The organism is Dactylosporangium sucinum, assembly GCF_014647515.1.
Taxonomy (GTDB): domain Bacteria; phylum Actinomycetota; class Actinomycetes; order Mycobacteriales; family Micromonosporaceae; genus Dactylosporangium; species Dactylosporangium sucinum.
The window spans coordinates 279373-331649 of sequence record NZ_BMPI01000003.1 but is presented as its reverse complement, the minus strand read 5'-3'; the positions used below and the strand labels follow the sequence as shown (position 1 = coordinate 331649).

Genomic DNA, 52277 nt, shown 5'->3' with positions numbered 1-52277 from the left:
CGATGGCCCGGTGGTCACCAGTGGTGCATCGGCACTCTCTCAAACGCCGACACAAGGATGGTGGCCCAGTGAGCGGTTCCGAAGCGGAGCGCAGCGGAGCGGAGGGGGCATGAACCGTCGACTTGTCGAAGGAGCGCAGCGCGCCGGGCTCGCCGTCGCCGCCTCCGCCGCCTGGCCCGAGCCGGGCGACGGCCCGCCGCCGGCCCTCGCCGGATTCGTGCACTCGACGTTCAACCCGCTCGTCGCCGCGGTCTCCGGCCGCTGTGTCGAGCGCCACCGGGAGAGCGCTCCCACACCGACCGCGACCACCGCGATCGTCCTGGTGAGCGCCGTCGGCGACGCGGCCAGCGCCGCGCACGTCGCCGACGCCGTCGACCACGGCGGCCGGGTCGGGCCGCTGTTCTTCTTCCAGTCCGTGCCGAACGCGGTCGCCGGTCACATCGCCGCCCGCTGGTCGCTGACCGGGCCGGTCGTCTGCGTCGGCGACACCGCCGCGGGGCTCGACGTGGCGCGGCTGCTGCTCGCCGACGGCGACGCCGACGAGGCACTGCTCGTCGAGCTGCGCCAGGACACCGCCGGCCGGGAGACCGCGACGGCCGTCGTCCTCATCGAGGAGGGAGTCACCGCATGACGAACCGCAGCGCCGCGGTCACCGGCATCGGGCTGGTGACGTCCGTCGGGGAGACCGCCGCCGCGGTCTTCGACGCGATGTGCGAGGGCCGCTCCGGCCTCGTGCGGCCGCCGGACGGCCACCCGCTCGCCGGGTCGGCGGACGTCGCCGCGCTCGCCCCGCCGATCGACCCGGCGAGCGTCCTGCCGGCGCCGGAGACCCGCGTCGTCGACCGGTACATCGTGATGGCCCTCCGCGCGGCCGAGCTGGCGCTCGCCGACGCCGGGATCGTGGCCGGCCGGGACGTCGACCCCTACCGCGTCGCGGTCATCGTGTCCGGGACCGGCGGCCTGGCCACCCTCGACGCGCAGGCCGTGCTGCGCGCGGAGAAGGGCCGCCTCGGGGTCAGCCCGTACCTGCTGCCGGGCATGCTGCCGAACATGGGCGCGGCCCGGGTGGCCATGAAGTACGGCTTCCAGGGGTACAGCTCCTCGATCGGCACCGCCTGCGCCGCCGGCGCCCAGTCGATCGGCGAGGGCCTGCGGCTGCTGCGCGCCGGCGAGGCCGACGTCGTCGTCTGCGGCTGCAGCGAGGCGCCGCTGTTCCCGACGCTCGCCGAGACGTTCGGCAACGCCCGCGCGCTCGCCCGCGGCTGGGCCGACCCGACCGAGGCGAGCCGCCCCTTCGACCGCCGCCGCAACGGGCTCGTGCTCGGCGAGGGCGCGGGGGTGTTCGTCCTGGAGCGCCCCGAGCACGCCGAGGCGCGCGGCGCCGCCCGCTACGCCGACCTGGTCGGCTGGGGCGCCACGAACGACGCCCACCACCCGACGACGCCCCGCCCCGACGGCTCGGCGGCCGCGGCCTGCATGGTCCGCGCCGTCGCCGACGCCGGCCTGGAGCCGGGCGACATCGGCTACGTGAACGCGCACGGCACCAGCACCAAGCTCGGCGACGTCGCCGAGGCCACCGCGATCCGCACGGTGTTCGGTGCCGCCACCCCGCCGGTCAGCTCGACCAAGGGCGTCACCGGGCACATGCTCGGCGCGTCCGGGGTGGTGGAGGCGGCGGTCGCGGTGCACGCGCTGCGCCGCGGGGTGCTGCCGCCGACCCACAACCTCGACGAGCCCGACCCGGCGTGCGACGTCGACCACCTGACCGAACCCCGTCCCGTGCAGGTGCGCCACGTCCTGTCCAACTCGTTCGGGTTCGGCGGACACAACGTCAGCCTCGTCTTCGGGCCGCCCAGCTCGGCCTTGACGAAGGCCCTGACCTAGGGCGGACAGGCCCGCGAAAGGGAAGCAGGCAATGGAGATCCTCGGCACCGACCACATCGAGTTGTACGTCGGCGACGCATGGCAGGCCGCCGGCCAGCTGTGCGCGACCTACGGCTTCCACGTCATCGGGCAGGGCGGCCCGGAGACCGGCCTGGCCGGGCAGCGCAGCGTGCTGCTGGGCCAGCGTGACATCCGGATCCTGCTCACCTCCGGGCTGAGCAGCGGCCACCGGGCGAGCCGGTACGTCGCCCAGCACGGTGAGGGCGTGGCGATCGTCGCGTTCGGGTGCGCCGACGCCGGGGCGGCGTTCGAGGAGGCGGTCGCCCGCGGTGCGACGGCGGTCCAGGAGCCGCGGCGGTACGAGCGGGACGGCGAGACGGTCGTCACCGCGGAGGTGTCGGGCTTCGGCGACGTGACCCACCGGCTGGTCCAGCGCTCCGGTGACGCCTTCCTGCCGGGCGCGCTCGACGAGGTGGCGATGGCGGAGCCGGACGCGGAGGACCTGCTGCACACCATCGACCACGCCGCGATCTGCCTGCCGGCCGGCGAGCTCGACGCGACGGTGCGCTACTACGAGCACGTGTTCGGCTTCGGCATGATCTTCCAGGAGTACATCGAGGTCGGCGAGCAGGGCATGCAGTCGAAGGTGGTGCAGAGCCCGTCGGGCGGCGTCACGTTCACGCTGATCCAGCCGGACATCAGCCGCCGCGCCGGGCAGATCGACGACTTCGTCGCCTGGCACGAGGGCGCCGGCGTGCAGCACATCGCGTTCAGCACCGACGACATCGTGCGGGCCGTGCGCACGCTCGGCGACCGGGGCGTCGAGTTCGCCCAGACCCCCGGCAGCTACTACGACATGCTCGACGCCCGGCTCGGCGCCGTCGACGTGCCGGTGGACCGGCTGCGCCCGCTGGGCATCCTGGTCGACCGCGACCACTGGGGCCAGATGTACCAGATCTTCGCCAAGTCGACCCACATCCGGCGCACGTACTTCAACGAGCTCATCGACCGCCACGGGGCCCGCACGTTCGGCACCAGCAACATCCCGGCGCTCTACGCGGCGAAGGAACGCGAACTCGCGGCGATCCGCGAGACCACCATGTCTGAAGGGACGGCATCGTGACCACCTCGGTGACCAACGCGTTCGCGCTGTCGGAGGAGGAGCAGGCGCTCCTGCCGACCGACGACGAGGTCGAGGCGTACGCGCGGCAGGGCTGGTACCTCACCCGCAAGCTGCTCACCGACGCGGAGGTCGACGAGCTGACCGCGGCGAGCGAGCGCTTCTACGCCGGCGAGCGCTCCCGCACGCTGCCGGTCCGCCCGTCCCGGCTGGCCTACTGGGAACCGTCGAAGGGCACGGTCCAGCGGCACAACGACTACATCCACTACGAGAGCGACGCGATCGCCCGGATCCTGCGCAAGCCGCTCATCGGCGCGGTCGCCGCCCGCCTGGCCAAGGCCGACGAGATCCGGATCTGGCAGTCGACGCTCATCTACAAGCCGCCGATCTCGGGCGAGCCGTCGAACGTGGTGCCGTGGCACTTCGACCGCCACTACTGGCAGGCCTGCACGTCGGAGGAGATGCTCACCGCGTTCATCCCGTTCCACGACTGCGGCGTCGAGATGGGCACCATCACGATGGTCGACGGCAGCCACCGCTGGGAGGAGATCGGCGCCGACGACACCACGACGCGCCACTTCGCCGAGCGCGACAACGAGGACCTCGACCGGATGCTGGCGGACAACGCGGCGCACAACCACGCCGAGGTGCGCAAGATCCCGATGGTCATCCCGAAGGGGCACATGAGCTTCCACCACTGCCGGACCTACCACGGCAGCGGCGCGAACGTGAGCCCCGACCCCCGCCGGGCCATCTCCTTCCACCTGCAGCCTGGCGACAACGAAAACCGCTCGTTCCGGCTCTCCACCGGGGACACCGTCGCCTACAACCACGATGTCCTGGTCCGCCGGACGGCCGACGACCGGCCGGACTACGCCGATCCCGAGTTCTGCCCCGTCCTGTGGCGGAACTAGTACACCTGAAGGAGGTACCGTGTCCCGCTACGACTGGGGTCAGCGCCACCCGGGCATCGACCGGCTGGAGGAGCTGATCGCCGACGCCCGCACCGAGGTCGTCGGCCACCCGATCTACGCCCGCCTCGACAGCCTGCCGGCGATCCGCACGTTCCTGGAGCACCACGTCTTCGCCGTGTGGGACTTCATGTCGCTGCTCAAGTCGCTGCAGCGCAACCTGACCTGCGTCGAGGTCCCGTGGATACCGACCGGCCCGACCGGCAGCCGCCGGCTCATCAACGACATCGTGCTGGTCGAGGAGAGCGACGAGCTGCGCGGCGGCTTCATCAGCCATTTCGAGCTGTACCTCGAGGGCATGACCGAGGCGGGCGCCGACCGCACCGTCGTCGACGCGTTCATCGGCCTGCTCCGCGACCGCAACCCGGTGCCCGCCGCGATGGCCGAGGCCGGGGTGCCGGAGGCCGCCGCCGAGTTCGTCCGGCTCACCTGGCACCTCATCGAGAGCGCGCCGATCCACTGCCAGGCCGCCGCGTTCGCGTTCGGCCGCGAGGACCTCATCCCCGACATGTTCCAGCAGGTCATCAAGGTGAACGAGCAGGTCGGCAACCTCGGCACGTTCGTCGACTACCTGGCCCGCCACATCGAGGTCGACGGCGAGGAGCACACGCCGATGGCCATGCAGATGGTCACCGACCTGTGCGGCGACGACGAGACCAAGTGGAACGACTGCGCGGAGACGATCAACCTCGCGCTGGCCGCCCGCGCGAGGCTCTGGAGCGGCATCCTCGCGAAGATCGACGAGGCTGTCCCGGCCGTCCAGGGAGCCTGACGTGACCGACGCCGCCGGGCTGTACCGGACGGTCCGCCTGATCCGCCGCTTCGAGGAGCGCGCCGTCGAGCTCGTGCACGACGGCACCATCCTCGGCGGCATCCACCCGTACCTCGGGCAGGAGGCGATCGCGGCCGGCACCTGCGCCGCGCTGCGGCCCGACGACGTCATCACCAGCACGCACCGCGGACACGGCCACGTCCTGGCCAAGGGCGCCGACCCGGCCCGCACGATGGCCGAGCTGACCGGCCGGGCGACCGGCCTGAACCGGGGCCGGGGCGGCTCGATGCACGCCGCCGACGTCTCGCTGGGCATCCTCGGCGCCAACGCGATCGTGGGCGCCGCGCTGCCGATCGCGGCCGGCGCCGCGTGGGCCGCGCGGCGCGCCGGGCTGGACCGGGTCGCCGTCACCTACTTCGGCGACGGCGCGGTCAGCCAGGGCGTGGTGCTCGAGACGCTCAACCTGGCCGCGCTGTGGCGGGTGCCGGTCGTCTTCGTCTGCGAGAACAACGGGTTCGCCACGACGACCCGGTTCGCGGACGCGGTCGCCGGCACCGTCACCGGCCGGGCCGCCGCGTTCGGCATCCCGGCGTCCACCGTGGACGGTGCCGACCCGGCGGCGGTGCTCGCGGCGGCGCGGGAGGCGGTCGCGCGGGCCCGGGCCGGGGACGGGCCGTCGCTGATCGAGTGCGTGGTGTACCGCTTCGACGCCCACCACACCTGGGAGCACTCGGCCCGCCCGCGCTACCGGACCGACGAGGAGGTGGCCGACGGCACGCGCCGCGACCCGGTCGAGATCCAGGGCGCGCGCCTCGCGGCCCCGGCCAGAGCAGCGATCGACGCGGACGTCGAGGCGGTGCTCGACGAGGCGGTGCGGTTCGCGCGCGAGAGCCCGTTCCCCGACGTGGCCGGGGCGCTCGACCATCTCTACGCCGACGGCCTGCGGGCCCGGGCGGGGGTGGCCTGATGCCGAACCTGTCGTACCTCAAGGCGCTGAACCGGGCGCTCGGCGCCGAGATGGCCCGCGACCCGGCGGTGTGCGTGTTCGGCGAGGATGTGCGGGTCGGGGTGAGCAACGTGACCACCGGCCTGCTCAAGAAGTTCGGCCCCGAACGGGTCGTCGACACGCCGATCTCGGAGCAGGCGTTCACCAGCTTCGCGACCGGGGCGGCCCTGGCCGGGCTGCGGCCGGTCGTCGAGTTCCAGATCCCGGCCCTGCTGTTCCTCGCCTTCGAGCAGATCGCCAACCAGGCGCACAAGTTCTCGCTCATGACCGGCGGGCAGGTGCGCGTGCCGGTCACGTACCTGCTGCCGAGCTCCGGCTCCCGCGGCGGCTGGGCCGGGCAGCACTCCGACCACCCGTACAGCATCTTCGCCCACGTCGGCGTGAAGACCGCGGTGCCGGCCACCCCGGAGGACGCCTACGGCCTGCTGCTCGCCGCGATCCGCGACGACGACCCGGTGGTCGTGTTCGCCCCGGCGGGTGCCGTGGGCGTGCGGGCGGACGTCGACCTGGCCGCGCTCGGGCCGGTGCCGCTCGGCGTGGGCCGGGTGCACCGCCCCGGCGACGACGTGACGCTGGTCGCGGTCGGCCACCTGGTGCACGACGCGCTCGCGGTCGCCGAGGAGCTGGCCGGCACGGTGTCGGTCGAGGTGTTCGACCCGCGCACGCTGCACCCGTTCGACTGGGCCGGGCTCGGCGCGTCGCTGGAGCGCACCGGCCGGCTCGTGGTGGTCGACGACTCGAACCGCTCCTGCGGGATCGGCGGCGAGATCCTCGCGACCGCCGCCGAGCAGCTGCGGCTCGTCGCCCCGCCGAAGCGGGTGACCCGCCCGGACGGCGCGGTGCTGCCGTTCGCGCGGGACCTGGACCTGGCCCTGCAGCCGACCCGCGACCAGATCCGCGCGGCCGTCGAGGCCGTCGCGAAGTCCTGACTGACACAGAGGGAGTACTCCGATGGCGTCCACGAGCATCCGGGCGGCGCTCGCCGCCGATCCCGGCGTCGGCGCGGGCAACGTCCTGCACAAGCTCATCGAGCACGGCGCGCCGCTCGACGGGCCGGGCATCGCGTTCGACACCCCGGTCGACGGCTTCCCGGCCTGGCAGGGGCTGACGCTCGGCGAGCTGTACCACCGGGCCGCGGCCCGGGCCGCCTGGCTGCACGCGGCCGGCATCCGCCGCCGCGACCCGGTCGCGATCTACGTGACGACGGCGGCCGACTGCTTCCTCAACTGGATGGGACTCACCTGGCTCGGCGCGATCCCGGCGCTCATGAACCCGAACATCCCGGGCGAGATCGCCGCCGAGTACATCCGCAAGCTGCGCGGCGTCGCGCTGCTCACCGACCAGGCGCACCTGGAGCGGCTCGCCGGGCAGGACCTCGGGATCCCGGTGCACGACGTCGCCGAGACCGGCACCGGGGACCCGGCCACCGCGCCGGCGCCGTTCCGCCACCACGCCGACGACCCGATCGCGATCACCCACTCGTCGGGCACCACCCGGATGCCGACCGCGGTCGTGCACTCGCACGCGAGCCTGTTCCACGCGACCCGCCGGATCCGGCTCAGCGGCCCGCGGGCGCAGGGCACCGAGCGCATCCTCAGCGCGCTGCCGGCGCCGCACGCGGCCGGCATCATGACCATCAACCACGCCCTGAGCAACCGCTCCGACCTGCTGTTCCTGTCCCGGCAGGACGACGGCGCGGCGGTGCTCGAGGCGATCGAGCGGTGGAAGCCGACCGGCGTGTTCGGGTTCGCGGTCACCTGGGCCGAGTTGGCCCGCTTCGACCTCGACGCGCACGACATGGCGTCGGTGTCGCTGTGGTTCAACACCGGCGACTGCGCGCACGAGCCGCACATCCGGCACCTGGTGAACGCCGGCTCCCGCAACGTCGTCACCCGCGAGGGCGTGCGGCGGGTCAAGGGCTCACACTTCGTCGACGGGCTCGGCTCGACCGAGATGGGCCACTCCGCCTTCCACATCACGCACCGGCCCGACACCGAGCGGTACGGCCGCTGCGTCGGCGTCCCGCACGTGTTCGCCGACGTCGCGCTCCTCGACACGGCCACCGGCAAGGAGGTGCCGGTCGGCGCGGTCGGCCACTTCGGCCTGAAGTCGCCGACCCTCGCCCCCGGCTACTGGAACGACCACGTGAACACCTACCGCAACCGGCTCGGCGGCTACTACCTCACCGGCGACCTCATGTTCCGCGACGAGGAGGGCTACTACTACCACGTCGACCGGGCCGTCGACTCGGTCGACCTCGGCGGCGGCAACTGGCTCTACACGGCCATGTCGGAGGAGCAGATCCTGCGCGCGATCCCGGCCGTGCGCGACTGCACGGTCGTGGCGGTGACGGCGCCGAACGGCTCGGTCGTCGCCGACGTCCTGCTGTCGCTGCACGCCGGCGCCGACCCGTCCCGCGACCACACCGAGGCGGTGCGCGGCGCGCTGAGCCCGGCGGTGGCGGCGACCCTGCGCAAGGTGGTCGTGTTCCCCGACGAGGACATCGTGGTCGGCCCGACCGGCAAGGTGCGCAAGTTCCTCATGCGGCAGCGGCACCTCGCCGAGCTGGCGAATGCCTGACACGGCCACGCCGCCCGTCGCGGACACCGGGATCCGGCCCACGGAGCGGATCCCGGTGCGCTTCTCCGGCGACGGCGCCGGGACCGCGGAGCTGTCCTGGGGGCAGCGGGAGATCTGGCGGACGATGGTGCGCCAGCGCTCCTGGCTGCCCATCGGCGGCTGGTCGCGGCTGGCCCCGGGCACCACGCTCGACAACGTGGCGGCCGAGCTGCGCTGGGCGATGCGGCGGTACCAGCCGATGCGCACCCGGCTGCGGTTCGGCCCCGGCGGGCGGCCGTTGCAGGCGGTCGCCGACCGCGGCACGATCGGGCTCGACGTCTACGACTGCCCCGACGGCGCCGACCCGGCGGCGTTCGTGGTGGCGCTCGACGCGCAGGACCGTTCGCGGCCGTACGACGTGGTCGAGGACTGGCCGGTGCGGATGGGCGTGGTCCGCCGCCGCGGGGTGCCGACCCACCTGTCCACCGTCATGTGCCACCTGGTGACCGACGGGCTGGGCGGGCGGCTGTTCCTGCGGGAGGTCGCCGACCCGTCCTCGGCCGCGCCGCTGACCGGCACCCAGCCGCTCGAACAGGCCCGCTGGCAGGCCTCGCCGGCCGGGCAGCGGCAGCACGCCGCCGCGCTGCGGCACTGGGAGCGGGTCATGCGCCGGCTCCCGCCGCCGCTGGTCCACTCTACTGTGGACGGTCCGCGGTACCGCCGCGGCGAGTTCCGCTCCACGGCGCTGCCGCTCGCCACGCACGCGGTGTCGCAGCGGACCGGCGCCGACTCGTCGCAGGTGCTCATGACCTTTCTGACGCTCGCGCTGGGCTCGCTCGGCGACGGCCCGGTCGTGCTGCGGCCGATGGTGAGCAACCGCTTCCGGCGGGGCTTCGAGACGGTCGTCGCGATGGTCGCGCAGCGCGGCATCTGCGCCGCCGACGTTGCGGGCGTGCCGTTCGCCGAGGCGCTGCGCCGGGTGGGCTCGGCGGCCGTGGGCGCGTACAAGTACGCCTACCTGGATCCGGACGGTGCCGACGGCCTCGCCGCCCGGCTGGGGGTCGACGCCGAGGCCGGGCTGTGGTTCAACGACCGGCGGGTCGCCACGCGGCAGGGCTTCTCCGGCGGGCTACCGGCCGCGGACGCGCTGCGGGCGGCTGCCGACGGCGACTTCCGGTGGACCGTGGCCCAGGACGACCCGTTCGACCCGCTCAGCGTCGACGTCGACGACGCGCCGGGTGGCGCCTGGCTGCTGACCGTCTTCACCGACGCGGCCCGGCTCGGCACGGACGGCGCCGAGGAACTGTTGCGGGCGGCGGAACGGATCGCGGTGCGGGAGGCACTATCGTGACGGCGCTGGTGGCCGTGGGAACCCACGTGCCGGAGGGGCGGGTGCCGGTCGAGGCACTCGCGGAGCGGTTCGAGCTGACCCCGATGCAGGTCCGCGTGTTCCGGCGATATCACAAGATCGGGCAGGCGGCCCACGCACCCTCGGCGTCCCTCGCCGACCTCCTCCGGGCCGCCCTCGCCGACCTGGCGCTGACCGGCGAGCAGGCGGCGCGGGTGCGGTACGTGCTCTACGCCCGCACGTTCCCGGTCGTCGTGCCGTACCCGCACAACCCGCTGCACGACGTGTGCCGCGACGCCGGTCTCGGGCACGCGCAGGCGTTCGCGGTCGGCCAGCAGGCCTGCGCGTCCGGGCTGCTGGCGATCGACCTGGCCGGGCGGCTCCTGGAGGGCGAGCCGGACGCGCTCGCGGTGGTCCTCACCGGGGAGAAGGCGTTCACCGGCGAGGCGCAGTTCGTGCCGGAGACGTCGATGTTCGGCGAGGGCGCGGCGGCCTGCCTGGTGTCGGCGTCCGGCGACCGGGACCGGCTGCTGTCCTATGTCGCGCGGCTGCGCGGCGAGTTCGACGGCGAGCTGGAGGAGGTCGCCGGCGAGTTCCAGCGCATCTACCACGACGCGCTCGGCGAGGCCGTCACCGCCGCCGTCGCGAAGGCCGGCCTGGAGCCGGCCGACATCGCCGTGATCCTGCCGCACAACGTCAACGTGGTGGCGTGGCAGCGCACCTGCAAGCGCATCGGCTACCCGCTCGACCGGGTGCTGCTGGAGCACGTCGCCGACTACGGCCACGTGTTCTGCGCCGACGCGTTCGTCAACCACCGCACCGCCGTCGCCCGGGGGCTGCTGCGGCCCGGGGACCGTTACGTGGTCGCCGCCGCCGGGGCCGGCCGGGGCGCGACCTTCGCCGCCATGGTCTTCGAGCACTGACCTTCAGGAGAGGTTTCTCATGTCCGACACCGCCACCATCGACCCCGTCCTGCGCGAGCAGGTCGTGGAGACGATCTGCGACCTGCTCCCCCGCGTGCTCAAGCGCGAGGTGGCCGGCGCGTCGGAAAGCACCACGCTCATGGACGACCTCGGCATGAGCTCGACCACCGGCCTGGAGCTGGTGCTGGAGCTGGAGGACCGGCTGGAGCGCGAGATCAGCGTCGAGGACCTGGGCCGCGACAACTTCGAGACGGTGGGCACGCTCGCGGACTACGTCGCCGGCAACCTCCTGCCGGAGGACGAGTGAGCTGGGGCCTGCGCCGGGTCGTCGCCCGCCGGTTCCCCGGACCGGCGGCGCTCGCCGCCGACCCGGCCCACGCCGGTCGCCTGGCGACGTACCTCACCGACCTGCTGACCCCGTACGGCCTGGCCCTCGGCACCGCCGAGGTCGCGGGCCAGTCGTACGGGGAGATGGCGGTCGCGCTGCTGGCCGACCTCGGGGCGGACGCCTTCGCCGACACCCTGGTGCTCGCCTACGACATCCCGGACATCGCGCCCGGGCGGGCCACCGCGACCTACCTCAGCCACGTCTGCCCGGGCGGCCCGATGGCGTTCGCCGTCTCCGACCAGGGCCGGGCGGGCGCGTACACCGGCCTGCGCCTGCTGCGCGGCCAGGCCCGGGCCCTGCTGCTCGTCGTGGAGCAGGCCGAGCTGCCGTACGATCCCGGCGTGCCGGTGCTGCGGCCGGCGGCGCACGCCGGGGTCGCGCTGATGCTTGGCGAGTCCACTGTGGACGCGCCGGCGCCGCTGGTGCGGACCGGCGCGGCGCCCGGCGACGTGGTGGCCGAGCTCGACCGGCTGGCTCCCGACGTCGTGATCCTCGGCGGCGGGCTGTCCGATGTGGACGTCACCGCGGCGAAGGTGCTGCACGCCGACCCGGACCAGCCGATGACCGGGGTCTGGTCGGCGCTCGCCGAGGTGTGGTCGCCGGACGCCGGCCGGATCGTCGTCGCCGACCACGACCCGGTCCTGCGCTACCTGTGCGTCGGCGTGTTCGGCTGACCGTCCACCGTGAACGGCTCCGCGCCGGCCAGGGCGACGGCCGCACGGAAACCGGCCGGGGCGCCGACGTCGCGCACCGCGAACGGCACCCCGTCGTGCTCGACGACCGGCGGCGCGTCACCGGCGACCGGCAGGCACAGCCCGCGGGTGAGCCGGTCGCCGGCCGCCTTCACCACCGCCTCCTTGCGCGCCCACAGCTCGGCGAACCGCTCCGGCCCGTCCCGGGCCACGAGCGACGCCTCGCCGGGCGGGAAGAACCGGGCCGCCATCGCGGCCACGTCGAGGGTGGGCAGCACCTGCTGGAGGTCGACGCCGACGGCCCGCTCGGCGGTGAGCGCGACGAGGACCAGGTCACCCGAGTGCGAGAGGTTGACCCGCAGCGCGCCGCCGTCCAGCTCCGGCTTGCCGTTGGAGCCTCTTGTCCAGCGCACCTCGGCGGGATCGACGTCGAGCCGGTCCGCGACGATCCGCCGGGCCGCGGCGTGGGCCACGGCGAAGCGGTGCCGGTCGACCGGGTGCTGCATGGTCTCGTGGCGACGGAGCTCCGCCTCGTCCAGCAACTCCAGGTCGGCCGTGGTCGCCGCCGCGTCCACCAGGTGGAGCTCGACGGTGGTCATGCGCCCTCCGCCGCGCTCCGGACCGCTCACGCGCGCAGCAGGGCGGCCAGGCGGCGGACGCCCTCCTCGATCTGGGGCGGCTCCAGGGCGCTGCAGGACAGCCGGATCGCGTGGGTGCCGCCCCCGCCGACGTAGAAGAAGCGCATCGGGGTCCACAGCACACCGTACTCACGGGCGGAGACCTCGAGCAGCTCCTCGGTCGCGTCGACCGGCACGTCGACGACGACGAAGAAGCCGCCGCTCGGGCTGTTCCAGCGGATCGGTCCGCCGGTGAACTCGTGCTCCAGCCCGGCGAGCAGGGTCCGCAGGTTCTGCCGGTAGAAGGCGATCTTCGCCTGGTTGGCGCCGCGGAGGCTGAAGCCGCTGTCGATGAGCATGCCGCCGACGACGGCCTGCGAGAGGGCCGACGTGTTGACGGTGAGCATGCTCTTGACGGTCGACAGCTCCTCGGCGAGGAGCGTCCGCCGTCCGGCGGCGTCGACCACGGCCTGGTCGGCGACCAGGAACCCGACGCGGGCGCCCGGGAAGTACGACTTGGCGAACGAACCCAGGTAGATGACGCGCTGGTCGGCGTCGAGCGACTTGAGCGTGGGCCGCGGCTCGTCGTCGAGGCCGAACAGGCCGTAGGGGTCGTCCTCCAGGATCAGCAGGCCCGTCTCGGCGGCCACGTCGAGCAGCGCCCGGCGGGTCGCGACGGGCAGCGAGACGCCGGACGGGTTGGCGAAGTTGGGCACCAGGTAGAGCGCCTTGGGCTCGCGTCCGCTCGCGCGGGTCTGCGCGGCGACCTCGCGGACCGTCTCCGGGCGCAGCCCGTCGGGCGACTCGGGCACCGGCACGACCTCGACGCCGAGGATGCGCGCCGCCCCGGTGAGCCCGACGTAGCACGGCTCGGCGGCGAGCACCACGTCGCCGGGCCGCGCGCAGAGGCCGCGCAGCGCGACGACCATCGCCTCCTGACAGCCGGCGGTGACCATCACGGCGGCTGCGGGCACCTGGATGTTCTCGTCGACGTCGAGCATGCGGGCGATGAGGTCGCCGATGTGGCCGTTGGTCCGCCCGTACTGGGTCAGCAGCTGCCGGCTGCGGGCCGGGCCGAGGCCCCGCTCGCGCAGGTGGGTGAGGTACGCCTGGAGGTGCTTGTCGACGTCGGAGACGGCGTGGAACTCGTCGAACGGCCGGCCCGCGGCGAGCGAGATCGCCTCGGGGAACCGCCCCGCGACCTCGTTGAGGAAGTTCATCGACGCCGACACCGGGTCGACGACGGACACGTGCAGCGATTCCCGGGACAGCTCCACCATCAGGCGCCTCCTGCGATCGTCGACATCCGCACGACGGACCGGTCGAGGTCGCCCAGCGTGGGGCGGCCGGCGAGCGCCATCGCATGCGCCAGCTCCTCGGTGGTCGTGCGCAGCAGGCCGGCCACGCCGTCGGCGCCGCCGGCCGCGAGCCCCCACAGCGGCGGCCGGCCGAGCAGCACCATCCGGGCGCCGAGGGCCAGGGCGGCGAGGGCGTCGACGCCCCGGCGGACCCCGCCGTCGAACAGCACCGGGCGGCCGCCGGCCGCGTCGGCCACCTCGGCGAGCACGTCGAGGCTGGCCACGGCGCCGTCGAGCTGGCGGCCGCCGTGGTTGGAGACCACGATCGCGTCGGCGCCGTGCCGCACCGCGAGCCGCGCGTCCTCCGCCGTGAGGATGCCCTTGAGCACCAGCGGCAGCCGGGTCTGCGCCCGCAGCCAGGCCAGGTCGTCCCAGGTGACGCCCGCGTCGAACTGCTGGGCGGTGTGCCGGACGAGGGCGGAGCCGCCGGCGGCGCGCTCGTGCGCCGACGCCATCACGCCGGCGTCGATGTTGACCGCCGCGACGTCGCCGCCGATGGCGAACCCGTTGCGCATGTCGCGCCACCGCCGCCCCATCCGCGGGACGTCCACGGTGAGCATCACGGCGCCGTACCCGCACCGCTCGGCCCGGCGCAGCAACGCCGCCATGACGTCGCGCCGCCTCAGCCAGTACAGCTGGATCCACAGCTCCGACGAGGACGCCTCGGCGATCTCCTCCAGCGTGCGGCTGGCGAACATGCCGACCACGAACAGCGCGCCGGCGGCCCCGGCGCCCCGCGCCGTCGCCACCTCGCCCTCGGCGTCGACGAGGCGGTGATAGGCGGTCGGCGCGACCCCGAGCGGCGTGGCGTAGCGCGTGCCGAACAGCTCCACGGAGGTGTCCACCTCGGACACCCCGGCGAGCACCCGCGGCCGCAGCCGCACCCGGTCGAACGCCGCGAGGTTGGCGGCGACGGTGCGCTCCGCCTCGGCGCCGCCCTCGATGAAGTCCCACACGTCGGGATCGACGAGCTCGCGGGCAAGCCGTTGATAATCCGTTCCGGTGAACGACTGTCCGGTCCGAGTTTGTGTCACCGCAGCCGTCCCATAGGCGTTAGCCTATCGGTATCCCCGCGACGAACACATGAGCCGAAAGGCTTACATGGCACCGGAATATGCGCAGACGTTGGAGTCGCTCGATCCCCACTGCCTTGCCGACGGCGAGGCGGTGCGCCTGCTCGCCCGGCACCGCTGGCGGCGCTTCGCGGTCCTCGGCGACAGCGTGGCCGAGGGCCTGACCGAGCCGGTCGACGGCTACCACCCGCTGGCCTTCCCGGACCGGGTGCGGGCCGAGCTGGCGGTCGTGCGGCCGGAGCTGGCGTACGTCAACCTCGGGCAGCGCAACCTGCGGGTCGCCGAGGTCCACGCCACGCAACTTTCACCGGCCCTGGCCTTCGCGCCGGACCTGGCCATGGTGATCTGCGGCGCGAACGACGCGATGCGCCCCGGCTACGAGGCCCGCGCCGATGCGGTCGACGCCGGCCTGACCGCGATCATCCGCCCCCTGCAGCGCGCCGGCGCGGAGGTCGTCACCGTCTCACTGTTCGTGATGCCGGTCTATCCGTCGCTGCCGTCGTGGCTGGGTCCCGCGTTCTCCCGCCGCATGGCGCTGCTCGGCCGGCGGCTGGCCGCCCTGTCGCTGGAGCTGGGCACGATCCACGTGGATCTGGCCAACCATCCCGCGATCGGCGACGATGACGTCCTGGCCGGATCTCTGACAGGATCCGACGGACTGCACGGCAACGGTCGCAGCCACGCCATCGCGGCGGCGGAGGTGGTCCGGCGCCTGGCCCGTGCGATCTAGCTATGTTGGCCGGGGCCTATCGGCTCTGGACCCGGTCCTAGGGAGGACGCATGCCACTCGACCCGCAGCTGCAGGCGATTCGGGACCAGAAGGAGCGCGACGGGGTCGCGCCGCTGTACACGATGTCGCTGGAAGCGGCGCGGGCGGCGGACCTGGCGTCGATCCAGGCGTCGGGCGGCGCGCCGGAGCCGGTCCACTCCGTCTCGGAGCACACCCTTGCCGGTCCGGGTGGCGACCTGGTGCTGCGCGTGTACCGGCCGTCGTCCTCCGGGCCGTTGCCGGTGCTGATGTACTTCTACGGCGGCGGCTGGGTGCTCGGGACGATCGACACGGCCGACGGGGTGGCGCGGCACCTGGCCAACGCGGCGGGCTGCATCGTGGCGGTGCCCGGGTACCGGCTCGCGCCGGAGCACCCGTTCCCGGCCGCGATCGAGGACTGCTGGGCGGCGACCCAGTGGGTGCACGACAACGCCGCCGCGCTGGGCGCCGACCCGGCGCGGATCGCGGTGGGCGGCGACAGCGCGGGCGGCAACCTGGCGGCGGCGCTGACGCTGATGGCGCAGGAGTCGGGGGACCTGGTGCTGGCGGGGCAGCTGCTGGTGTACCCGAACACCGACCAGGCCGCCGAGGACGACTCGATGCGCGAGAGCGACGACCGGTACATGTTCAACCATCATTCGGTGGCTTGGTACCGTTCGCACTATCTGACCGATCCGGACGACGCGTTCAACCCGCTGGCGTCGCCGTTGCGGGCGGAGACGCTGCGCGGGCTACCACCGGCGCTGGTGCTCACGGCCGAGTTCGATCCGCTGCGCGACCAGGGCGAACGGTATGCCCGCCGGCTGGCCGAGTCGGGGGTGCCGGTGGCGGTGACCCGGTACGAGGGGATGGCGCACGGGTTCTTCACGATGGCGGGGACGCTGGACGCGGCCCGGCTCGCCCAGGCCCAGGCGGCGAAGCAGCTCCGCATCTTCTTCGGCACCTGACCCCCGCCCCGGGGTGCGGTGTTCAGGTCGCGTTCACCACCGGCGGGCAGCATCGGCCCGCTATGGGACCTGCTGTTTGGATGCGTGACAACTGTGTGTGTCCGCAGTGCCGTGATCCGCACAGCGGGCAACGGCTGATCGCGCTCGCCGACATTCCGGACGACATCGCCGTCGTCGGCGTCGACGGCACCAGCGTGACGTTCAGTGACGGACACCGCGGGGAGCTCGGCGCACCGCCCGGGCTCGGGGACGGGCGGACCGAGGCCGGCAAGACGCTCTGGGACAGCGCCGAGGTGCCGCGGTGGACGTGGCGGGAGTACCTGGACGATCCCGTTCCCGCCGCGCGGGCCGTGTGGGAGCTCGGGTTCTGCCTGCTGACCGGGACGCCGGCGCAGCCCGGGGCCGTGCTCGCGGTCGCCCGGTCGTTCGGGCACGTGCGGACCACGAACTACGGGGAGCTGTTCGACGTCCGGGTCGAGGCGCGGCCGACCAACCTGGCCTTCACGGGGCTGGCGATCGGGCCGCACACCGACAACCCGTACCGGGACCCGGTGCCGACCGTGCAGCTGCTGCACTGCCTGCGCAACAGCGCCGAGGGCGGCGAGTCGGGGCTGCTCGACGGGTTCCGGGCGGCGGCGCTGCTGCGGGAGCGGCATCCGGGGTACTTCCGCGTCCTCACGACCACGCCGGTCACCTTCGCGTGGGCGGACGGCACCACCAGCCTGCGTGCCGAGAAGCCGATCATCGACGTCGACCCGCTCGGACGGATCCGCGAGGTGCGGTACAACCACCGGTCGCTGCGGCCGCCGGCCAGCGCCGAGTTCTACGCCGCGTACCGGGCGTTCGACGAACTGCTCAACCGGCCCGGCGCCACCGTCACGTTCCGGCTCGACCCCGGCGACTGCGTCATCTTCGACAACACCCGGATGATGCACTCGCGCACGGCGTTCACCGCGGCGAACGAGCGGCACCTGCAGGGCTGCTACGCCGACCTCGACGCGCTGCAGACGTTCCTGGAGGAGCCGCGGTGAACCCGATCGACGCGCTGGCCCGGCTGTTCGCCGAGGAGGGCACCCGCGACTACTTCGGCGAGCCGGTGAGCCAGGCGGCGCACATGCTGCAGGCCGCCGCCCTCGCCGCGCGGGACGGGGCGCCCGAGCCGCTCGTGGCGGCCGCGCTGCTGCACGACATCGGCCACTTCCACGGGCTCCACACGGGCGCCGACCTCATGCGGGGCACCGACAACCGGCACGGCGACACCGGCGCCGACTGGCTGGCCCGCTGGTTCGGCGCCGCCGTGTGCGAGCCGGTGCGCCTGCACGTGGACGCGAAGCGGTACCTCTGCGCCGTCGAACCCGGATACCACGACCGGCTGTCGGAGGCGTCGAAGTACACGCTCTCGGTCCAGGGCGGTCCGATGGGCGCGGGCGAGGCGGCGGCGTTCGCCAAGGCGCCGTACGCCGCCGACGCCGTCCGGCTGCGCCGCTGGGACGAGGCCGCCAAGGACCCCGAGGCCGACGTGCCGCCGTTCGAGCGCTACCGCCCGATGCTGCAACGCCAGTTACGCCACGGCGGCCAGTAGGTCCCGCAGCAGCGACGACAGCCGCTCGCGGTCGGCCGCCGGGAGGCGCTCCAGCACCTCCCGCTGCGCCGCCAGCCCGATGCCGACCGCCTCGTCGATCAGCTCGCGGCCGCGCGGGGTCAGCGTGACGACCAGGCCGCGGCGGTCGGCCGGGTCGGGAGCGCGGGTCACCAGGCCGGCCCGCTCCAGGCGGTCCAGCCGGCCGGTCATGCCACCCGTCGTCAGCATGAGCGACGCGCTGAGCGCCTTCGGGGACAGCTGGAAGGGCGCCCCCGCGCGGCGCAGCGTCGCCAGGACGTCGAACTCGCCGCGGTTGATGCCCAGCTCGCCATACACCCTCTCCTGCCGGTCCCCCACCAGCCGGGCCAGCCGGTAGATCCGGCCGAACACGCCCATGGCCTCGGTCTGCAGGTCGGGGCGCTCGCGGGCCCACTGGGCCAGGATGCGGTCGACGTCGTCCTCCACGCTCGGATCGTACCACTTGCCACTAAGTAGCTTAGTGCTAAGCTACTTAGTCATGAGCAACCTACGAGCGGCCACCGCCGTAGCCCCCGCGCTCTGGGGCACCACCTACCTCGTCACCACCGAGCTCCTCCCGCCCGACCGGCCGCTGCTCGCCGGCACCCTGCGCGCCCTGCCCGCCGGGCTGCTGCTCGTCGCGATCGTCCGGGCCCTGCCCCGCGGCACCTGGTGGTGGCGTGCCGCCGTGCTCGGCACGCTGAACATCGGGCTGTTCTTCGCGCTGCTGTTCGTCGCCGCCTACCGGCTGCCCGGCGGGGTCGCCGCCGTCCTCGGCGCGCTCGGGCCGTTCGTCGTCGCCGGGCTCGCCTTCGCCCTGCTCGGCCAGCGGCCCGGCGGCCGGGTCCTGGCCGCCGCCGGCGTGGGCCTGGCCGGGGTGGCCCTGCTCGTGCTCCGCTCGGCCACCGCGCTCGACCCGATCGGCCTGGCCGCGGCCGCGGGCGGCATGGTGTCGATGTCGCTCGGCACCGTCCTCGGCCGCCGGTGGGGCGTGCCGGACGGCTTCGCCGAGCGCCGGACGGCGCTGCTCGCCCTGACCGGCTGGCAGCTCACCGTCGGCGGCCTGCTGCTCGCGCCGGCCGCGCTCATGGTCGAGGGCCTGCCGGCCGGCCTCTCCCTCGCCAACGCGGGCGGCTTCGCCTACCTCTCCCTCGTCGGTACCGCCGGGGCGTACTTCCTCTGGTTCCGCGGCGTCACCGCCCTCCCGCCCGCTCAGGTGACCCTGCTGGGCCTGCTCAGCCCGGTCGTCGCCGCCGCGCTCGGGTGGCTCGCGCTGGGGCAGTCCCTCTCGCCGGGCCAGCTCGCCGGCGCCGCGGCCGTCCTCGCCGCCGTGCTCCTCGGGTCGGTGCCCCGGCCCGCTGCTCCCCGGCCGCTGCCCCCTGTCGGGTTGTCGGCAAACCCGGCCGGTGGGCGCGGTTGTCCGTCAACCTGACACGGGCTTCTGAGAGAGGTGGTTCGCGTGTCCGGCACTGCCGTCCGGACGGCCGGCGTCCGGGTGGCGGCGGTCGTCTTCGCGCTGACGTGGCTGGTCTACCCCGGTTTCGGCGTGCCCGACCTGGCGGTGACGTGGGACCCGGCCTGGGCGGTGGCGCTGGAGGCCGGCTGGGGGCTGCTCTTCACCGTGCTCGTCGCGGCGGCCTTCGCCCGGGTCGCCGTCCGGCCCCGGCGGTCGGCCCCCGCCGTCGTGCAGTTGCTGTGCGTCGCGGCGGCCCTCGCGGTCTCCGCCGCCGCCTCGCTCGAATGGGCCCTGCTGCTCGTCGCCCTGGCCGTGGCCGGGGAGGCGCTCGTCGTGGCGTTCGCGCCCGGGCGCGAGCCGCTCACGACGGGCGGTGTCCGGGTGGACCGGCCGCTGGCGGTCCTGGCCGGGCTCGGCGCGCTGCCCTGGCTGGCGTACGCCAACGCGATGTACGCGGCGAACCGGCTGGGGCTGCCCGAGGACATCAGCATCGGGATCGACCACTACGCCGTGCAGGGCGCGGTGGGCCTCGCCCTCGTGGTGCTGAGCTGGACGGCGGCGTGCCGGCCGCGGTTGCGGCGCTTCGCCGGGGTCGGGGTCGGGCTGGTGGCGGCCTATCTCGGGCTCGTCTGCCTCGCGTTTCCCGGCACACCCGGCGGGTTCGGGCCGGTCTGGTCGGCGCTGAGCATGGCCTGGGGCATCGCGTTCGGCACGCTCGCCGCCGTCCGGGGCGCGGGCCCCGGCGCCGACCCCTGCTGACCGCGCTGGCCCGCCCGGACCTGGTGTCCCGGCTGGTGCTGATCAGCGGCGCGTTCCACCAAGCCGCAGCTGTGCACCGGCCTGGTCGCGACGTTCCTCGGCGGGCCGCCGGCACCGACGCACATGCCGATCCGCCGGGCCTGACCCGCCCGTCCGTCCAGAACGCGACACTCGTTCGAGCAACGGCGGCCGCACCGTAGGTTGGTGCGGTGATGTCGCTCGCGCGGTTCCTCCCGGTGGCGCGCCGAGCCGCGCGCCGAGCCGGCCGCTGGACCGCCGAAGCCGGCCGCAGCGCCGCGCGCCGGGCCGGGCCCTGGGCCGGCGACGCCCGGCGCCGGCTCCGGGCCGGGAACTCCTCGCGGGTCCTCGCCGTCGCCGCCGTCGCGGCGGCGCAGCTGACCGAGCCGCCCACCACCGCCGCCCGGCTCATCACCGCGATCGGCCCGGCGGCCGTGGCGACCTCCGCCGAGGGGCTCGGGTGGACGGCCCGCTGGACCGTCGGGCCGAAGCGGTTCACCGACGCGGGCGGCCGCGTGTGGGAGCCCGATGCCGCCGTCGTCGCGGGCGGGGCCGTGCGGGCGGGCGTCGCCGGGGGCCGCGTCGCGGTGCCCTACCGGTGGACGCGCACGGGCACGCCGACCTGGACGCTGCCGGTGCCGTCGCCGGGAACCTATGCCGTGGTCCTCTCGTTCGCCGCGACCGCCGCCGCCGGGTCGCCCGCGGCCGAGGTCACCGTGCGGCTGGCCGACGGCACCGCACCCCGGCTGCGCCTCGCGGGCACCACCGACGGCCGGGCCCGCCACGCCGTGGTGCTGGCCCGCACCGAGGGGTCCACGGTCGCCGTGTCGGTCGAGGCCGCCTCGGGCGTCGGGGGCGTGTCCGCGATCAGCGCGATCCTCGCCCGTACCTCCACCGAAACGCTCCACGAAGCGTTCTCCGACGACTTCGAGGGACCCGCCGGGCGGCCCGACCCGAAGCGCTGGAGGTTCCAGACCGGCGCCACCGGCTGGGGCAACGGCGAGCTGCAGGACTACACCGACCGGCCGGACAACGGCGGGCGCACCGGCGACGGCCGGCTGGCGATCGTCGCCCGGCAGGAGGGCGGCGGCTACACGTCGGCCCGCATGCGCAGCGTGTTCGAGGCGCGGTACGGGCGGATCGAGGCCGAGCTGCGGGTGCCCTCCGGGGCCGGGCTGCTGCCCGCGTTCTGGATGCTCGGCGCCGACGTGGACCGCGCCGGGTGGCCGCAGGCGGGCGAGATCGACATCATGGAGTCGCTGGGCGACGCCGAGCCGGGCATCGTGCACGGCGCGGTGCACGGGCCGGACGGCTCGATCCGCGGCTGGGAGCGCACCTGGATCGCGCACCCGTCGGGCGGTCCGGCCAAGGGTTTCCATCGGTACGGGCTGGAATGGTGGCCGGGCGTGCTGCAGTGGAGCGTCGACGGGGTGGTCCAGGGCGCGCTGCGGCCGGAGGACCTCGGCGGCAAGGAGCGCTGGGTGTTCGAGGCACCGGCGTTCCTGCTGCTCAACCTGGCTGTCGGCGGGCGCTGGCCGGGCAACCCGCCGCCCGCGACGATGTTCCCGCAGACGATGCTGGTCGACGCCGTGCGTTGGTGGCGATAGGGTCACAACGGTGACGTTCGATGCCATCGTCGTCGGCGCGCGCTGCGCCGGTTCGCCCACGGCCATGCTGCTCGCCCGCCGCGGCCACCGCGTCCTCCTGCTCGACCGCGCCGGGTTCCCGAGCGACGCGCTGTCGACGCATCTGATCCACGTGCCCGGGATGGCACACCTCAAGCGCTGGGGCCTCCACGACGCGGTCGTGGCGACCGGTGCTCCGCCGCACGAGCGGTTCACGATGGACTTCGGCGCGTTCGTGATCGACGGCCCGCCGCCGCCCGTGGACGGGGTTTCCCAGCCGTACTGTGTGCGCCGCACCCTGCTGGATACGATCCTCGTCGACGCGGCCCGCGACGCCGGGGCCGAGGTGCGCGAGCGCTCCCCCGTCGACGGGCTGCTCCGCGCGCCCGACGGGCGGGTCACCGGCGTGCGGGCCGGGGGCGAGGAGCTCACCGCGCGGATCGTGATCGGCGCCGACGGGCTGCACTCGACGGTGGCCCGCGAGGTGGGCGCCGGCACCTATGCCGCGACGCCGGCGCTGACCGCGGGGTACTACGCGTACTACCGCGGGGTGTCCGGCCCCGGCGCCGAGATCTACCAGCTCGGGGACAGCTCCTCTCAGGCGACGTCCCACACGGCCGCCGCGGTCGGCTCACCCGGTGGCGCACGCGCCGTCGTCGTCTTCCCGACCAACGACGGCCTCGCGTGCGTGTTCGTGGCCTGCCCGATCGCGCAGTTCCACGACTTCCGCCTGGACGTGGAGGGCAACTACCTGGCGGCGATCGGCCGGGTGCCCGACCTGGCCGCCCGGGTCGCGGCGGGCGAGCGGGCCGAGCGCATCCGCGGTACCGCCGACGTCCCGAACTTCTTCCGCGAGTCGGCCGGGCCGGGCTGGGCGCTGGTCGGCGACGCCGGCTACCACAAGGACCCGTGCACCGCGTCCGGCATCACCGACGCGTTCGCCTGCGCCGAGCTCCTGGCCGCGGCCGTCGATCACGGGCTGACCGGCGGCGACCTCGACGAGGCGGTCGCCGGCTACGTGCGGGCGCGCGACGAGCGGTTCGGGCCGGCGCTGGGGCTGACCTGCCAGCTCGCGTCGATGGAGCCGCCGCCGCCGGAGATGGCCGCGCTGCTGGCCGCGGTGGCCGCGTCGCCGGCCGAGACCACGCGGTTCTTCGGCATGATGCAGGGCAGCACGCCCGTGCCGGAGTACCTCTCGCCGGCCAACATCGGGCGAATCATGTCGGGCTCGTCCTGACCGGGTACTTCCCTTTCGTGTTACTTGCGCGTAACACTGGGGCATGGTTTCTGCATCGAGAGTGCCGAAACATTCGCTGCGCGGTCGCGACCGCGAGCTCGCCCTGGTCCGCGCGCTGCTCCGGGCCGCCGCCGACGGCCACGGCGGCGCCCTGGCGCTGACCGGCCCGCCGGGTTCGGGCCGGTCGTCGCTGCTCGCCTCCGCGGTGCTGCCGGGCACCACCCGCCTGACGGTGACCGGCTGCCCCGCCGAGGCCTCCCTGCCGGGTGCCGCCGTGCACCGCCTGCTCGCGTGCGTCGAGGACGGCCCGGCGGTGCTCGCCGAACTGCGCCGCCGGGCCGTCGCCGGCCCGCTCGTGTGCTGCGTCGACGACATGCAATGGCTGGACCGCGCGTCCCTGGCGGCGCTGGCGTACGCCGCCCGCCGGCTCGGCGGCGACCCGATCGCGCTGGTCCTCGCGGGCGACGACGACGCGGACGACGGGCTGGACGGCGTCGACCGGGTGCCCCTCGACCCGCTCGACACCACCACCGCCCAGCGCGTGCTGCGCGACCTGGTGCCCGACGGCCTGCAGGGCGACGTCGCCGGCGTGCTCGTCGAGGCGGCCCGGGGCAACCCGGCCGCGCTGGTCGCCCTGGCCGGCGGCCTCACCGCACCCCAGCGCCGCGGCGAGGCCGAGCCGCCGGTGGAGCTGCCGGCCGACAGCCCGCTGCGGGTCAGCCACCGCCGCTGCCTGGCCGCGCTGCCGCCCGCGACCCGGGCCGCGCTGCTGCTGCTCGCCGCGGACGAGTCCGTCCTGCCGGAGCGGCCGGTGCCGGTGACCCGCTGCGTGGCCGCCGTCGAGGCGTCCGGGCTGACCGTGGACGCGCTGCAGCCGGCCGAGCGGGCCGGGCTGGTCCGGGTCGACGCCGGCGCCGTACGGTTCCCGCGCCCGCTCTTCGGCGCCGTCGTCTACGCCGAGGCCACGCTCGCCGAGCGCCGGGCCGCGCACCGCACGCTGACCTTCTCGTCGCCCGCCCGGGAGGTCTGGGACGCCGAGACGGTGCTGCGCGAGACGCTGCACGTCGCCGCCCTGGCCGACGGTCCGGACGGGAAGCTCGCGGCGGAGCTGGCGGATGCGGCGCCGCCCGAGCATGCCCTGGCCGCGCGGGCGCTGCGGCGGGCGGCCGAGCTGGCGGCGGACCCGGCCGACGCCGACCGGTACCGGGTCGCCGCCGCGGGGCACGCCTGGCGGGCCGGGTTCCCGCACCGCGCCCGGCTGCTCCTGCGGCCGGGGCCCGCCGGCCTGCCGGCCCCCGCGTGGCCGACTGCGGCGCCGGCCCCCGCGCCACCGGTCGTGGTGTCGGCGGAGCGGGAGCTGCTGCTCGCCGAGATCGAGCTGCGGGCCGGCGTCGTCGCGGACGCGTACCAGATGATCCGGACGTCGGCCGAGCACACCGACGCGGCCGTGGCGCCGGGGACGGTCATGCTCGCGGCCGAGGTGCTGTGCGCGTCCGGGGAGCGGGCCCGGTTCGCGGCCGTGCTCCGGGGCGTCGCGCCGCACCACGAGCCCTGCGTCGCCGAGCTGCTGAACCGGCACTTCGACGGGTTGTCGGCGATGTTCGGGGGAAACCTGGCCGGTGCGGTACCCCCGCTGCGAAAAGTCCTGACGCTGGCCGGGCGGATGCGGGATCCCGCGGTGCTGGTGCGGGCCGCCGTGGCCGGGCTGCTCATCGGGGACGACGCACAGGCGCACCGGCTCGCGCACCGGGCGGCCGGCCTCGCGCGCGACGCCGGGGAGCTGGCGACCGTCCCGCAGGCGCTGGAGATCGCGGCGTCGGCCGACCTGGCGCTCGGCGGCTTCGAGGCCGCCGTGTCGACCGGCCTGGAGGGCCTGCGGCTCGCCCGGACCACCGGGCAGGAGAACCTCGCCGACAACCACCTCGGCCTGCTGGCCGTGCTGGCCGCCATGGTCGGCGACCGGGCCGGCTGCGTCGCGCGGGTGCACGCCTCCCGGGCCCGGTCGGGCGTCGACGTCGACAGCCCGTCGTGGGCCCTCGGCGCGTGGGCCCTGTCCCTGCTCGACGTCGCCGACGGCCGGCACCAGGCGGCGCTCACCCGGCTGACCCGCACCGAGGTGGGGCGGGGCAGCCTGGTGGTGCAGGCGGCCGGGGTACCGACGCTGGTCGAGGCCGCCGCCGGCATCGGCCGTCCGGACCTCGCCGCGCACGCGCTGCGCATCTTCGAGGCGTGGACGGCGTGCACCGCGAACCCGACGTGGCTGGCCCTGTCCGCCCGCTGCCGCGCCCTGCTCGCCCCGCCCGACGAGGCCGAGTCCCACTACGTCGAGGCGCTGCGCCTGCACGTCCTCGGCGACAGCGACTTCGCCCGCGCGCGCACCGAGCTGCTGTTCGGCCAGTGGTTGCGCCGCGCCCGCCGCCCGGCCGCGGCGCGCGAGCACCTGGAGCGGGCGCTGGAGACGTTCGAGCAGTTCGGCGCCGGCCCGTGGGCCGAGCGGGCCGGCGCCGAACTGCGTGCCGCGGGTGCTCCGGTGCTGCGCGCGGCCGGCTCGCCGGTGGCGAAGGGCCCGCCGTCCCGCGCCGACGCGGTCCTCACGGCGCAGCAGCGGCGGATCGCCGGCCTGGTCGCCGACGGCGCGACGAACCGGGAGGTGGCCGCGGCCCTGTACCTGAGCCCCCGCACGGTCGACCACCACCTGCGCAACATCTTCGTCCGGCTGGGCGTCCGGTCGCGCACGGAGCTGGCCAAGATCTGCCGCACCGGCGACTGCACCGATGCGGCCCCCCACCGCTGACGGGCCCGCCGGGGAGCCCGGCGGCCGGCCGGAACGGCACTTCCGGCCGGCCGGGGCTCATGATCCGGAGATGCCCTGGCGCCAGGAGCCGCACGCCAGGTCGGGGATCTCCGGACCGTTGCGTTCGCACGCCCGGACCTTGACCCACTTGCCCGCTGGAATGAAGACATTGACCGGCGTGGAGCAGGTGCCGGTGCCGCCGGCGGCCTGCCGCGAGATCGTCCCGGGTCCGCCCTCCCACGTGATGTAGCCGACGGCGCGGTGACTATCCGGCGCGCCGTCGTCGCAGACCTTGAACGTCGAGTACTGCCCCGTGTTGCTCCAGGCCGCCCACGCGTAGCCGGACATGTAGTCGTCGGCCGAGAACGCCGTGATCGGCGACGCCGCCTGGGCGGCACCCGGGGCCGCCACGAGCCCGGCGACCGTCAGCACCATCGCCATCAATGCGCCCCCGAACCAGCGCGACTTCTTTCGCAACATCCGCACACCTCCGTCGACGACGACCGGAGCGGCCGTCACCAACGAGGATCGTCTTGCAGCATCGACGATGCCAGATGTTCGAACAGTTCCGAACAATCCCGAACGAGCGCGTTTGCCAACACGAACGGCCGGCGGCGAGGGAGCGGCCGGCGCCGGTTCCGCAGGAGCCGCCGGGCCGGCGCTCATGTCCAGGATGTTCCCGAAAATGCCGAATGCCGACACTGTCCGTGATGGACGTTCTACCGTAGGTGAAGTGCAGTGGACGGAGCGGCTGGCGTGTGACCTGCTGGAGGTGTCCCCGGACGCGATCGTCGTGACGCGCGAGGACGGCCGCATCATGCTCGCGAACGCGGCCGCGCGGCGGCTGTTCGACCGAGAGGACGGCCCGTTCGTCGGTGAGCCGGCCGACGTGCTCGTGCCGCCGGAGCTGCGCCCGCTGACCCCGCGGGTGCTGGCGTACCTCGACGGCCCGCACCCGCCGCAGCGCACCGGCCAGCCGCTGAGCATGATCCGCCGGGACGGCAGCCAGTTCCAGGCCGACGTCACGCTCTCGATCGTGCAGGGGGAGGACGGCCGGTACCTCGTGACGACCATCCGCGACGCGAACGCCACCGGCGCCGATCCGGCCCAGGTGGTGCTGGCGTCGATCGTGCAGTCCTCGCACGACGCGATCGTCACCACCGACCTCGACGGCAATGTGCTGTCGTGGAACCCGGGCGCCGAGCGGCTGTACGGGCTGACCGCGGGCGAGATGATCGGCCGCTCCAAGGATCGGATCATCCCGCCCGACCGGCGGCCCGACGAGGCCGAGATCCGCGAGATCGTGGCGGCGGGCGGGCGCATCGACCCGTACCGGACCCGGCGCCTGCGCCGCGACGGCGAGGTGTTCACGGTCTCGATGCTGGTGTCGCCGCTGACCTCGCCGGACGGCATGACGGTCGGGGTCACCACCATCACCCGCGACATCAGCGAGCGCGAGCGCGCCGAGGCGAAGATGCAGGCGGTGCTCGACGCGGCGCCGGATCCGCTGATCGGGTTCGACGACGCGGACCGGATCGTGCTGGCGAACACGCAGGCCGAGCGGCTGTTCGGGCTGGACCGGCACGACCTGATGGGCATGCCCCTGCGGCAGATCCTGCCCGGCGGCCCGGAGGGCGCCCCGGTGCCCGACGCGCCGTCCGGCTGGGACGGCCCGGTGGCGCTGCGCCGCGACGGCTCGCTGGTCCCCGTCGACATCGCGCTCGGCACCGCCCGCACCGAGGACGGCCCGATCACGCTCGCGGGCATCCGGAACGTCACCGAGCGGCTCGCGGCACTGGCCGAGCAGGACCGGCTGCGGGCCGAGGCCCGGCTGCAGCGCACCCAGCGGATGGAGAGCCTGGGCCAGCTGGCCGGCGGGGTCGCCCACGACTTCAACAACCTGCTCGCCGTCATCCTCAACTACGCCGAGTTCATCGTCGAGGACGGCGCCGACACCCCGTTCGCGCTCGACGCCGAGCAGATCCTCCGCGCCGGCCGCCGGGGCAGCGAGCTCACCCACCAACTGCTGGCGTTCGCCCGCCGCGAGGTGATCCGCCCCAAGCCGCTCGACGTGAACCGGGTCGTCAGCGAGGTGCACCAGATGCTGACCCGCTCACTGGGCGAGCACATCGCGCTCGACCTGGACCTCGCCGACCGGCTGCCGTCGGTGGTCGCGGACCCCGGGCAACTGGAGCAGGTGCTGGTCAACCTGGCGGTGAACGCGCGGGACGCGATGCCCTCCGGGGGCGTGCTCACCATCGACACGGGCCTGGTCCACGACCACGTGCGGATCCGGGTCTCCGACACGGGCAGCGGGATGCCGCGCGAGGTCATGGACAAGGCGTTCGAGCCGTTCTTCACCACCAAGCCGAGCGGCGAGGGCACCGGCCTGGGCCTGGCCACCGTCTACGGCATCGTGGTCCAGGCGGGCGGCACGGTGAAGCTGTACTCCGAGCCCGGCCTCGGCACCACGATCACGATCATGCTGCCGGCCAGCGACGCCGAGCCCCACACCGGCGAGCCGGCCCGCCCGCCCCGCCCGGCCGCGCGCGGCGAGACGGTCCTGGTCGCCGAGGACGAGCCCGCGCTGCGCGAGGTCACCACGCGGATCCTGCGCCGGGGCGGGTACACCGTGCTGGCCGCCGCGGACGGCGTCGCGGCCCTGCAGGTGGCCGCCGACCATTCGGGCCCGATCGACCTGCTGCTCACCGACGTGGTGATGCCCGGCATGCTCGGCCGGGTGCTGGCCGAGCGCCTGCAGCGGACCCGTCCCGCGACCCGGGTGCTGTTCATGTCCGGGTACGCGCAGCCGGTGCTGACCAGCAACGGCATCCTCGACCCGGGCGTGCACCTGCTGGAGAAGCCGTTCACCGGCACCGACCTGCTCAACGCGGTGGGCGAGCAGCTGGCGCGGCTGTAGAAAAATGGGTGTTCGTTCATTATTCTCGGGGGCATGGAGGGAAGCAGCCGCACCGCGGAGCACGTCGCGCTGTTCCGGGCCCTCGAGACCCGCCGCCGCAACGGGCGGCTCTTCGCCGATCCGCTCGCGGAGCGCATGCTGCCCTGGCGGTACCGTGCTTTCGCCGTCCTGTCGCGCCTGCCGGCCGTGCATCGGGGCCTGGTGCGGTATCTCGACGGACGCTGGCCCGGCGGTCCGCGCGCCTCGGCGGTGGTGCGGACCCGCCTCATCGACGACCACGTGACCGACGCGGTCGCGGCCGGGGCCGCGCAGCTGGTCCTGCTGGGCGCCGGCTTCGACAACCGGGCGTACCGGCTGCCGCTCGACGTCCGCCGCTTCGAGGTCGACCATCCCGCCACCCAGGCGACCAAGCGCCGCCGGGTCCCGCCCCGCCTGGTCGCGGCCAACGCGGTCCGGTTCGTGCCGGCCGACCTGGCCCGCGACGACCTGGCCACGGCGCTGCGCGGCGGCGGCTTCGACCCGGCCCGCCCGGCGGTCGTAGTCTGGGAGGGCGTCACGAACTACCTGACGGCGACGGCCGTCGACGCCACCCTGCGCGCCCTGGCCGGCCTGCTGGCCCCCGGCAGCCGCCTGGTGTTCACGTATGTCGATCGCGCCGTGCTCGACGGCACCGCCGCCCACGCGGGCGCCGACGGCTGGCGGCGGGCCGTCGGGCGGTACGGGGAGCCGTGGACGTTCGGCCTCGACCCCGCCGAACTCGCGGCGTACCTCGCCGAGCGGGGCCTGTCGCTGCGCGACGACCGCTCGACCCGCGACGCCGCCGAGCGGTACCTCGCGCCGCTGGGCCGCGACGAGCCGACGGCCGCCTTCTACCGGGTCGCGGTCGCGGAGGTGCGCGGTGCCGAAGGTCGATGACGCGCACCTGGCCGCGCGGCGCCGCCAGATCCTCGACGCGGCCGCGGCCTGCTTCGCGCGCGAGGGCTTCCACCGCACGTCGGTGCAGGACATCGTCCGCGAGTCGGGGGTGAGCGCGGGCCTCGTCTACCGGTACTTCAGCGGCAAGGAGGACATGATCGCGGCCATCGTCGCCGAGTGGCAGGAGCGCCGCCTGGCCCGCCTGGGCGACGATCCCATCGCCGGGTACCTCGACGTGCTCCGCTCGGTCGCCGACCCGGCCAACCGCGCCGAGCAGCGCCTGGGCGTCCAGGTCTGGGCCGAGTCGATCCGCTCGGAGCGCATCCGCGCCCAGGCCCGCGAGGGCGTCGACGCGCCCCGCCGCCTGGCCGAGGAGGCCGGCCTCCCGGACGCCCTGGCGCGCGTGCTGATCGCGGTCTGGCAGGGCCTCGTCCTGCAGACCCTCTGGGACGAGGACCTGGACATCGAGTCGTACCTCCAGGTCGTCGAACACCTGCTGCGGCCCGTCACCCAGACCCCGGCCACGGACGACTAGCGGAAGTCGCGCCGCCGCCGTCTCGCGGCAGTCGCGCCGCCGCCGTCTCGCGCGGCTCGCGGCCCGTGTCCGAAGTTGACCTTGGTGACTTTCGGTCGCCAGGGCAGCGGAAATCCACCAAGGTCAACCGGGCGGAGTCCGGGCACCGGGCCACCGGGCCCGGGGCGAGCCGGGCCCGGGGCGAGCCGGGCCCGGGGCGAGCCTGGGGTGGGGCGAGCCGGGCCCGGGGCGAGCCTGGGGTGGGGCGAGCCGGGGGTGGGCGAGCCGGCGGTGGGCGGATACACGTCGGCCCGCGTCGTGGCGGACGCGGGCCGGCGTGGCGAAAGGGAGTCGCTGTCTAGGTCACGGGGACTCGCCGAGAGTCACCGTGAGGGTCTGCTGGGCGCTGTCGCGCTGGACCACGACCTTCAGCTGGTCGCCCACCTTGGCCGCCTGGACGGCGTTGATGAGGTCGGTCGCGTCGTCGATGGTCGTCGTGCCGATCTTGACCACCAGGTCGCCGTTCTTGAGGCCGGCCTTGTCGGCCGGGCCGCCGGCCACGACGCCGCCGATCAGGGCGCCGCCGGCGCCGTCGGTGAGCTGGACGCCCAGGTAGGGGTGGCTGACCTTGCCGCCCTTGGCCAGCTGGTCCGCGGCCGAGCGGGCGCGGTTGGCCGAGATCGCGAAGCCTACGCCGATGTTGCCGCTGTTCTCCCCCGCGGTGGCGATGGCGGTGTTGATGCCGACCACCTCGCCGGCCAGGTTGACCAGGGCGCCGCCGGAGTTGCCCGGGTTGATCGCGGCGTCGGTCTGGATGGCGTCGGCGATCGACTTGGCGCCCTGCTCGCCCGAGCTGATAGTCCGGTGCAGCGCGCTCACGATGCCCGCCGTGACCGAGCCCTGCAGGCCGAGGGGGCTGCCCACGGCCAGCACGGTGTCGCCGACGCGCAGGGCGTCGCTGTCGCCGAACTTGGCCGCGGTCAGGCCGGAGACGTTCTGGGCCTTGATCACGGCGATGTCGCCCGCCGGGTCGGTGCCGACCACCGTGGCCTGGGCCGTCCTGCCGTTGCTGAAGGTCACCGTGAGCTGGCGGGCGCCCTGCACGACGTGGTTGTTGGTGATGATCTGGCCGTCGGCCGTCATGATGACGCCGGAGCCCTCGGCCTCGCCGGTGCTGATGTCGACGACGCTCGGCAGGACCTTCTCGGCAACCCCGCCGACCGAGGACCGGTCGAGGTTGGGGGCCGGGTTGTTGTTGACGACCGTGCTGGTGCCGGCCCGGTCGCCGGCGAGCTCGGTGGCGACGACACCGCCGCCGACCGCCGACACCAGGGACAGCGCGAGCGCGGCCGCGACGATCGCGGCGATCCGGCCGGCCCGCGAGGGGCGCCGCTGCGGATACCCCGGCTGGCCCGGCGCCCCGGGCGGCGGGACCTGGCCGAACTGGCCGGTCGGCCCGAGCGGGCCACCCGGCCCGAACTGCCCCGGATGCCCGAACTGCCCGGTGTTGCCGAGCGGACCCGGCTGGCCCAGCGGCCCGGCGGTGACCGGCTGCCCGACCGGGCCCGGGGTGACCGGCTGGCCGAGCGGGCCGGACGTCACCGGATGACCGAAGACGTTCGTCGCGGGGCCGCCGACCGGCGGTGTGCCGAGGCCGACCCGGCCCGTCTGGTAGGCCGGCGGGTGCGGCGCGTGGGTGCCGGCGCCGGCCAGCGTCGCGGTCCCGCCGGGGCCGGTCGTCGCCTGCGGCACGGTGGGCCAGGTCCCGGTCCCGCCGGGCCCGGTCGTCGCCTGCGGCGGGATCGCCGGGAACTGCGCGGTGCGGCCGTTGGTGTGACCGGCCGGCGCCGCCCACGGCACCCCGGACGCCGGAATCCCGGACGCCGGAACGCCCGAGGCCGGAATCCCGGAAGCCGGGACGCTGCCGGCGGGACCGCCACCACCGGAGATCGGCGCAGCCGGCCCGGCCGGGAACGCGTCGGCCCAGACCGGAGCGGCAGCCGGCGAGGCCGGAGCGGCAGCGGGCGAGGCCGGAGCGGCAGCGGGCGAGGCCGGAGCGGCAGCGGGCGAGGCCGGAGCGGCAGCCGGCACGGTCGGAGACTCCGCCGGAGAGGCCGGCGCGGCAGCCGGCGGCGGGCCGGCGGACGGCTCGGACGAGTGCGGAGAGGTCGCGCCAGGGGCGGTCAACGGCTCGGGCCGCGACGGCTGGGGCGATGGGGAGTCGGTCTCCCCTGCGGTGGACGGCGCGGCCCCCGGCGCGCTCCACTGGCGGTCCTGGTCACTCATGGTGTTTACCTTGCACACCGCACCTCCGCCGAAACTGGGTTCTGCCTGGGAGATAGCCGAGAGCCGCGAAACCCCCAAACGGCCCGAGGCCGGCACGAACCGGCCTCGGGACAACAGCGGCAAACAGCGTCACGGCGTCCAGTCGGGCCGCAACGGGTACGACGACACGCCGTCCCGCGTCGTCTTCGTCGCCACGATCTGGTGCAGCTGGATCTCGTTGCGCTCGAACGCGAGCCGCGACCCGGCCATGTACAAGCCCCACACCCGCGCCGTACCCAGGCCGACCTCGTCGACACACGCGTCCCAGTGCTCGACCAGGTTGCGGTTCCAGCCGGCCAGCGTCAGCGCATAGTGCAGCCGCAGGTTCTCCTCATGTTGTACCTCGAACGCCCCGTCGTGCACCGCGCTCACCAGCCGGCCGGGTGAGGCGAGCTCCCCGTCGGGGAACACGTACCGGTCGATGAAGGCGCCCGGCTTGTGGGACGCGCGGTTGTCGGCGCGGGTGATGCAGTGGTTCAGCAGCCGCCCGCCCGGCTTGAGCCGGTCGCGCAGCGCCCCGAAGTACCGCGGATAGTTCCGCACCCCGATGTGCTCGGTGAGGCCGATCGAGCTGATCGCGTCGAACTGTTCCAGGGGCGCGTCACGGTAGTCGAGGTAGCGCACCTCCGCCAGGTGGCCGAGGCCCTCGCGCTCGATCGCGGCCTGCGCCCACGCCGCCTGCTCGCGGGAGAGGGTGACGCCGAGGGCGCGCACGCCGTACTCCCGGGCGGCGTGGCGGACCATCCCGCCCCAGCCGCAGCCGACGTCGAGCAGCCGGTCGCCGGCCTTGAGGGCGAGCTTGCCGGCGACCAGGTCGTACTTGTTGGCCTGGGCCTGCTCCAGGGTGTCCGACGGCGAGTGGAACACCGCGCAGGTGTAGGTCATGGACGGGCCGAGGACCTTCTCGTAGAAGGCGTTCGACACGTCGTAGTGGTGGTGGATCGCCTCGGCGTCGCGGCCGCGGCCGTGGCGCAGGCCCTGCAGCGTGCGCCGCCAGGCCGGGACCGCCTCCTGGGGCGGTGGCGGCGGCGGGCGCAGCCGCTCCCAGCCGAGCCCGCGGGCCAGCCGCAGCGCCTCGCCGGCGCCGGGCATCCGCAGGTGGACGCCGGTCGCGATGGCGCGCAGCACCTCGTACGGGTCGCCGGCGTGCACGCCGCGGACCTCGAGGTCGCCGGTCACGTAGGCGCGGGCCATGCCCAGGTCGCCGGGGGCGGAGAGCAGGTACGACAGGCCGCGCTCCGAGGCGATGTGCAGCTCGATCGGCGAGTCGGACGGGCCGACCGCGCTGTCGTCGTAGGCGGTGATCCGCACGGCGGGCTCGCCGGTGGTGACGGCGCGGACGATGTCCGCGACCTTCGGCACCGGCGGTCGCCGGCTGAGGAGGCCACCCGGTGCGGTGGAGTCGGTGCGTGGTCGGTTCGTGATGGTCATCGTCGCCCCACAACCTTGTCGTAGAGGTCGGTCAGTCGGTGGTCGGGGTCGTAGCGGTCCTTGGCGGCGCGGTACGCGGGACCGCCGTAGAGCCGGTCGAAGGTCTCCCGGTCGTAGTAGGCGTCGGAGTAGAGGGACTTGTGGCCGCCCAGCTCGAACACCCGCTGTTCAACGGCGCGGTTGACGTCGCCGTCACGGGCCCCGGGCGCGATCGGGACGGTGCCCCAGAAGCCGACGTTCACGTAGGGGGTGCCGGCGTGCATCGGGTACAGCGGCCACTCGCGCTCGCGCAGCCGCAGCGGGCAGACCCACAGCGGCGCCATCGGCACGTTGGCCGCGAACCAGCGCAGGAACTCGGCGGTGCGGTCCAGGGGAAGCTCGACGTCCTGCACGACCCGCTCGCGGTCGGGCCGGCCGAGCCGGCGCTCGATCCGGGCGGCGACGCCGTAGCGGTTCTCGAACCGCACGATGCGGTGGTAGACGTCGCTGCGGCGGTACCGCCTGGGCCAGACCCGGCGCACGGCCGGGTGCTGGGCGCCGAACGCGGCCGAGCACCAGAACCAGTCGGTGTCCCAGCGCCACAGGTAGTCGTGGGCGGTGAGCCCGTCGGTCGCCTTCGAGCGCAGCGACCGGTAGTAGACGTCCTGGCCGGTGTAGTCGCTGGCCGGGCCGTCGGCGCCGAAGCGGCCGAGCACGAGGTACGACTCGCCGGGGCGGAAGACGACGCCGTCCATGACGTCGACCGGCTGGCCGGCGAACTCACCCGTGCGCATCACCTCGCCGACCGCGTCGAGCAGCTCGTCCAGGTCGTCGAAGCGCAGGTTGCGCAGCAGCACCCGGGGGCCGATCGGCTGCAGCTCGATGCGCAGCCGGGTCGCGTAGCCGAGGCTGCCGAGCGAGTTGGGGAACGCCGCGAACAGCTCGGCGTGCTCGTTGTCGGCCCGCGCGGTCACCAGTTCGCCGGCGCCGGTCATGATGTCGAGCTCCGACACCGACTCGTGCGGCAGGCCGTGCCTCCACGACGTCGCCTCGATCCCGAGACCGGTGACGGCGCCCCCGAGCGTGATCGTGCGCAGCTGCGGCACGACCAGCGGCATCAGCCCGTGCGGCAGGGTCGCGTCGACCAGGTCCTCGTACGTGCACATGCCCTGGACCTCGGCGGTGCGGGTCACCGGGTCGACCTCGACGACCCCGTCGAGGCCGCTGACGTCGAGCCCGGCGTAGCCGGCGGCGGCGCGGGGCCGGAACAGGTTCGACGTCTTCTTGGCCAGGCGGACGGTGTCGCCCGGCGGGATCCTGGCGTACGAGGCGCGCAGGGTATCGACGGCGTGCCGATGCTGGGCCCAGCCCTGCAGAGCCATTCGACCACCTCCTTTCCGTAATGCATCGAATCAGAAAGTGGAGGCATGCCTCAGGCCAAACTTGCACAGTTGGCAAACTTGCGCCAACGCGGGGTGACCCAAGTCACGAGGCCGCATTACCCAACCGGCGCTCCAGATACCGGCGTTCGGCGTCATTGCCCACGAGGTCGAGGGCCTCGCGGTACGCCTCGGCGGCCTCGACCCGGCGGCCGAGCCGGCGCAGCAGGTCGGCGCGGGTGGCCGGCAGGAGGTGATAGCCGGCGAGCTCGCCACCCGCCGCGATCGCGTCGACGAGGGCGAGGCCGGCCGCCGGACCGTCGGCCATGGCCACGGCCACCGCCCGGTTGAGCTCGACGACGGGCCCGGGCGTGAAGCGGGCGAGCTCGCCGTACAACAGGATGATCTGCCGCCAGTCGGTCTCCGCGGCGACCGGGGCGGTGGCGTGGCAGGCGGCGATGGCGGCCTGCACCTGGTAGCGGCCGGGCTGCCGGCGGCGCAGCGCGTGCTCGAGGACGGCCACGCCCTCGTCGATCATCGCCCGGTCCCAGCGGCCGCGGTCCTGCTCCTCCAGCGTCACGATGTCGCCGGCCGCGTCGACCCGGCCCTCGCGGCGGCCCTCGTGCAGCAGCATCAGCGCGAGCAGGCCGTGGGCCTCGGGCTCGTCGGGCATGAGCGCGGTGAGCACCCGGGCCAGCCGGATCGCCTCGCCGCTGAGTCCGGCGCGCAGCAGCTCGGCGCCGGACGTGGCCGCGTAGCCCTCGTTGAACAGCAGGTACAGCACGGCGAGCACGGCGCCGAGCCGCTCCGGCAGCAGGTGCGCGGGCGGCACGCGGAACGGGATGGCCGCCCTCCGGATCTTGTTCTTGGCCCGCACCAGCCGCTGCGCCATGGTCGGCTCCGACACCAGGAACGCCCGCGCGATCTCGGCCGTGCTCAGGCCGGCCAGGCTGCGCAGGGTGAGCGCCACGCGGGCGTCCAGGGCGAGGGCCGGGTGACAACACGTGAACATGAGCCGCAGGCGATCGTCCGGGACCGCGGGATCATCGTCCTCGGCCGGCTCGGACGGCGGCGTCCGGGACTCCTCCACGGCGACCTCCCGCAGCTTCTGCGCCTCGACGGCGCCCCGGCGCAGCCGGTCGAGCGCCCGGTTGCGCGCGGTCGTGGTGAGCCAGGCGCCCGGCCGCCGCGGCACGCCGTCGGCCGGCCAGCGCGCGAGGGCCTGGGCGAAGGCGTCCTGGGCGCACTCCTCGGCGAGGTCCCAGTCGCCGGTGAGCCGGATCAGCGTCGCCACGATCCGGCCCCACTCGTCGGCGTAGACGCGGGCGACGGCGTCGCGCACCTCCTCGGGGCTGGTCACGCGTCCTCCGCTTCGCTCCGAACGGTCACGGTTCCCAGAAGGGGCGGACCTCGATGAGCCCGCTGCGGGCCACCGGGTGCTGGGCGGCGACCTCGATCGCCTCCTCGAACGACTCGCACTCGATGATGTCGAAGCCGGCCATCTGCTCGCGGGTCTCGGCGAACGGCCCGTCGGTGAGCACCACGTCACCGTTGCGCACACGCACGGTGGTGGCCTCGGCCGGCGGCACGACCCGGTTGCCGAGCACGCGCACGCCGCGCTCGTCCATCTCCTTGACCCAGCGCAGCACGTCGTCGCCGGTGGGCTCGTCGGTGACCGGGCCGTCCTCGACGGCGATCAGCAGCAGGAATCGCATGACGTCTCCTCCTTCGCGGGGATGGTTCCGTCACGACGACGAACGGCTCAGCCGATCCTCGACACCCCCGGCGGAGGAGATTCCCCGTTGATCTCCCACCCGGTCTCGCGCCACGCGAGCCGGCCGTCGGGTCCCGCGCCGACGAGCCGTCCCTCGTAGCCGGCGAGGACCGTGCGCCCTCCCGCGTTCCCGAGATTTTCCCACGGTTCGGCGCCCGGTGATGTCCCCGCGAAGGGCCGGCGCACCCGGATCGTGCCGCCCGGGCCGGCCCCGGTGAGCAGGCCACTGACCGCCGCGAGGGTGCCGACGCCGCCGCCGTCACCGACCGTGACCCAGCCGTCCGCCTCCGCGATCAGCGCGCACCACAGGCGGTCGTCGGCGGTGACGGCGAACAGGCGGCCGTCGGCCACGGCCAGGGCCCGCGTGCCCGCCGGCGCCGCGCCGATCGGCTCCCAGCCGGCGGGCTCGCGCACCGGCGGGCGGTGCACCAGCCGGCCGCGGGCGGTCACCCCGTACAGGCCGACGGGCCGGCCGGACACCGCCTCGCGCGGCGCGGCCAGGCACACCGGCGGGTCGTCGACGACGCCCGCCTCCACCGGGCGCCAGGGGACGTTCTGGCCGCTCGCGCGGCGCACCAGCAGTACACCTGCCGCATCGATGGCCCAGAAGGCGTGCTCGCAGGCGGTCAGCGCGACCAGGTCGGGCGCCGGGCCGATCACCTCCCACGGCGGCGGGCCCGGCGGCGCCATCAGCCGGTCGAGCACGTTGCGGGTGATCCGGTCGGCCACCGGATCGCCGAGCGCCGCGCCCCAGTTGACGGTGGCCGCGGTGAACACCGTGCCGGCCCCGCGGCGGAAGACGCCCATGGTCGCGTGGCCGCCCTGGCCGTACCGCCGCCAGTGCCGCAGGTCGGCGGTGGCGAGGACGACGAACGAGGGCGGCGTGCCGTCGCCGCCGGTGACGACCGGGACGCCCCCGTCCTCCGCGAACAGCGCGGCGTCGGTCTCGTAGCCGATGGCGCCGAGCGCAAAACGATCGCCGTCGCGCAGGCCGGTGCCGGCGAAGACCCAGTGCGCGGCGAAGCGGGCGGTGTACTCGGTCTCCTTCATGACGTCCATGTACCCGCCCCACGCGCCGGCGCCGTTGCGGTAGCTCACGCCGGTCATCGCGTTCTCCGGCCGGTGGACCGGGGCGGCCGACCACTCGACCGTCGCGCGGGCCGGGTCGGTCGCCGCGAGCGGGTCGCGGACGGCGTCGCGGTAGCAGACCATCGTGCGGCCGCCGTCCTCGAAGCGGGCCTGCCAGTAGGCGGTGTTCGCGGCGAAGCAGGCGAGGTTGCCGCCGGCGTCGGTGAAGGCCTCGACGGCGTCGCGCATCTCCTTCGACCAGTACTCGTCGTGGCCGTTGACGACGAGCAGCCGGTAGCCCGCCAGGAGTCGCGGGCCGTCGCGGTGCAGGTCGAGGCCGGAGCAGAAGTCGGCCCGGTAGCCGGACGTGCGCAGCCAGCGCAGCAGGCCCTCTTCCCAGCGCTCCGGTGGCGGGCCGATGCCGGGGCGGTCGAACGAGACGCGGTCGGCGCGGCCGGGCTCCTCGAAGTAGTAGAGGCTCTCGCCGGGCACGCCGGAGCGGTGGTAGGCGAGCCAGGTGGGGAACGGCACCGAGACCAGGATCGGCGCGGTGGGGGTGCGCGCCCTGACCACGAACCAGACCTCGTCGCCCGCGAGCTCGGCGCGGTACAGCGAGCTCGGCCAGTCGTCCGGAACGACGAGATCCCAGCCGGGGGCCTCCGCCCGGCTGGTGTGGACGACCCGGTCGTCGGTGGCGTCGTGCACGCTGACCGGCGAGTCCTCGGTCAGCGTGAACCGCAGGGTGCCGCCGGGCTCGCAGGAGGTGGCGTCGGCGTAGGCGGGCACGGTCAGGCGGCGCTGTCAGGCGGACTGCAGCGCCTCGGCGACGAGCAGCGCCTCGATGCCGCGCAGGTGCGCCTCGACCGCGGTCTCCGGGAACACGCTGACGTCGGCGTACAGGGTCAGGTCGAGCACCCGCGGGACCGCGTTGACGTGCAGGAAGTACCGGGCGCCGTAGTGCTCGACGGGTTCCCAGCGCAGGGTGGTCGCGCCGAGCGCCGCCGCGATGCCGGCGGTCGCCGGGCCGGGCTCGGTCTGCGCGTCGAAGCGGCGGTCGTTGAACGAGCACGACAGGTCGACGTCGCTGTCCGCCAGCAGCTTGTCGAGGTCCTCCGGGTCGTACTGGGCGTGCAGGTACGCCTGCATCGACGCCTGCGCCGTCCGGCGGATCACGGTGGGCAGGCCGGCGTCGCCGACCTCGACGACGCACAGCCCGTCCTGCGACGCCGGGCCGACCGAGCCGGCCAGCCCGGGACGGAACCGGTTGCTGACGATGACCTGCAGGACCGCCTCCCGGGCCGCGGTCTGCCGGGCCAGCTGGAGCGCGGCCGCCGCGAGGATGACCGTGGATCCGGACACCGCTTCGCGTTCGGCGAGTGCGCTGACGGCCAGGTCGCCGGCCGGCGAGCTGAGCGTGGCGCTGGTGAACCGCGGCGAGGCGCCGGTCTCGTGGAAGCGCCGCTTGGGCACGGCACCCAGGTGTCGCTCCCAGTACCGCAGCGCCTTGGCGCTCTGCCGCCGCCCCTGTGCCGACGCCTGGTGGACGGCCAGGTCGTACGGCTGCCGGTCGGGCGGCTCCTGGCTGGGCGTCCCGGCGAGCCCGGCGAGGACGTCCCCGACGAGGGTGTCGAGCCCGCCCCGGTCGGTGACCAGGTGGCAGATGACGAAGACGGCGTGCGTGACGACGCCGCCGGCGCGGACCATCCCGACGCGCAGCGGCCACTCGTTCGCGTAGTCGAACGCCGGGGCGGTGAGCCGGTGCTGGAGCTCGCGGGCCTCCTGCGCGGCCCGGTGGGGGGCGGCGTCCACCAGGTGCGCCTCGATGACGCCCTCCCGGGCGACGACCTGCCGGCCGTCGCGGACGTTGGTGCGCAGCGACTCGTGGCGGGCCATGACGTGCGCGACGGTCCCGGTGACCCGCTCGACCGGCACGCGCGTGGCGACGCCCTCGTCCTCGACGGCGGTGACCCAGCTCATGTTGAGGCTCGCGTCGTCGGGCACGAGCCGCTGGATCGCCCGCCAGATCGCCGTCTGTCCCCAGCTGAGCTGGCACTCCCCGCCGCGCCCACCGGCGAACCGGACGGCGATCCGTTCCGTCATCGCACCCCGGTTTCCGTGCAGTCGTCAGGTTCCGGCAGCGCCATTGCATCGGCCGTGCTCGACGCCTGTCAATACGTTGCCAACCCGACCATTCCCGACCACGCCGTTCACTCGCCGCAGGCGAGCCCGCCCACCGCCCACCCGCGGCACCGTGGGGCCATGACGGTGAAGGATCTGGCGACCCTCACGCCGAGCGGGTACCCGGCGGTCTCCCTGCTGATGCCGACCCATCGCACGCCGCCGGAGAACCAGCAGGATCCGATCCGCCTGCGCAACCTGGTGGCCGAGGCGAAGCGGCGGCTGGAGACCGACGCCGCGGTGCCGAAGCCGGTGGCCGCCCAGGTGTACCAGGAGATCGCCGACGCCGCCGAGCAGCTCGACCTGCGGCAGGTCGGCGACGGGCTGGCGCTGTTCGCCTCCCCCGGCCAGGTCCACGTCCGCCTCCTCGACACGCCCGTCCACGAGCGGGTCGTCGTCGCCGACACCTACGAGGTGCGGGACGTCGTCGCCGACGCGGCCCGCCGGCACCGGTACTGGGCGCTGGTCCTGTCCGAGCAGCCGACCAGGCTGTGGAGCGGCGACGGGCCCGACCTCGTCGAGGTGCGCTCGCACGGGTTCCCGTTCACGCACGAGGGGCCCGGCGGGACGGTCGGCCTGCCCCGCGACTACGGGCAGAACCCGAGCGCGATCCGCGACGAGCGGCACCGGCAGTTCTTCCGGGACATCGCCTCCGGGCTCGCCGACGTCGACGCCCTCGACGCGCGGCCGGTGTTCGTGCTCGGCGTCGAGCGGTACCTCGCCTTCTTCGCCGACGAGTGGGGCCGGCCGATCGCCGGGACCGTGCCGGGCAACTACGACCACGCCGGGCCGCACGAGGTGTACAAGCTGCTCGCGCCGCAGCTCGCCGCGTACACGAACATGCGGCAGGTGGCCGCCCTGGAGGCGCTCGACGTGGCGCGCGGCGCGAACCGGTTCGCGGCCGGGCTGGCCGAGGTGTGGAGCCTGGCCCAGCAGGGGCGCGGCGCCCACCTGCTGGTCGAGGAGGGGTACCACAGCCCGGCCTGGGTGCACGGCGACCACCTGCACCCGCCGGACCAGGAGCCGCGGCACGACGCGACGGCCGGCTCGGCCACCCTGATCGACGACGCGGTCGACGACATCGTGGAGGCGGTCGCGCGCAACGGCGGCGAGGTGACGTTCGTCGGCGACGACAGCCTCAGCGCGGACGGCCGGATCGCGCTGATCGTCCGCTACTGACAGGTCGCCAGGCCGGCCCGCACCTTCGTGGCCACGACCCGGGTCGCGCTCTGCGCCACCCGGTCGGCGAACGCCGGGTCGGCCTTCGCCGTCGCCAGCAGCGCGTCCGTCATCGGGCCGGCGTCGGACAGGCGCACCGTGAGCGCCACGTCACCGCCGGCCCGCACGAACCGGACCGCGCGCTGGGCCAGCGGCACACCGGAGACGGCCTTCGCCGCACCGAGGTCGTCGGAGAGCACCATGCCCTGGTAGCCCAGCTGGTCCCGGAGCAGGCCGGTGACGATCTTCTCGGAGAACGCGGCGACCGGCGCGTCGGGGTCGAGCTTCGGGTACGCCGCCGACGACATCATCACGGCCGCCGACCCGGCCGCGATCCCGGAGCGGAACGGCTCCAGCGCGGGATCGTCGGCGGTGGTGAGGTCGTCGCGCGCGCCCGTCGACGTGTCGGTGTTCACCCGGACGCGGCCGAGGCCGGGGAAGTGCTTGAGCGTGGTGAGCACCCCGGCGCCCTGCGCGGCGGTGACGACGGTGGCCACGTCCTCAGCGACGGGCCCGGGCGCCGACCCGTACTGACGCTGGAACTTGCCGATGGGCGGGTTCGCGGTGCCGATCTCGGCCGGCACCACGTCCGCCACCGGCGCGAGGTCGAGCGTCACGCCGATGTCCTTCAGCCGGCTCGCCCACTCCCCCGTGTCCGCGGCGAGGGTACGTTGGTCCAGCTTGCCCTGGTTGACGGCGGTGGGGATGGCCGGGAAGTCGGGCCCCTTGAGCGTCTGGACCTGCCCGCCCTCCTGGTCGACGGCCACGTGGAGCCGCACCTTGCCGGCGGCGGCCTGCAGCCGGCTGACGGCCTGCCGCAGCGTGGCCGCGTCGGCGGTGCTGCGCCCGGCGAGGAAGATGCCGCCCAGGTGGTACTTCTGGACCGCCCCGATCGCATCCCCCGGCGACCCGACGGGTGTGCCGATCATGAGCAGCTGCCCGACCCGCTCCTCGAGGGACATGCCCTGGACGATGGTGGCGGCGCAGTCGGCGGTGGAGCTCGGGCTGGGCGCGGGCAGCTCGGCGGTGGCTCCGGGGGGCGCGGGGTGGCGCGGTGGCGCCTCGTTGCCCCGCGTGACGGCGTAGGCGATGCCTACCCCGGCGACCAGCACCACGACCGCTGCGGCCGCTGTCCATCCCATGCGCACGTCCTCAGCCTTCCACGGCCGCGCCCGGACCGCAGGTCACCTTTCCGACGCCCCGGTGTGGCGTGCGCCTCGCCGGCCTGGCCTGCACAGACGCCGATCGATCCACCCTCGTTTCGATCGTCGTTCGCGAGGGTAGATCGACCGGCGTCGGCGCGCGGGGCGAGCGGCTACAGGCGGAGTTCGGCCACGAAGCCGCGGGCCGCGTCCGCGTCCGCTCGACGGTCGGCGAAGTTGGTGATGAAGGCGTGCTGGAAGCAGGCTCCCAGCAGCAGGGCGGCCACCGCCACCAGGTCGGCGTCGGGGCTCACCCGGCCCAGAGCCTGCTCGGCCCGCAGGTAGTCGGCCAGCGCGTCGTTCGCGCGGTGCGGGCCGAGGTTCTGGGCCCGCAACTGCTCGCGGTGCGCCGCCAGGATGGCCGGGTCGGAGAAGATCGACACGAACATCGGGAAGCCGTCGCGGTAGAAGCCGATGGCCACGGTTGCCAGCTCGGTCAGTATCTCGCGCAGGTCGCCCTTGCCGGCGCGGGCCGGGAGGGTCTGCAGCAGCGGGATGAACTGCGGGCCGCGCTCGTGGAGGACGGCCACCATCAGGTCGACCTTGTCGCGGAAATGCTTGTACAGGGTCGCCTCGGAGAAGCCGGCCGCCCTGGCGATCTCCCGCGTCGTGGCGTTGGCCAGGCCGTGGGTGCGCAGCACCTTGGCCGCGGCGTCCAGGATCACGTCCCGCGTCGACACCTCGCGGCCCTCCATGTCTTGACAGCATGCGTTGCTCCGCGACACATTGTAGGGGTTAGTAAGTGCTCACTCACCACCCGGGCGGGCCGGCACTGCCGAGCGAAGACGTCGGTCGATCCACCCTCGCGGAGCAAGATCAAAACGAGGGTTGATCGGCCGACGCCGAACGAGGAAGCGAGCCCGGGACGACGGCGGGACAGGGGACGATCGACATGAAGCTGACCGTGTTCGGCGCCACGGGCGGGATCGGGCGCCAGCTCATCAAGCAAGGCCTCGCGGCCGGCCACGAGGTGACCGCCGTCGCGCGGCGGGACCCGGGCGACCTCGGCTGCGAGGTCGTCGTCGCAGCGCTCACAGACCACGACGCGGTCGCCGGCGCGGTCGCGGGGTGCGACGCGGTGCTGTCCGCGCTCGGCCCGCGCGGCACCGGCCCGACGACCGTGCAGGCCGACGGAGCGCGGGCGGAGGTCGCGGCCATGCTGGCCACCGGGGTGCGGCGGATCGTCAGCGTCGACGCGGCCGGCCGGGTCACCGACGCCGGCGACGGCCCGATCACCCGCGCGGTCGCCAAGCCGCTGCTGCAGCGCGTGCTGCGGCACGGGTTCGCCGACCTCGCCGAGGCGGAGCGGGTGCTGCGGGCGAGCGGTCTCGACTGGACGCTCGTCGCGCCGCCGCGGCTCACCGACGGCGGGCACCGTCCATATCGGACCGTCGTCGACCGCAACGTCCGGGGTGGACGGACGCTCTCGCGGGCCGACGTCGCGCACGCGATCCTGCGCGCGGTGGGCGATCCGGCCACGATCCACCGCCGGGTCAACATCGCCTACTAAGGCCTGTTGCATAGCTGGGCCCGCCGCAGCCCGGCCCCAGCTATGCAACAGGCCTTAGCGACGCGTAACGCGGCCCGGGTCCGTCGGGCGCGGACCCGGGCCGGACGGACACGGCCGCCCCAAGGAGGAAGAGCGGCCGCGTGCGTCACCGCATGCCCGGGAAGTCCCTCGTCAACCCGGGCACTCCCGGCGCGGTCAGCTCATGACACCCAGGCTGCCGAAGTCCACCATCCCGTAGTACTGGCTGATGAACACGTTCGTCAGGCGCGGGTTACGGACGTTGAGCGCCTTGTCGTAGGTGAAGGGCACGAGCACCGACTCGTCCATGACGATCTTGTTGATCTGGTTCCAGAGTTCGGCCGTCTTGGCCTGGTCGGTCTCGGCCTGCGCCTTGTCGATGAGGCTGTTGACCTCGGCGTTGTTCAGCTCGGGGTAGTTGTTGTTGCCGCTGGGCAGGATCAGGCGCCCGTCGACGAGCACCTTCAGGAAGCCGGACGCGGTCGGATAGTCGGCGCCCCATCCGGCCATCATCAGGCCGTAGCCCTTGGCCTGGGTGTTCGACGGCGAGCCGATGGTCGAGCGGAAGTACAGCGACGCGTCACTCGGGTCGAGGCGGGCCGTGATGCCGACCGCGGCCAGCGACTGCTGCAGCGCCTCGGCCGTCTTCGGCTCCTTGCCGGAGTTGCGGGTCGCCAGGACCGTCTCGAAGCCCTCCGGCTTGCCGCACAGCTTCAGCTCTTCCTTGGCCTTGTCCAGCTGCGGCTTGCCCGACTTGGTGTTCAGCGGGTCGAGCTTCGGGTCGTGGCCGGCGATGTTCGGCGGCAGCATGTTCGTGGCGATGTCGCCGCCGGCGTCCGGGCCGCCGCGGGCGGTCTGCATGGCGACCTTGTCGGTGGCGTACACGACGGCGTTGCGGCAGTGGACGTTGTCGAACGGCGCGACCTTGGTGTTGATGGCGAAGTACCGGATGAAGCCGGTGACCGGCGCGTCCGCGTTCTTCTTCACGTCGGGGTTGAGCAGCACCTTGGCCTGCGAGCCCTGCTGGACGCCGGTCTGCGCGATGTCGAGGTCGACCTGCCCAGAGATGAGCTGGTTGTCGATCTCCTCGACCGCGGTACCGAGGACGACCTCGATCTGGTCGGGCAGCGCCTTGCGCACCGAGTCGGTCTTCTGGTCCCACTGGTCGTTGCGGACCAGGATCGCCTTCTTGCCCTCCTCGTAGGACTGGAACTTGTAGGGACCCGACGACACCGGGTGCGAGCCGTACCGGTCGCCGGTGTCCTTGTCCTTCGGCACCGGGCCGGCGCCGGGCATCGCGAGCAGGAACGGGAAGTCGCTGAGCGGCGCCGCGAGGGTGAACACGATGGTCTTGTCGTCGGGCGTCTGCACCGACTTCAGGCCGAGCTTGTTCGGGTCCGCGTCCTTGTACGGGCCGGGGTACTTCTGGCCCTGGTCGAGGGCGTCGATGAGGTACGTCGGGCCGCCGGAGAGCACGTCCTGGGCGAAGACCCGCTCGACGCCGTACTTGACGTCCTTCGACGTGATCGGCGAGCCGTCCTCGAACTTCAGGTTGTCCTTCAGCGTGAACGTGTACTTCTTGCCGCCGTCCTCGACCTTCGGCATCTCGGTGGCCATGTCGGGGACGAGCTTCAGGCCGTCCTCACCCGGCTTGGCCTCGTTCGTCAGCAGCGTGCGGACGTAGTATCCCTTCATGAAGTTCCACACCTTCGCGTAGTACGCGCGCGCCGGGTCGTACGAGTCGGGGTCGTCGTGGTCGGTGAGCTTGAGCGTCCCGCCCTTCTTGTCGGACGGGTTGAGCACGGCGGTCAGCGCGGCGTTGAAGCCGCCTTTCTGACCGTCGGACTTGCTGGTATTGTCGGTGCTCGAGCCACCCCCGCAGGCAGACAGCACAAGGGCCGCAGCGACCGTGCCGGCCACCAGCGCACCTGATCTTCTATTCACGTGTAGGACCTTTCAGGACGCCGCGGTTGGGTTGCCGCGGACGGATTTCGGGCACGCGGGCAGCACGAATCAGCCGACGTCTACTGTGGACCCTCCAGTGTGGACAGGGCGCGGGCATGCACCGCCCCCACCACAGGGATCGCCGAAACGCCGACGGAGCCGGTGGTGTAGCTGCGTCGCGAGTCAACGGCGATGTGCGTCGCCGTTCACTGTGCAAAGACCACGGGCACGGGGAGGCGGTTGCACTCCCGGATGCATTGCTACATCACGGATTGGTCACCGAGCGCCTGAGCAGCGCGATGTTCTCGGCCTCGTCCGGATCCGGGGCGGGCACGTCGAGGAAGGCCTGCAGCACCTCGACGGCGACGTCGGGCGCGAGCCGCTTGAGGCTCATCGCGAGGACGTTCGCGTCGTTCCACAGCCGGGCGCCGCGGGCGATCCACGGGTCCCAGGCGACGGCGGCGAGCACGCCGGGCACCTTGTTCGCGGCGATCGCCGTGCCGGTGCCGGTCCAGCACATCACGACGCCGAGGTCGGCGGCCCCGTCGACGACCGCGCGGCCGACGCGCTCGCCGAGTCCCGGCCACGGCACGCCCTCGGCCCGCACGTCGAGCACCTCGTGCCCGCCGGACACGAGGTGCTCGACCACCGCTCTGGTGGTCTCGTTCTCGTCGTCAGCCGCGAACGCGATGCGCATGCTGCGAAGGTAGCAGTCTCGGTGCCCGGAGACGCTGCGTCAGCCCGACACACAGCAGTACCGCCAGAGCCGCCGCCATCGCGGGCACCGGCACGTGCTCGTGCAGCAGCAGCGCCGACCAGGCGAGGGTGAGCACCGGCTGGGCCAGCTGGAGCTGCCCGGTGCGCGCGACCCCGCCGCGCGCGAGCCCGGCGTACCAGGCGAAGAACCCGAGGAACATCGACACCACGGTCAGGTAGCCGAACGCGGTCCAGGCGGCCGGCGACGCGTGCGGCGGGTGGCGCAGGGTCACCGCGGTCACGGCGGCGGTGACCGGCAGGGACAGCACGAGCGCCCAGCAGATGGTCCGCGCGCCGCCGAGCTCGCGGGCCAGCGCGCCGCCCTCGGCGTAGCCGAGCCCGCACAGCGTGACCGCCACGAGCAGGAAGAGGTCGGACGGGCCGGCCGCGCCGCTGACCGCGCCGCCGGCGACCAGGAAGGTCAGCACCGCCACCAGCCCGGCCCCGCCGGCCAGCCAGAACGCGGGCGACGGGCGCTCGCCGGCGCGCAGGACGGCGAACCCGGCGGTGATGGCGGGCAGCAGCGCGACGACGACGGCACCGTGCGCGGCGGTGCGGTCCTGCAGCGCGAGGGAGGTGAAGAGCGGGAAGCCGACGACGACGCCGAGCGCGACGACGGCGAGGCGGCGCCACTGGTGCCGGGTGGGGCGCGGGGCCCGCGAGACCGCGAGGTACCCCAGCGCGAGCAGCCCGGCGCCGAGCGCCCGCCCGAAGGCGACGAACCAGGCGTCGAGGTGCTCGACCGCGATCCGGGTCGCCGGCAGGGACATGCTGAACGCCAGCACCCCGAGCAGGCCCGTTATCGCGATGGCTGGAGTAGCGTTATCCTTCTCTCTCATGAATGACGATAACGCAGCCGATCGCGTTATCCAAGATCTCCGTGCGCTGGCCCTGCGGGCGCCGGCGGGGACGCGGCTGCCGACGGTGCGCGAGCTGACCGCCCGGCATCAGGCGTCGCCGGTGACGGTGGCGCGGGCGCTGCGCCATCTGGCGGCGGAGGGCGTGGTGGACGCGCAGCCGGGGCGGGGGACGTTCGTCGCGGCCCGGTCCGGGGAGTCCGGCACCGCCGACCTGTCGTGGCAGGCGATCGCGCTCGGACCCCGCCCCGCCGGCGAGGACGCGATGCAGGCGCTGCTCGCCGTGCCGCGGCCGGGCATGGTCCCGCTCTCCAGCGGCTATCTCGACGCCGGCCTGCAGCCCGCGGCCGCCCTGGGCGCGGCGCTGGCCCGGGCGGCCCGCCACCCGGCGGCCTGGCAGCGCGGCCCGGTCGAGGGCCGCGAGGACCTGCGGGCCTGGTTCGCCCGCACGGCCGGGGGCGCGCTGCGGGCCGACGACCTGGTGCTCTGCCCGGGCGGCCAGGCGGCGCTGTCGACCGCGTTCCGCGCCCTGGTCGCGCCGGGTGACCCGGTGCTGGTGGAGGCTCCGACGTACCTCGGGGCGCTCGCCGCCGCCCGCGCCGCCGGCCTGCGGGTGGTGCCGGTCCCGTCGGACGCCGACGGCGTGCGCCCCGACCTGCTGGCGGCGGCGTTCCGGCGCAGCGGCGCGCGCCTGTTCTACTGCCAGCCGCTCTACGCCAACCCGCACGGGGCGGTGCTGTCCGCCGCCCGCCGCGGGGCGGTCATGGAGGCGGTGCGCGCGGCCGGCGCGTTCCTGCTCGAGGACGACTACGCCCGCGACCTGGCGATCGACGGCGACCCGCCCCCGCCGCTGGTCGCCGACGACCCGGACGGCCACGTCGTGTACCTGCGCTCGCTGACCAAGCCGGCCGCTCCCGGCCTGCGGCTGGCCGCGATCGGCGCCCGGGGCGCGGCCGGCGCCCGGCTGCGCTCGGCGCGCGTGCTCGACGACTTCTTCGTGTCCGGCCCGCTGCAGCAGGCCGCGCTCGACTTCGTGACGTCCCCGGCCTGGCCCCGCCACCTGCGCTCGCTGCGCCTGGCCCTGCGCACCCGCCGCACCGCGCTGCTGGGCGCGCTGCGGCGGTTCCTGCCGGACCTGCTGCCCGCGCACGTGCCGCCGGGTGGCCTGCACGTCTGGGCCCCGCTCCCCCACGGCCTGGACGACGTGGCGCTGACGACGGCGGCCGCGGCGGAGCAGGTGGTGGTGTTCCCGGGCCGCCCCTGGTACGCGGCCGAGCCCGACGGTGCGTACCTGCGGCTGACCTACGCCGCGGCCGCCCCGGACGAGCTGGAGGAGGGCGTCCGCCGCCTCGCGCGGGCCGTGGCCACGCTGTGCCCCTGACCCGGACACGCGAACGGCCGCCGGGGAGTCGCCCGGCGGCCGCCCTCTGTGCGTCGTGCTACGGGTTGATGGTGAGCGTGAACGTGCTGGTGGTGTTGCGGATGTTCTCGGCGTTGTTCGAGAACGTCAGGTTGTTGAACGTCGCCGAGCCGACCGCCGGGCCCTGACCGGGCTCGGGCAGTTCGTTGACCCAGATGCCGATGCCGCTCTTCGCGTTGAACGCGTCACCGCTGCGCTGCGCGCCGCTGATGGTGATGTTCGTGAAGATGGTGTCGGTCACCGGGTTCTCCGGGGACGAACCGGTGTACTTCGTCTGGAACATGATGCCGGAGTAGGTCGGGTCGACGATGTCCACGTCGGACACCCGGATCCCGCGGAACTCCTTCGAGGCCGAGAAGCACCAGATCGCGCCGAACGCCTGAGCACCCCAGAAGTGGCCGCCCGCTCGCACGAGGGACACGTTCTGGATCGTCGTCGGGGTCGAGCCGGGGCCGAAGCCGACGAACGGGTAGCCGAAGTTCAGCGAGCTGATCGTGATGCCCGAGTACGTCAGCATGTCCGCGATGTACAGGTTGCGGAACGTGTTGTTGTACCCGCCGTAGACCGCGAGGCCCGCCGCGCGCCAGGTGAGCGTCGCGGACAGGTTCTCCCAGAGGTTGTCGTGGTTGCCCACCGAGCCGCCGCCGTCGGTCGCCGAGAACAGCGCGAACGCGTCGTCGCCGTTGGAGCGGGCATCGATGTTGTTGAGGTGGGTGTTGGTGGTGTCGTTGGTGAAGTTGATGCCGTCAGCCCACGTGTTGCGGATGCGGCTGTTGGTGATCGTGATGTTGTTGTTCTTGACGCCCCAGTACATGCAGACCGTGTGCTCGACCCAGACGTTGTCGATCGTCAGGTTCTGCACGTTCGACAGCTCGCCCCACACCTTGCCGGGACCGTCGATGCGCTCGATGTAGTTGCCGAAGAACGACAGGTTCTTGAACGTCGAGCCGTTGGCCGAGGACTCGATGCGGAAGCCCGCGTCGGTGTTCTGCTGGCCCTGCGGCGTCTGGAACTTCGTGTACCACGGGCCGGCGCCGACGACCTGGATCGCCTTGCCGTAGATCTGGAACTTGTTGCCCGTCTCGTACGTGCCGGCCGGCAGGTAGACGCCGACGGCCGTGGCGCTCTGCCGGGCGGTGTCGAACGCGTTCTGCACGTCCTGCTGGGTGAAGCCGGCCGGGGTGATGTACGTGGCCGGGTTCGGGTTGGCGATCGGCGAGACCTGCTCGAGGTTGATGAAGTCGACCGCGAAGGTGCCGCTGTTGGCGGCGTCCTTCTGCAGCTTGATGGTGCTGCCGGCGTTCACCGTCGAGTCGAGCATGATGCTCGCCTCGTCGTAGATGTGCCGCGGACCCGCACCCGGCGAGTTCGTCGGGGACGCCTCGTTGCCGTACAGCCACGAGTACTTCGACGTGAGCGGGATCGCCTTGTGGAAGGCGCCGTTGACGTAGATGTTCAGCGTCGAGGTGGTGCCGTCCGGGATGGAGAACCGCACGACGAGCGTGTTGGTGTTCGCCCGCGTGGTCCACTGCACGTACTGCCCGTTGCCGTTCAGCGTGACGGCCTTGCGGCCGGACGCCTCGCCACCGAGGTCGCCGATGATCCGGTTCGGCCCGACGACCTGCGCGCCGCCGCCGATGGTGCCGTCCTCGGCCTCGTACATGTCGTACGGCATGTTCGCGCCGCGGCCGACGAACAGCGGAAGGTCGCTGGTGTTGTTGGCCTGCTTGACCGACAGCTCGTTGCCGTCCACGGCGATCACGGTGCGGACGGTGTACTTCCCGTTGGCCGCGGTCCACGTGCCGAGCGTGATCTGCGGCGAGCTGGCGCCCGCGGCGATCGCGCCGGTGTAGGAGCCGGTGAGCGTGGCCACCGTCGCGCCGGACGCGTTGCGCACGGTCAGCGTGACGCCGTGGGCGCCGCCGGCCGAGGCGATTGTGCCCTGGTTCAGGATGACGACCCGGAAGGTGACGGTGTTGCCGCCCGACGGGTTGTTCGGCGACCAGGACACCGGCGCGGCGACCAGGTCGGAGCTCTGCACCGGCGCGATCGTCAGCGACGTCGGGCTGGTGTAGCTGTTGTTGGCGTCGTTGGTCTCGATGACCGAGTTGTTCTCGTCGACCTTGGCGGTGAGCTGGTACGTCCCCGCCGTGCGCGGCCCGATGTTGGCCGTGACGGTCGTCTGGGCGCCGGCCGCGAGACCCGCGACGGCGGCGCTGCCGGCCAGGGTGGTGCCGAGGTAGAAGTTCACCGTCGTCGAGCCCGAGGCGGCCGTGCCGCTGTTGCGGACCGTCGCCGACAGGTTCACCGAGTCGGTCTCGACCGGCGACGCCGGCGACGAGCTGATCGAGGTGACCTGGAGGTCGGGGTTGGGCGCCGCGGTACCGAAGACCTGGAACTCCGCGACCTGGCCCGACGGCGCGCCGGTGTTCGACGTGAACCGCAGCTGCACGTCGGCGACGGTCGCGGTGACCGGGATGGTGACCGTGTTCTGCGAGGCCGGGTTGAACGTGTAGTTCGCCGCGCTCACCAGGTTCGAGGTGCCGCTGGCCGACTGCTCACGGCCGAGCACCTGGATGTTCTGCGTGCGGGTGCCCCACGCGCTGTCCGGGTTGAGCTTGATCACGACCGAGGTGACCGTGTGGTTCGCGCCGAGCTTCACGGTGAGCGTCGCCGGGAAGCCGGCCGCGCCCTCCCAGTAGGTCGTCACGTCGTTGTCGTTGGCGTTGGTCGGCACGAACGTGAAGACCGAGCCGCTCGCCTCGATCGGCTTGCCCGCCGCGACGTTGGTGCCGGCCGGCGGGTTGCTGCCGGTGCGGGTGACCGTGTTGCTGTTCGCCGACGTGTTGCCGGCGGCGTCGCGCGCCTGCACGTAGTACGACACCGTGGCCGTGTCCGGCTGGGTGTCGGTGTAGGTGAGCACGTTGCCGGCGACCGAGCCGCGCAGCGCGTT

The 52277-nt window shown here is 74.0% G+C and carries 45 protein-coding genes; 27 read left to right on the top strand and 18 right to left on the bottom strand.

Translation table 11 applies throughout. From position 1 onward, the window contains the following. Positions 1–109: 109 nt before the first annotated feature. Genes IEZ31_RS04175 through IEZ31_RS04120 form a run of 12 tightly spaced genes read left to right on the top strand, consistent with a single transcriptional unit; the run spans position 110 to position 11645 of the window. On the top strand, positions 110–631 hold the full coding sequence (locus IEZ31_RS04175) for a hypothetical protein (protein WP_190248343.1): 522 nt from the start codon (positions 110–112) through the stop codon (positions 629–631). Then, positions 628–1884 carry a beta-ketoacyl-[acyl-carrier-protein] synthase family protein gene (locus IEZ31_RS04170; RefSeq protein WP_190248342.1) on the top strand — a complete coding sequence of 419 codons (1257 nt, stop codon included), beginning with the start codon at positions 628–630 and terminating at the stop codon, positions 1882–1884. Before IEZ31_RS04175 ends, IEZ31_RS04170 begins: the two co-directional genes overlap by 4 nt. Before the next feature lie 31 nt (positions 1885–1915). Further along, the gene (hppD, locus tag IEZ31_RS04165) at positions 1916–3007 is read left to right on the top strand and encodes a 4-hydroxyphenylpyruvate dioxygenase (protein WP_190248341.1); all 1092 of its coding nucleotides are present in this window, start codon (positions 1916–1918) and stop codon (positions 3005–3007) included. Next, positions 3004–3918 (top strand): phytanoyl-CoA dioxygenase family protein, encoded by a 915-nt coding sequence (locus IEZ31_RS04160; protein WP_190248340.1) that lies wholly within the window; start codon positions 3004–3006, stop codon positions 3916–3918. Before hppD ends, IEZ31_RS04160 begins: the two co-directional genes overlap by 4 nt. A gap of 19 nt (positions 3919–3937) precedes the next feature. Continuing rightward, positions 3938–4747 (top strand): DUF3050 domain-containing protein, encoded by an 810-nt coding sequence (locus IEZ31_RS04155; RefSeq protein WP_190248339.1) that lies wholly within the window; start codon positions 3938–3940, stop codon positions 4745–4747. Between the two features lies 1 nt (position 4748). Continuing rightward, positions 4749–5714 (top strand): thiamine pyrophosphate-dependent dehydrogenase E1 component subunit alpha, encoded by a 966-nt coding sequence (locus IEZ31_RS04150; RefSeq protein ID WP_190248338.1) that lies wholly within the window; start codon positions 4749–4751, stop codon positions 5712–5714. Further along, positions 5714–6682, top strand: a complete 969-nt coding sequence (locus tag IEZ31_RS04145) for an alpha-ketoacid dehydrogenase subunit beta (protein WP_190248337.1) — start codon at positions 5714–5716, stop codon at positions 6680–6682. Before IEZ31_RS04150 ends, IEZ31_RS04145 begins: the two co-directional genes overlap by 1 nt. Before the next feature lie 22 nt (positions 6683–6704). After that, positions 6705–8333 carry a class I adenylate-forming enzyme family protein gene (locus IEZ31_RS04140; RefSeq protein ID WP_190248336.1) on the top strand — a complete coding sequence of 543 codons (1629 nt, stop codon included), beginning with the start codon at positions 6705–6707 and terminating at the stop codon, positions 8331–8333. Beyond that, complete coding sequence (locus IEZ31_RS04135) at positions 8326–9663, top strand: condensation domain-containing protein (RefSeq protein WP_190248335.1); 1338 nt, start codon at positions 8326–8328, stop codon at positions 9661–9663. Before IEZ31_RS04140 ends, IEZ31_RS04135 begins: the two co-directional genes overlap by 8 nt. Further along, complete coding sequence (locus IEZ31_RS04130) at positions 9660–10583, top strand: 3-oxoacyl-[acyl-carrier-protein] synthase III C-terminal domain-containing protein (protein WP_190248334.1); 924 nt, start codon at positions 9660–9662, stop codon at positions 10581–10583. The genes IEZ31_RS04135 and IEZ31_RS04130 overlap by 4 nt, the downstream gene beginning before the upstream one ends. Before the next feature lie 19 nt (positions 10584–10602). After that, entirely contained in the window at positions 10603–10890 is a 288-nt protein-coding gene (locus IEZ31_RS04125; RefSeq protein WP_190248333.1) for an acyl carrier protein, read from the top strand. Beyond that, positions 10887–11645, top strand: a complete 759-nt coding sequence (locus IEZ31_RS04120) for a 2-hydroxy-acid oxidase (RefSeq protein ID WP_190248332.1) — start codon at positions 10887–10889, stop codon at positions 11643–11645. The genes IEZ31_RS04125 and IEZ31_RS04120 overlap by 4 nt, the downstream gene beginning before the upstream one ends. Here IEZ31_RS04120 and IEZ31_RS04115 read toward each other — a convergent pair. From IEZ31_RS04115 to IEZ31_RS04105, 3 genes are read right to left on the bottom strand one after another with little or no spacing between them, the layout of a single operon-like run. Next, on the bottom strand, positions 11618–12262 hold the full coding sequence (locus tag IEZ31_RS04115) for a 4'-phosphopantetheinyl transferase family protein (RefSeq protein ID WP_190248331.1): 645 nt from the start codon (positions 12260–12262) through the stop codon (positions 11618–11620). The genes IEZ31_RS04120 and IEZ31_RS04115 overlap by 28 nt on opposite strands. Positions 12263–12288: 26 nt before the next feature. Next, the gene (locus IEZ31_RS04110; RefSeq protein ID WP_190248330.1) at positions 12289–13560 is read right to left on the bottom strand and encodes an aminotransferase-like domain-containing protein; all 1272 of its coding nucleotides are present in this window, start codon (positions 13558–13560) and stop codon (positions 12289–12291) included. Further along, the gene (locus IEZ31_RS04105; protein WP_190248329.1) at positions 13560–14672 is read right to left on the bottom strand and encodes an alpha-hydroxy acid oxidase; all 1113 of its coding nucleotides are present in this window, start codon (positions 14670–14672) and stop codon (positions 13560–13562) included. Before IEZ31_RS04105 ends, IEZ31_RS04110 begins: the two co-directional genes overlap by 1 nt. 67 nt (positions 14673–14739) lie before the next feature. Between IEZ31_RS04105 and IEZ31_RS04100 the strand changes: the two genes are divergently transcribed. The 4 genes from IEZ31_RS04100 to IEZ31_RS04085 are packed head-to-tail and all read left to right on the top strand — an operon-like array spanning position 14740 to position 18009. Further along, entirely contained in the window at positions 14740–15441 is a 702-nt protein-coding gene (locus IEZ31_RS04100; protein WP_190248328.1) for an SGNH/GDSL hydrolase family protein, read from the top strand. Positions 15442–15491: 50 nt separating this feature from the next. Then, the gene (gene lipP1 / locus IEZ31_RS04095; RefSeq protein WP_190248327.1) at positions 15492–16427 is read left to right on the top strand and encodes a LipP1 family hormone-sensitive lipase; all 936 of its coding nucleotides are present in this window, start codon (positions 15492–15494) and stop codon (positions 16425–16427) included. Continuing rightward, positions 16424–17458, top strand: a complete 1035-nt coding sequence (locus tag IEZ31_RS04090) for a TauD/TfdA family dioxygenase (protein WP_268241647.1) — start codon at positions 16424–16426, stop codon at positions 17456–17458. The genes lipP1 and IEZ31_RS04090 overlap by 4 nt, the downstream gene beginning before the upstream one ends. Further along, positions 17455–18009: a phosphonate degradation HD-domain oxygenase gene (locus tag IEZ31_RS04085; protein WP_190248325.1), complete on the top strand. Its 555-nt coding sequence runs from the start codon at positions 17455–17457 to the stop codon at positions 18007–18009. The genes IEZ31_RS04090 and IEZ31_RS04085 overlap by 4 nt, the downstream gene beginning before the upstream one ends. Here IEZ31_RS04085 and IEZ31_RS04080 read toward each other — a convergent pair. Further along, a complete protein-coding gene (locus tag IEZ31_RS04080) occupies positions 17989–18474 on the bottom strand; it encodes a MarR family winged helix-turn-helix transcriptional regulator (protein WP_229834155.1) in 486 nt (161 codons plus the stop codon). The two genes, IEZ31_RS04085 and IEZ31_RS04080, sit on opposite strands and share 21 nt — an antisense overlap. Positions 18475–18526: 52 nt before the next feature. Between IEZ31_RS04080 and IEZ31_RS04075 the strand changes: the two genes are divergently transcribed. From IEZ31_RS04075 to IEZ31_RS04055, 5 genes are all read left to right on the top strand, one after another. Next, complete coding sequence (locus IEZ31_RS04075; protein WP_190248324.1) at positions 18527–19459, top strand: EamA family transporter; 933 nt, start codon at positions 18527–18529, stop codon at positions 19457–19459. Between the two features lie 27 nt (positions 19460–19486). Continuing rightward, the gene (locus IEZ31_RS04070) at positions 19487–20242 is read left to right on the top strand and encodes a hypothetical protein (RefSeq protein WP_190248323.1); all 756 of its coding nucleotides are present in this window, start codon (positions 19487–19489) and stop codon (positions 20240–20242) included. 212 nt (positions 20243–20454) lie between these two features. Next, on the top strand, positions 20455–21867 hold the full coding sequence (locus tag IEZ31_RS04065; protein ID WP_229834180.1) for a glycoside hydrolase family 16 protein: 1413 nt from the start codon (positions 20455–20457) through the stop codon (positions 21865–21867). A gap of 10 nt (positions 21868–21877) precedes the next feature. Further along, the gene (locus IEZ31_RS04060) at positions 21878–23122 is read left to right on the top strand and encodes an NAD(P)/FAD-dependent oxidoreductase (protein ID WP_229834153.1); all 1245 of its coding nucleotides are present in this window, start codon (positions 21878–21880) and stop codon (positions 23120–23122) included. Between the two features lie 61 nt (positions 23123–23183). Next, positions 23184–25916: a helix-turn-helix transcriptional regulator gene (locus tag IEZ31_RS04055; protein ID WP_190248321.1), complete on the top strand. Its 2733-nt coding sequence runs from the start codon at positions 23184–23186 to the stop codon at positions 25914–25916. A gap of 57 nt (positions 25917–25973) precedes the next feature. Here IEZ31_RS04055 and IEZ31_RS04050 read toward each other — a convergent pair whose 3' ends face one another. Beyond that, positions 25974–26396, bottom strand: coding sequence for a hypothetical protein (locus IEZ31_RS04050; RefSeq protein ID WP_190248320.1), 423 nt, complete (start codon positions 26394–26396; stop codon positions 25974–25976). Positions 26397–26649: 253 nt separating this feature from the next. Here IEZ31_RS04050 and IEZ31_RS04045 point away from each other — a divergent pair, with 253 nt between their 5' ends. Genes IEZ31_RS04045 through IEZ31_RS04035 form a run of 3 tightly spaced genes read left to right on the top strand, consistent with a single transcriptional unit; the run spans position 26650 to position 30286 of the window. Continuing rightward, the gene (locus IEZ31_RS04045; RefSeq protein ID WP_229834152.1) at positions 26650–28836 is read left to right on the top strand and encodes a PAS domain-containing hybrid sensor histidine kinase/response regulator; all 2187 of its coding nucleotides are present in this window, start codon (positions 26650–26652) and stop codon (positions 28834–28836) included. 33 nt (positions 28837–28869) lie between these two features. After that, entirely contained in the window at positions 28870–29751 is an 882-nt protein-coding gene (locus IEZ31_RS04040) for a class I SAM-dependent methyltransferase (RefSeq protein ID WP_190248318.1), read from the top strand. Beyond that, positions 29735–30286 (top strand): TetR/AcrR family transcriptional regulator, encoded by a 552-nt coding sequence (locus IEZ31_RS04035; protein WP_190248317.1) that lies wholly within the window; start codon positions 29735–29737, stop codon positions 30284–30286. Before IEZ31_RS04040 ends, IEZ31_RS04035 begins: the two co-directional genes overlap by 17 nt. A 342-nt stretch (positions 30287–30628) precedes the next feature. Here IEZ31_RS04035 and IEZ31_RS04030 read toward each other — a convergent pair whose 3' ends face one another. From IEZ31_RS04030 to IEZ31_RS04000, 7 genes are all read right to left on the bottom strand, one after another. Continuing rightward, a complete protein-coding gene (locus IEZ31_RS04030; RefSeq protein WP_229834151.1) occupies positions 30629–32125 on the bottom strand; it encodes a S1C family serine protease in 1497 nt (498 codons plus the stop codon). A gap of 555 nt (positions 32126–32680) precedes the next feature. After that, complete coding sequence (locus tag IEZ31_RS04025) at positions 32681–34021, bottom strand: class I SAM-dependent methyltransferase (protein WP_190248315.1); 1341 nt, start codon at positions 34019–34021, stop codon at positions 32681–32683. Further along, positions 34018–35382, bottom strand: a complete 1365-nt coding sequence (locus tag IEZ31_RS04020; RefSeq protein ID WP_190248314.1) for an FAD-binding oxidoreductase — start codon at positions 35380–35382, stop codon at positions 34018–34020. Before IEZ31_RS04020 ends, IEZ31_RS04025 begins: the two co-directional genes overlap by 4 nt. A 103-nt stretch (positions 35383–35485) precedes the next feature. After that, complete coding sequence (locus tag IEZ31_RS04015) at positions 35486–36739, bottom strand: RNA polymerase sigma factor (protein WP_190248313.1); 1254 nt, start codon at positions 36737–36739, stop codon at positions 35486–35488. A 25-nt stretch (positions 36740–36764) separates the two neighbouring features. Next, complete coding sequence (locus tag IEZ31_RS04010; protein WP_190248312.1) at positions 36765–37094, bottom strand: YciI family protein; 330 nt, start codon at positions 37092–37094, stop codon at positions 36765–36767. Positions 37095–37141: 47 nt separating this feature from the next. Then, positions 37142–39007, bottom strand: a complete 1866-nt coding sequence (locus tag IEZ31_RS04005) for a N,N-dimethylformamidase beta subunit family domain-containing protein (RefSeq protein WP_229834149.1) — start codon at positions 39005–39007, stop codon at positions 37142–37144. A 15-nt stretch (positions 39008–39022) separates the two neighbouring features. Next, positions 39023–40321: a condensation domain-containing protein gene (locus IEZ31_RS04000; protein ID WP_190248311.1), complete on the bottom strand. Its 1299-nt coding sequence runs from the start codon at positions 40319–40321 to the stop codon at positions 39023–39025. Positions 40322–40480: 159 nt separating this feature from the next. On the opposite strand from IEZ31_RS04000, the gene IEZ31_RS03995 reads away from it, so the two are divergent. Beyond that, positions 40481–41578, top strand: a complete 1098-nt coding sequence (locus IEZ31_RS03995; RefSeq protein ID WP_190248310.1) for an AOC03_06830 family ribosome hibernation factor — start codon at positions 40481–40483, stop codon at positions 41576–41578. Here IEZ31_RS03995 and IEZ31_RS03990 read toward each other — a convergent pair. Together IEZ31_RS03990 and IEZ31_RS03985 are read right to left on the bottom strand one after the other, a co-directional pair. After that, positions 41572–42759 carry a glycoside hydrolase family 3 N-terminal domain-containing protein gene (locus IEZ31_RS03990; protein ID WP_229834147.1) on the bottom strand — a complete coding sequence of 396 codons (1188 nt, stop codon included), beginning with the start codon at positions 42757–42759 and terminating at the stop codon, positions 41572–41574. The genes IEZ31_RS03995 and IEZ31_RS03990 overlap by 7 nt on opposite strands. 173 nt (positions 42760–42932) lie before the next feature. Continuing rightward, on the bottom strand, positions 42933–43514 hold the full coding sequence (locus IEZ31_RS03985) for a TetR/AcrR family transcriptional regulator (RefSeq protein WP_229834145.1): 582 nt from the start codon (positions 43512–43514) through the stop codon (positions 42933–42935). A 197-nt stretch (positions 43515–43711) separates the two neighbouring features. Between IEZ31_RS03985 and IEZ31_RS03980 the strand changes: the two genes are divergently transcribed. Further along, on the top strand, positions 43712–44329 hold the full coding sequence (locus IEZ31_RS03980) for an NAD(P)-dependent oxidoreductase (protein ID WP_190248309.1): 618 nt from the start codon (positions 43712–43714) through the stop codon (positions 44327–44329). Positions 44330–44524: 195 nt separating this feature from the next. Here IEZ31_RS03980 and IEZ31_RS03975 read toward each other — a convergent pair whose 3' ends face one another. From IEZ31_RS03975 to IEZ31_RS03965, 3 genes are all read right to left on the bottom strand, one after another. Continuing rightward, the gene (locus IEZ31_RS03975; protein WP_190248308.1) at positions 44525–46291 is read right to left on the bottom strand and encodes an ABC transporter substrate-binding protein; all 1767 of its coding nucleotides are present in this window, start codon (positions 46289–46291) and stop codon (positions 44525–44527) included. 265 nt (positions 46292–46556) lie between these two features. Continuing rightward, positions 46557–46988 carry an RpiB/LacA/LacB family sugar-phosphate isomerase gene (locus IEZ31_RS03970; RefSeq protein ID WP_190248307.1) on the bottom strand — a complete coding sequence of 144 codons (432 nt, stop codon included), beginning with the start codon at positions 46986–46988 and terminating at the stop codon, positions 46557–46559. Continuing rightward, positions 46966–47886: a DMT family transporter gene (locus IEZ31_RS03965; protein WP_190248306.1), complete on the bottom strand. Its 921-nt coding sequence runs from the start codon at positions 47884–47886 to the stop codon at positions 46966–46968. Before IEZ31_RS03965 ends, IEZ31_RS03970 begins: the two co-directional genes overlap by 23 nt. Between IEZ31_RS03965 and IEZ31_RS03960 the strand changes: the two genes are divergently transcribed. Continuing rightward, positions 47885–49285 (top strand): aminotransferase-like domain-containing protein, encoded by a 1401-nt coding sequence (locus IEZ31_RS03960; RefSeq protein WP_190248305.1) that lies wholly within the window; start codon positions 47885–47887, stop codon positions 49283–49285. The genes IEZ31_RS03965 and IEZ31_RS03960 overlap by 2 nt on opposite strands. A 58-nt stretch (positions 49286–49343) precedes the next feature. Here IEZ31_RS03960 and IEZ31_RS03955 read toward each other — a convergent pair. Next, on the bottom strand, positions 49344–52277 hold a 2934-nt coding region (locus IEZ31_RS03955; protein ID WP_229834143.1), incomplete at its 5' end, for a CARDB domain-containing protein.

Coding starts and splice junctions, on each gene's coding strand:
- hppD (WP_190248341.1), top strand. CDS start 1,916: ATGGAGATCCTCGGCACCGACCACATCGAGTTGTACGTCGGCGACGCA.
- IEZ31_RS04050 (WP_190248320.1), bottom strand. CDS start 26,396: ATGTTGCGAAAGAAGTCGCGCTGGTTCGGGGGCGCATTGATGGCGATG.
- IEZ31_RS04100 (WP_190248328.1), top strand. CDS start 14,740: ATGGCACCGGAATATGCGCAGACGTTGGAGTCGCTCGATCCCCACTGC.
- IEZ31_RS04135 (WP_190248335.1), top strand. CDS start 8,326: ATGCCTGACACGGCCACGCCGCCCGTCGCGGACACCGGGATCCGGCCC.
- lipP1 (WP_190248327.1), top strand. CDS start 15,492: ATGCCACTCGACCCGCAGCTGCAGGCGATTCGGGACCAGAAGGAGCGC.
- IEZ31_RS03960 (WP_190248305.1), top strand. CDS start 47,885: ATGAATGACGATAACGCAGCCGATCGCGTTATCCAAGATCTCCGTGCG.
- IEZ31_RS04025 (WP_190248315.1), bottom strand. CDS start 34,021: ATGACCATCACGAACCGACCACGCACCGACTCCACCGCACCGGGTGGC.
- IEZ31_RS03970 (WP_190248307.1), bottom strand. CDS start 46,988: ATGCGCATCGCGTTCGCGGCTGACGACGAGAACGAGACCACCAGAGCG.
- IEZ31_RS04110 (WP_190248330.1), bottom strand. CDS start 13,560: ATGGTGGAGCTGTCCCGGGAATCGCTGCACGTGTCCGTCGTCGACCCG.
- IEZ31_RS04175 (WP_190248343.1), top strand. CDS start 110: ATGAACCGTCGACTTGTCGAAGGAGCGCAGCGCGCCGGGCTCGCCGTC.
- IEZ31_RS03980 (WP_190248309.1), top strand. CDS start 43,712: ATGAAGCTGACCGTGTTCGGCGCCACGGGCGGGATCGGGCGCCAGCTC.
- IEZ31_RS03985 (WP_229834145.1), bottom strand. CDS start 43,514: ATGGAGGGCCGCGAGGTGTCGACGCGGGACGTGATCCTGGACGCCGCG.
- IEZ31_RS04000 (WP_190248311.1), bottom strand. CDS start 40,321: ATGACGGAACGGATCGCCGTCCGGTTCGCCGGTGGGCGCGGCGGGGAG.
- IEZ31_RS04170 (WP_190248342.1), top strand. CDS start 628: ATGACGAACCGCAGCGCCGCGGTCACCGGCATCGGGCTGGTGACGTCC.
- IEZ31_RS03995 (WP_190248310.1), top strand. CDS start 40,481: ATGACGGTGAAGGATCTGGCGACCCTCACGCCGAGCGGGTACCCGGCG.
- IEZ31_RS03990 (WP_229834147.1), bottom strand. CDS start 42,759: ATGGGATGGACAGCGGCCGCAGCGGTCGTGGTGCTGGTCGCCGGGGTA.
- IEZ31_RS04145 (WP_190248337.1), top strand. CDS start 5,714: ATGCCGAACCTGTCGTACCTCAAGGCGCTGAACCGGGCGCTCGGCGCC.
- IEZ31_RS04020 (WP_190248314.1), bottom strand. CDS start 35,382: ATGGCTCTGCAGGGCTGGGCCCAGCATCGGCACGCCGTCGATACCCTG.
- IEZ31_RS04040 (WP_190248318.1), top strand. CDS start 28,870: ATGGAGGGAAGCAGCCGCACCGCGGAGCACGTCGCGCTGTTCCGGGCC.
- IEZ31_RS04065 (WP_229834180.1), top strand. CDS start 20,455: ATGTCGCTCGCGCGGTTCCTCCCGGTGGCGCGCCGAGCCGCGCGCCGA.
- IEZ31_RS04010 (WP_190248312.1), bottom strand. CDS start 37,094: ATGCGATTCCTGCTGCTGATCGCCGTCGAGGACGGCCCGGTCACCGAC.
- IEZ31_RS03965 (WP_190248306.1), bottom strand. CDS start 47,886: ATGAGAGAGAAGGATAACGCTACTCCAGCCATCGCGATAACGGGCCTG.
- IEZ31_RS04115 (WP_190248331.1), bottom strand. CDS start 12,262: ATGACCACCGTCGAGCTCCACCTGGTGGACGCGGCGGCGACCACGGCC.
- IEZ31_RS04140 (WP_190248336.1), top strand. CDS start 6,705: ATGGCGTCCACGAGCATCCGGGCGGCGCTCGCCGCCGATCCCGGCGTC.
- IEZ31_RS04125 (WP_190248333.1), top strand. CDS start 10,603: ATGTCCGACACCGCCACCATCGACCCCGTCCTGCGCGAGCAGGTCGTG.
- IEZ31_RS04075 (WP_190248324.1), top strand. CDS start 18,527: ATGAGCAACCTACGAGCGGCCACCGCCGTAGCCCCCGCGCTCTGGGGC.